General features: G+C 39.5%; 53 protein-coding genes and 1 pseudogene (1 of these 54 running past the window's edge). 25 read left to right on the top strand and 29 right to left on the bottom strand.

Annotated features, from left to right (window positions below; genetic code table 11):
- Nucleotides 1–114 precede the first annotated feature (114 nt).
- The 3 genes from ggt to AACU95_RS16005 form a co-directional block, all read right to left on the bottom strand.
- Nucleotides 115–1,851, bottom strand: coding sequence for a gamma-glutamyltransferase (gene ggt, locus AACU95_RS15995; RefSeq protein ID WP_161737119.1), 1,737 nt, complete (start codon nucleotides 1,849–1,851; stop codon nucleotides 115–117).
- Between the two features lie 327 nt (nucleotides 1,852–2,178).
- Entirely contained in the window at nucleotides 2,179–2,781 is a 603-nt protein-coding gene (locus AACU95_RS16000; RefSeq protein WP_004247207.1) for a peroxiredoxin C, read from the bottom strand.
- A 410-nt stretch (nucleotides 2,782–3,191) separates the two neighbouring features.
- Entirely contained in the window at nucleotides 3,192–3,779 is a 588-nt protein-coding gene (locus AACU95_RS16005) for an acyl carrier protein phosphodiesterase (RefSeq protein ID WP_161737116.1), read from the bottom strand.
- Between the two features lie 107 nt (nucleotides 3,780–3,886).
- Between AACU95_RS16005 and queA the strand changes: the two genes are divergently transcribed.
- The 10 genes from queA (at nucleotide 3,887) to thiL (ending at nucleotide 13,538) form a co-directional block, all read left to right on the top strand.
- On the top strand, nucleotides 3,887–4,960 hold the full coding sequence (gene queA / locus AACU95_RS16010; protein ID WP_012367465.1) for a tRNA preQ1(34) S-adenosylmethionine ribosyltransferase-isomerase QueA: 1,074 nt from the start codon (nucleotides 3,887–3,889) through the stop codon (nucleotides 4,958–4,960).
- A 181-nt stretch (nucleotides 4,961–5,141) separates the two neighbouring features.
- Nucleotides 5,142–6,284 (top strand): tRNA guanosine(34) transglycosylase Tgt, encoded by a 1,143-nt coding sequence (gene tgt, locus AACU95_RS16015; RefSeq protein ID WP_004245143.1) that lies wholly within the window; start codon nucleotides 5,142–5,144, stop codon nucleotides 6,282–6,284.
- Nucleotides 6,285–6,370: 86 nt separating this feature from the next.
- Nucleotides 6,371–6,706 carry a preprotein translocase subunit YajC gene (gene yajC / locus AACU95_RS16020; protein ID WP_004245142.1) on the top strand — a complete coding sequence of 112 codons (336 nt, stop codon included), beginning with the start codon at nucleotides 6,371–6,373 and terminating at the stop codon, nucleotides 6,704–6,706.
- A 32-nt stretch (nucleotides 6,707–6,738) separates the two neighbouring features.
- The gene (secD, locus tag AACU95_RS16025) at nucleotides 6,739–8,586 is read left to right on the top strand and encodes a protein translocase subunit SecD (protein WP_012367466.1); all 1,848 of its coding nucleotides are present in this window, start codon (nucleotides 6,739–6,741) and stop codon (nucleotides 8,584–8,586) included.
- A 10-nt stretch (nucleotides 8,587–8,596) separates the two neighbouring features.
- Nucleotides 8,597–9,565: a protein translocase subunit SecF gene (gene secF / locus AACU95_RS16030; RefSeq protein ID WP_004247209.1), complete on the top strand. Its 969-nt coding sequence runs from the start codon at nucleotides 8,597–8,599 to the stop codon at nucleotides 9,563–9,565.
- 118 nt (nucleotides 9,566–9,683) lie between these two features.
- Nucleotides 9,684–10,133 (top strand): transcriptional regulator NrdR, encoded by a 450-nt coding sequence (gene nrdR / locus AACU95_RS16035; protein ID WP_004245139.1) that lies wholly within the window; start codon nucleotides 9,684–9,686, stop codon nucleotides 10,131–10,133.
- Nucleotides 10,134–10,181: 48 nt separating this feature from the next.
- Nucleotides 10,182–11,339: a bifunctional diaminohydroxyphosphoribosylaminopyrimidine deaminase/5-amino-6-(5-phosphoribosylamino)uracil reductase RibD gene (gene ribD, locus AACU95_RS16040; RefSeq protein ID WP_161737117.1), complete on the top strand. Its 1,158-nt coding sequence runs from the start codon at nucleotides 10,182–10,184 to the stop codon at nucleotides 11,337–11,339.
- Between the two features lie 212 nt (nucleotides 11,340–11,551).
- Nucleotides 11,552–12,022, top strand: coding sequence for a 6,7-dimethyl-8-ribityllumazine synthase (gene ribH / locus AACU95_RS16045; protein WP_004245137.1), 471 nt, complete (start codon nucleotides 11,552–11,554; stop codon nucleotides 12,020–12,022).
- A 28-nt stretch (nucleotides 12,023–12,050) separates the two neighbouring features.
- On the top strand, nucleotides 12,051–12,464 hold the full coding sequence (gene nusB, locus AACU95_RS16050; RefSeq protein WP_004245136.1) for a transcription antitermination factor NusB: 414 nt from the start codon (nucleotides 12,051–12,053) through the stop codon (nucleotides 12,462–12,464).
- 93 nt (nucleotides 12,465–12,557) lie between these two features.
- Nucleotides 12,558–13,538, top strand: a complete 981-nt coding sequence (thiL, locus tag AACU95_RS16055; RefSeq protein WP_004245135.1) for a thiamine-phosphate kinase — start codon at nucleotides 12,558–12,560, stop codon at nucleotides 13,536–13,538.
- Nucleotides 13,539–13,623: 85 nt separating this feature from the next.
- On the opposite strand, the gene AACU95_RS16060 is transcribed toward thiL, so the two are convergent.
- From AACU95_RS16060 to xseB, 12 genes and pseudogenes are all read right to left on the bottom strand, one after another.
- Nucleotides 13,624–13,959 (bottom strand): zinc ribbon domain-containing protein YjdM, encoded by a 336-nt coding sequence (locus AACU95_RS16060; protein ID WP_004245134.1) that lies wholly within the window; start codon nucleotides 13,957–13,959, stop codon nucleotides 13,624–13,626.
- A gap of 427 nt (nucleotides 13,960–14,386) precedes the next feature.
- Nucleotides 14,387–14,813, bottom strand: a pseudogene (vapC, locus tag AACU95_RS16065) (type II toxin-antitoxin system tRNA(fMet)-specific endonuclease VapC).
- Complete coding sequence (vapB, locus tag AACU95_RS16070; RefSeq protein ID WP_012367470.1) at nucleotides 14,806–15,048, bottom strand: type II toxin-antitoxin system VapB family antitoxin; 243 nt, start codon at nucleotides 15,046–15,048, stop codon at nucleotides 14,806–14,808. The pseudogene vapC and the gene vapB overlap by 8 nt, the downstream one beginning before the upstream one ends.
- 102 nt (nucleotides 15,049–15,150) lie before the next feature.
- Nucleotides 15,151–16,158 (bottom strand): ribose operon transcriptional repressor RbsR, encoded by a 1,008-nt coding sequence (gene rbsR / locus AACU95_RS16075; RefSeq protein WP_012367471.1) that lies wholly within the window; start codon nucleotides 16,156–16,158, stop codon nucleotides 15,151–15,153.
- 4 nt (nucleotides 16,159–16,162) lie between these two features.
- Nucleotides 16,163–17,089: a ribokinase gene (rbsK, locus tag AACU95_RS16080; RefSeq protein WP_004245126.1), complete on the bottom strand. Its 927-nt coding sequence runs from the start codon at nucleotides 17,087–17,089 to the stop codon at nucleotides 16,163–16,165.
- 77 nt (nucleotides 17,090–17,166) lie between these two features.
- Nucleotides 17,167–18,057: a ribose ABC transporter substrate-binding protein RbsB gene (rbsB, locus tag AACU95_RS16085; RefSeq protein ID WP_004245125.1), complete on the bottom strand. Its 891-nt coding sequence runs from the start codon at nucleotides 18,055–18,057 to the stop codon at nucleotides 17,167–17,169.
- A gap of 39 nt (nucleotides 18,058–18,096) precedes the next feature.
- Nucleotides 18,097–19,062 carry a ribose ABC transporter permease gene (gene rbsC, locus AACU95_RS16090; protein ID WP_004245124.1) on the bottom strand — a complete coding sequence of 322 codons (966 nt, stop codon included), beginning with the start codon at nucleotides 19,060–19,062 and terminating at the stop codon, nucleotides 18,097–18,099.
- Nucleotide 19,063: 1 nt separating this feature from the next.
- On the bottom strand, nucleotides 19,064–20,572 hold the full coding sequence (gene rbsA, locus AACU95_RS16095; RefSeq protein ID WP_004252572.1) for a ribose ABC transporter ATP-binding protein RbsA: 1,509 nt from the start codon (nucleotides 20,570–20,572) through the stop codon (nucleotides 19,064–19,066).
- A 7-nt stretch (nucleotides 20,573–20,579) separates the two neighbouring features.
- The gene (gene rbsD / locus AACU95_RS16100) at nucleotides 20,580–20,999 is read right to left on the bottom strand and encodes a D-ribose pyranase (RefSeq protein WP_004245122.1); all 420 of its coding nucleotides are present in this window, start codon (nucleotides 20,997–20,999) and stop codon (nucleotides 20,580–20,582) included.
- A 340-nt stretch (nucleotides 21,000–21,339) separates the two neighbouring features.
- Entirely contained in the window at nucleotides 21,340–23,214 is a 1,875-nt protein-coding gene (gene dxs, locus AACU95_RS16105; protein ID WP_004245121.1) for a 1-deoxy-D-xylulose-5-phosphate synthase, read from the bottom strand.
- Nucleotides 23,215–23,280: 66 nt separating this feature from the next.
- Nucleotides 23,281–24,204, bottom strand: coding sequence for a (2E,6E)-farnesyl diphosphate synthase (ispA, locus tag AACU95_RS16110; RefSeq protein WP_004245120.1), 924 nt, complete (start codon nucleotides 24,202–24,204; stop codon nucleotides 23,281–23,283).
- On the bottom strand, nucleotides 24,205–24,468 hold the full coding sequence (gene xseB, locus AACU95_RS16115; protein WP_004247215.1) for an exodeoxyribonuclease VII small subunit: 264 nt from the start codon (nucleotides 24,466–24,468) through the stop codon (nucleotides 24,205–24,207).
- Between the two features lie 199 nt (nucleotides 24,469–24,667).
- Here xseB and thiI point away from each other — a divergent pair, with 199 nt between their 5' ends.
- Nucleotides 24,668–26,119: a tRNA uracil 4-sulfurtransferase ThiI gene (gene thiI, locus AACU95_RS16120; RefSeq protein WP_004245118.1), complete on the top strand. Its 1,452-nt coding sequence runs from the start codon at nucleotides 24,668–24,670 to the stop codon at nucleotides 26,117–26,119.
- Nucleotides 26,120–26,227: 108 nt separating this feature from the next.
- On the opposite strand, the gene AACU95_RS16125 is transcribed toward thiI, so the two are convergent.
- The 4 genes from AACU95_RS16125 to panE all read right to left on the bottom strand — a co-directional run bounded on the left by AACU95_RS16125 (nucleotide 26,228) and on the right by panE (nucleotide 28,872).
- Nucleotides 26,228–26,608 (bottom strand): type II toxin-antitoxin system YafO family toxin, encoded by a 381-nt coding sequence (locus AACU95_RS16125; protein ID WP_004245116.1) that lies wholly within the window; start codon nucleotides 26,606–26,608, stop codon nucleotides 26,228–26,230.
- A 5-nt stretch (nucleotides 26,609–26,613) separates the two neighbouring features.
- A complete protein-coding gene (locus tag AACU95_RS16130) occupies nucleotides 26,614–27,195 on the bottom strand; it encodes a hypothetical protein (protein ID WP_004245114.1) in 582 nt (193 codons plus the stop codon).
- 170 nt (nucleotides 27,196–27,365) lie between these two features.
- Nucleotides 27,366–27,983, bottom strand: coding sequence for a protein deglycase YajL (yajL, locus tag AACU95_RS16135; RefSeq protein WP_004252560.1), 618 nt, complete (start codon nucleotides 27,981–27,983; stop codon nucleotides 27,366–27,368).
- Entirely contained in the window at nucleotides 27,952–28,872 is a 921-nt protein-coding gene (panE, locus tag AACU95_RS16140; RefSeq protein ID WP_004247218.1) for a 2-dehydropantoate 2-reductase, read from the bottom strand. Before panE ends, yajL begins: the two co-directional genes overlap by 32 nt.
- Before the next feature lie 256 nt (nucleotides 28,873–29,128).
- Between panE and AACU95_RS16145 the strand changes: the two genes are divergently transcribed.
- Entirely contained in the window at nucleotides 29,129–29,620 is a 492-nt protein-coding gene (locus tag AACU95_RS16145) for a YajQ family cyclic di-GMP-binding protein (protein ID WP_004245110.1), read from the top strand.
- A 63-nt stretch (nucleotides 29,621–29,683) separates the two neighbouring features.
- On the opposite strand, the gene AACU95_RS16150 is transcribed toward AACU95_RS16145, so the two are convergent.
- The 7 genes from AACU95_RS16150 to AACU95_RS16180 all read right to left on the bottom strand — a co-directional run bounded on the left by AACU95_RS16150 (nucleotide 29,684) and on the right by AACU95_RS16180 (nucleotide 37,262).
- Nucleotides 29,684–31,054: an MFS transporter gene (locus tag AACU95_RS16150; protein WP_017628268.1), complete on the bottom strand. Its 1,371-nt coding sequence runs from the start codon at nucleotides 31,052–31,054 to the stop codon at nucleotides 29,684–29,686.
- 173 nt (nucleotides 31,055–31,227) lie between these two features.
- Nucleotides 31,228–32,112 carry a heme o synthase gene (gene cyoE / locus AACU95_RS16155; protein WP_004247221.1) on the bottom strand — a complete coding sequence of 295 codons (885 nt, stop codon included), beginning with the start codon at nucleotides 32,110–32,112 and terminating at the stop codon, nucleotides 31,228–31,230.
- 11 nt (nucleotides 32,113–32,123) lie between these two features.
- Nucleotides 32,124–32,456, bottom strand: a complete 333-nt coding sequence (locus tag AACU95_RS16160; protein WP_004245105.1) for a cytochrome o ubiquinol oxidase subunit IV — start codon at nucleotides 32,454–32,456, stop codon at nucleotides 32,124–32,126.
- The gene (locus AACU95_RS16165; RefSeq protein WP_004245104.1) at nucleotides 32,456–33,067 is read right to left on the bottom strand and encodes a cytochrome o ubiquinol oxidase subunit III; all 612 of its coding nucleotides are present in this window, start codon (nucleotides 33,065–33,067) and stop codon (nucleotides 32,456–32,458) included. The genes AACU95_RS16160 and AACU95_RS16165 overlap by 1 nt, the downstream gene beginning before the upstream one ends.
- Nucleotides 33,067–35,049: a cytochrome o ubiquinol oxidase subunit I gene (gene cyoB / locus AACU95_RS16170; RefSeq protein ID WP_012367478.1), complete on the bottom strand. Its 1,983-nt coding sequence runs from the start codon at nucleotides 35,047–35,049 to the stop codon at nucleotides 33,067–33,069. The genes AACU95_RS16165 and cyoB overlap by 1 nt, the downstream gene beginning before the upstream one ends.
- 4 nt (nucleotides 35,050–35,053) lie before the next feature.
- Nucleotides 35,054–36,004, bottom strand: coding sequence for a cytochrome o ubiquinol oxidase subunit II (gene cyoA, locus AACU95_RS16175; RefSeq protein WP_004245101.1), 951 nt, complete (start codon nucleotides 36,002–36,004; stop codon nucleotides 35,054–35,056).
- Between the two features lie 496 nt (nucleotides 36,005–36,500).
- Nucleotides 36,501–37,262: a nucleoside-specific channel-forming Tsx family protein gene (locus AACU95_RS16180; RefSeq protein WP_004247224.1), complete on the bottom strand. Its 762-nt coding sequence runs from the start codon at nucleotides 37,260–37,262 to the stop codon at nucleotides 36,501–36,503.
- Nucleotides 37,263–37,617: 355 nt separating this feature from the next.
- Between AACU95_RS16180 and dbpA the strand changes: the two genes are divergently transcribed.
- Nucleotides 37,618–38,991, top strand: coding sequence for an ATP-dependent RNA helicase DbpA (dbpA, locus tag AACU95_RS16185; protein WP_004245097.1), 1,374 nt, complete (start codon nucleotides 37,618–37,620; stop codon nucleotides 38,989–38,991).
- Between the two features lie 99 nt (nucleotides 38,992–39,090).
- Here dbpA and ampG read toward each other — a convergent pair whose 3' ends face one another.
- Both ampG and AACU95_RS16195 read right to left on the bottom strand, forming a co-directional pair.
- Nucleotides 39,091–40,611 carry a muropeptide MFS transporter AmpG gene (ampG, locus tag AACU95_RS16190; protein WP_004245096.1) on the bottom strand — a complete coding sequence of 507 codons (1,521 nt, stop codon included), beginning with the start codon at nucleotides 40,609–40,611 and terminating at the stop codon, nucleotides 39,091–39,093.
- 57 nt (nucleotides 40,612–40,668) lie between these two features.
- A complete protein-coding gene (locus AACU95_RS16195) occupies nucleotides 40,669–41,247 on the bottom strand; it encodes a YajG family lipoprotein (protein ID WP_004245091.1) in 579 nt (192 codons plus the stop codon).
- Between the two features lie 330 nt (nucleotides 41,248–41,577).
- On the opposite strand from AACU95_RS16195, the gene bolA reads away from it, so the two are divergent.
- The 9 genes from bolA (at nucleotide 41,578) to AACU95_RS16240 (ending at nucleotide 52,518) form a co-directional block, all read left to right on the top strand.
- Nucleotides 41,578–41,892, top strand: a complete 315-nt coding sequence (gene bolA, locus AACU95_RS16200; protein WP_004245090.1) for a transcriptional regulator BolA — start codon at nucleotides 41,578–41,580, stop codon at nucleotides 41,890–41,892.
- A 322-nt stretch (nucleotides 41,893–42,214) separates the two neighbouring features.
- The gene (gene tig / locus AACU95_RS16205) at nucleotides 42,215–43,519 is read left to right on the top strand and encodes a trigger factor (protein WP_004245089.1); all 1,305 of its coding nucleotides are present in this window, start codon (nucleotides 42,215–42,217) and stop codon (nucleotides 43,517–43,519) included.
- A gap of 256 nt (nucleotides 43,520–43,775) precedes the next feature.
- Complete coding sequence (gene clpP, locus AACU95_RS16210) at nucleotides 43,776–44,399, top strand: ATP-dependent Clp endopeptidase proteolytic subunit ClpP (RefSeq protein WP_004245088.1); 624 nt, start codon at nucleotides 43,776–43,778, stop codon at nucleotides 44,397–44,399.
- Nucleotides 44,400–44,543: 144 nt separating this feature from the next.
- Nucleotides 44,544–45,815 carry an ATP-dependent protease ATP-binding subunit ClpX gene (gene clpX, locus AACU95_RS16215; RefSeq protein ID WP_004245087.1) on the top strand — a complete coding sequence of 424 codons (1,272 nt, stop codon included), beginning with the start codon at nucleotides 44,544–44,546 and terminating at the stop codon, nucleotides 45,813–45,815.
- 257 nt (nucleotides 45,816–46,072) lie between these two features.
- Nucleotides 46,073–48,427, top strand: coding sequence for an endopeptidase La (lon, locus tag AACU95_RS16220; protein WP_004245086.1), 2,355 nt, complete (start codon nucleotides 46,073–46,075; stop codon nucleotides 48,425–48,427).
- A gap of 220 nt (nucleotides 48,428–48,647) precedes the next feature.
- Complete coding sequence (gene hupB / locus AACU95_RS16225) at nucleotides 48,648–48,923, top strand: nucleoid-associated protein HU-beta (RefSeq protein ID WP_004247229.1); 276 nt, start codon at nucleotides 48,648–48,650, stop codon at nucleotides 48,921–48,923.
- A 468-nt stretch (nucleotides 48,924–49,391) separates the two neighbouring features.
- The gene (ppiD, locus tag AACU95_RS16230) at nucleotides 49,392–51,269 is read left to right on the top strand and encodes a peptidylprolyl isomerase (RefSeq protein WP_004247230.1); all 1,878 of its coding nucleotides are present in this window, start codon (nucleotides 49,392–49,394) and stop codon (nucleotides 51,267–51,269) included.
- 254 nt (nucleotides 51,270–51,523) lie between these two features.
- On the top strand, nucleotides 51,524–51,898 hold the full coding sequence (locus AACU95_RS16235) for a ComEA family DNA-binding protein (protein WP_004245083.1): 375 nt from the start codon (nucleotides 51,524–51,526) through the stop codon (nucleotides 51,896–51,898).
- Between the two features lie 212 nt (nucleotides 51,899–52,110).
- Nucleotides 52,111–52,518 carry an acyl-CoA thioesterase gene (locus AACU95_RS16240; RefSeq protein WP_004245082.1) on the top strand — a complete coding sequence of 136 codons (408 nt, stop codon included), beginning with the start codon at nucleotides 52,111–52,113 and terminating at the stop codon, nucleotides 52,516–52,518.
- A gap of 387 nt (nucleotides 52,519–52,905) precedes the next feature.
- Here AACU95_RS16240 and queC read toward each other — a convergent pair whose 3' ends face one another.
- The gene (gene queC / locus AACU95_RS16245; protein WP_004245081.1) at nucleotides 52,906–53,604 is read right to left on the bottom strand and encodes a 7-cyano-7-deazaguanine synthase QueC; all 699 of its coding nucleotides are present in this window, start codon (nucleotides 53,602–53,604) and stop codon (nucleotides 52,906–52,908) included.
- 157 nt (nucleotides 53,605–53,761) lie between these two features.
- Between queC and AACU95_RS16250 the strand changes: the two genes are divergently transcribed.
- The 3 genes in view from AACU95_RS16250 to AACU95_RS16260 are tightly spaced (at most 55 nt apart) and all read left to right on the top strand, a layout consistent with a single transcriptional unit that may run on beyond the window.
- On the top strand, nucleotides 53,762–54,223 hold the full coding sequence (locus AACU95_RS16250) for an Lrp/AsnC family transcriptional regulator (protein WP_004245080.1): 462 nt from the start codon (nucleotides 53,762–53,764) through the stop codon (nucleotides 54,221–54,223).
- Nucleotides 54,224–54,278: 55 nt separating this feature from the next.
- Complete coding sequence (locus AACU95_RS16255; protein WP_004245079.1) at nucleotides 54,279–56,024, top strand: SmdA family multidrug ABC transporter permease/ATP-binding protein; 1,746 nt, start codon at nucleotides 54,279–54,281, stop codon at nucleotides 56,022–56,024.
- Nucleotides 56,011–57,671: the 5' portion of a SmdB family multidrug efflux ABC transporter permease/ATP-binding protein gene (locus AACU95_RS16260; protein WP_012367482.1), read on the top strand. The gene runs 127 nt beyond the window's last position; only the first 1,661 of its 1,788 coding nucleotides appear in the window; its start codon is at nucleotides 56,011–56,013; the stop codon falls past the right edge of the window. The genes AACU95_RS16255 and AACU95_RS16260 overlap by 14 nt, the downstream gene beginning before the upstream one ends.

Consider the following 57,671-nt stretch of genomic DNA (forward strand, 5'->3'; position numbering starts at 1 on the left):
AAAAAAAGATATTAATAAATTGTAAAACAGTGACGAGATCATTTTCATAAAAAAAGAAACCTTGTCTAATAAAGAGAAGGTTTCTTTTGCCAATGGTATTATATGATTTTATGGTTAGTAGCCCACGGCTTTACCTGCTGGACGTCGAACATCATTTGAACCATAAAGATAACCTTCGCGTATCGCCCCTGAAACAGCAGAATCATTACCTGACGAAGCAGGGATCACTCCTTGTTCTCCTGGAAGGCCGACCATAATCAATTCAGCCGCGCCCCATGGCGTTTGTTCGACCATTTTATATCCCATGGCAGAAAGTTTTTCTAAGGTATCTTTTGATAATCCTCGTTGTTCATAATAAACCTCATCAGGTAGCCATTGATGATGAATTCGAGGGCTATTGACGGCTTCTTGGGGGGACATACCAAACTCAATAATATTAAGTGCCGTTTGTAAGGTGATTGAGATAATACGAGAGCCTCCCGGTGAGCCTAATACAAGAAAGGGTTTGCCATCTTTAGTCACAATGGTTGGACTCATTGAGGATAGTGGACGTTTTAATGGGGCAATACTATTTCGTTCACCTTGTACTAAGCCATAAAGATTTTTCTCGCCAACTTTAGTTGTAAAATCATCCATCTCATTATTGAGGAAAAAGCCAGTCCCCGGGGCGATAACGACAGCACCAAAACGACCATTGATGGTGTAAGTGGTTGAAACGGCATTACCATCTTTATCAATCACCGAATAATGTGTGGTTTCAGGGCTTTCATGAGGTGCAATACCGGGTTGTACCTTTTCTGATGGGGTGGCTTTATTCGGTGTAATTTGTTGGCGAAGCTCTGCGGCGTAGGCTTTACTTAATAACTTTTCTGTTGGATTGTTTATAAATTGCGGATCGCCAAGAAAGGTGTTTCTATCCATATAAGCATGACGCATAGCTTCTGTGAGCGTGTGAACATATTCGGCAGAGTTAAAACCCATCGATTTCAGATCGTAGCCTTCTAAAATATTCAGTGTTTGGCAAATAGTGACGCCTCCTGAACTGGGAGGAGGAGCAGAGATAAATTCATAACCTCGATAAGTACAGGTAATGGGAGGTGTTTCGGTAATAGTGAAGTTCGCAAAATCTTCTTTGGTTAATAACCCATTATGCTGTTTTGAAGCTTGTTCTACTTTTTTAGGGATTTCCCCTTGATAGAAAGCATCAGCACCTTGGTTGGAGATAAGTTCAAGCGTATTAGCTAAGTCCGTTTGAATGAGACGATCGCCAGGCTGCCATGGTGTTCCATCAGGCTTTAAGAAAATTTTTGCTGATTCAGGATCTTGTTTAAATCGCTCTGTGGTGGTGTCTAATACGTCAGTATCAGCACGGGTTAAAATATAGCCTTCTCTGGCGAGTTTAATAGCGGGAGCCATCACTTCTTGGCGTGAAAGTGTGCCATATTTTTCTAATGCAGCATCAAGTCCTTTCACTGTACCTGGCACCCCTGAGGCAAGATAGCCGTATAGGCTTGCCTCTTTAATCAAGTTACCGTCTTTATCTAAATACATATTTTTAGACGCTGCCGTAGGCGCCGTTTCTCGAAAATTAATAAAGGTATTGGTGCCATCAGCAAGGTGTATAGTCATAAAACCACCACCGCCAATATTTCCACAACAAGCATTTACCACAGCTTGTGCATAGCCAACAGCAACAGCTGCATCAATGGCATTCCCTCCTTTTTGCAAAATATCTTTTCCTACTTGTGAGGCTAAATGTTGTGAAGAGACCACCATACCTTGTTGTGCTTCAACCGCTGGCTCATAGGCGGCATAGAGTGCAGGTGAAAAAAGTGTGGTAAGTAACAGCAGGTGCGTTTTTTTTTATAGTAATCATGATTATATCCATTAATAACAGTGGGTTAGTTTCAATAGAGATAAGTGAAAGTAGGTGTGTATACGCTAGTATTAATGTGGTTAACAATTACGTAACAATAAGTATAGAGAGAAGTTATTAATGACGAGAATTTTTTTTGAAGAGATGATCACAAAATCATCTTTAAGCGAATAAATAATAATGTTATGTACAAATAGTAATCTTAATAAATTGAGTTGAAAGACAAAAGAATAGATGGAGTATTAATAAAAAAGCCTGTTTTCACAGGCTTTTAGCAAATATTTGTTTAGCTTACTGGAATATTACAGTTTGCCTGAGTTCGCTTTCAGATATTTAGCAACACCGTCTGGAGATGCGCCCATACCTTCTTGGCCTTTTTCCCATTGTGCAGGGCAAACATCACCGTGCTCTTCGTGGAATTGTAGTGCATCAACCATACGGATCATTTCGTCAATATTACGGCCTAATGGCAGGTCGTTTACCACTTGGTGACGAACGACACCTTCTTTGTCGATCAGGAATGAACCACGTAGTGCAACACCCGCTTCTGGATGTTCGATACCGTATGCTTTAATGATATCGTGTTTGATATCAGCAACCATTGGGTATCTTACTTCACCAATACCGCCATCATCGATAGCTGTTTTACGCCATGCGTTATGTACGAATTCTGAGTCCATAGAAACGCCGATGATTTCAACACCACGTTTTTGGAACTCTTCAAAACGGTGATCAAATGCAATCAGTTCTGAAGGGCAAACAAAAGTGAAGTCCATTGGCCAGAAGAAAATAACCGCAGGTTTGCCTTTGATAAATGAATGCAGGTTGAAATCATTAACAATTTCACCGTTACCTAAAACAGCAGCTGCTGTGAAATCTGGGGCTTTGCGAGTAACCAGAACCATAATGTACTCCTGTAAATTGAAAGAGTTTATACTCGTCATATTTCAAGTTGTCGCGTTGTTGACTGCGTTCACTCGAACTATTTAGAGTAAATTTAGGGGATACCCTGTTTTTAAATTTAGGGTGATGCCCTGTTTTTAAATGATGTATACAGCATAAATAATCAATCGTTATTGATAAAATCATACAGAACAATCTATTTGATAGGTTATAACGATGAATTTTATACAACAAAAATGACTTATTTATGACTCCTTGTATAACTATCTATTCTAATCAACTTTATAAATGAATACTACGCTTGTTAACGGATCGTTACCAATAAAAAGATAAATTGACGTAGTCTCTGTTTGCTCGATTCAATGTAATGTTTAACCATGACAAACAGATGAATAAAAAGAGCCTTAATGTATCAGTCATCCAGCTGATGATGTTGTGCTTTTTCTAACAATTGTGGATAAAATTGCCAAAAAATCTCACTTAACTCTTTATAATGCGTTTCTAGTGCAATATAAGAGCCTGCAAGCGCACTTAAACGCGGTCTTCTTTTTGCCATGCCTTTTAACGTCTGTGCTATATAAGTTTTATCAGCATAACGAGTCAACCACGCTTGGGGCCATAAATATTCATTGAGCTCTTGAAATTTTTCCGGAGTTCGCCATAAATCCGGTTCAATGGTATTGCGCACATAAGTAACAAATTCCAAGAGCGGTATGTCAGGTTCAAATTTATCCCAATGTAGTGAGAGAAAATGATCCCAAAATATATCCAAAGTAATGGGTGCAACGCGGCGGTATTCATTCGGAAAAAGTTGTCGAGCTTGTTTAACTAATGGATGAGTATCAGTCAGCACATCAATACGCCTATGCATGCGAATGCCGTCAATTACCGCTTGGCTGTAATCGTTACTCGGCGTACCTTTTACATAGTCCGCCATCATATTGCCTAATAAGGAGCTTTTCGCTCTAAAGGCGAGGTGTAAGTGAGCAAGATAGTTCATTGTACTATCATAGCGCTTTTTAAATAAAAAAGTGCTTCTTTGTTGCACTGATTAACATGCAGCACTAGACTAGTGCGCCTGTTTTTTATGAAAGTAGTCGTTTAATTATGCGTGTATCCGATTTTAGATTTGACCTGCCTGAGTCCTTAATTGCTCACTATCCTCACCCCCAACGTAGTGGGTGCCGATTATTATCCCTAGAGGGGAAAACGGGCAATTTATCTCACGGTGTCTTTACGGATGTATTAGATAAACTCAATGCCGGTGATTTACTTGTATTTAATAATACTAGAGTGATCCCCGCGCGTATTTATGGTCGTAAAGCCTCCGGTGGCAAGATAGAAGTATTAGTGGAGCGTATGCTAGATGAACATCGTGTGTTAGCCCATGTTCGTGCATCAAAATCACCCAAAGAGGGCGCATCACTGATTTTAGGGGAAGACGAAAGTGTACAAGCAACCATGATTGCACGCCATGATACACTATTTGAAATCCGTTTTGATGATGAAAGAGATGTGCTGACTATTTTAAATAGTATCGGTCATATGCCTCTTCCTCCTTATATTGATCGTCCAGATGAAAGATCCGATAAAGAGCTTTATCAAACGGTCTATAATGAGCGTCCCGGTGCAGTAGCTGCACCCACAGCCGGATTGCATTTTGATGAGCCGTTATTAGAAGCGTTACGTAACAAAGGCGTTGAGATGGCCTTTGTCACTTTGCATGTTGGTGCTGGTACTTTCCAGCCTGTTCGTGTGGATAATATCGAAGAACACACTATGCATTCCGAGTATGCTGAAGTCCCTCAAGAGGTGGTAGATGCCGTGCTCGCTTGTAAGGCACGAGGTAATCGGGTGATTGCCGTGGGTACAACGTCTGTTCGCTCTTTAGAGAGTGCGGCTAAAGCAGCCAAAGATGCATTAATTGCTCCTTTTTTTGATGATACGCAAATTTTTATTTATCCAGGTTACCAATATCAAATTATTGATGCTTTGATAACTAACTTCCATTTGCCAGAATCAACCTTAATTATGCTGGTTTCTGCATTTGCTGGTTATAAAAATACCATGAATGCTTATAACGTAGCGGTTGAACAGAAGTATCGTTTTTTCAGTTATGGTGATGCGATGTTTATTACGCGTAATCCTTTAGCTATCAATGAAAAAGTGGGTGAAGAGTAGGGCTTTATTCTATTTTTTAACGTTTTTTTTCATTTTATGACCGGTTATGTCAACTTTGCTGCTTGATCTCTTTGACTAAGCACAGCTTTTGTTGATGTAACATATACAGCCGTCTAACAAATGATTAGAATGTGCTGTTTTTATTATGCATTGGACTGTTTTTCTGATGCTTGGAGGATGAGTGAAATACGAATTAGATAAAACAGATGGTCATGCCCGTCGTGGTCGTCTTAAGTTTGAACGCGGTGTCGTTGAAACACCTGCATTTATGCCTGTAGGGACATACGGTACAGTTAAAGGGATGACACCTGAAGAAGTTGAAGCCACAGGTGCACAAATCCTTTTAGGCAATACTTTCCATTTATGGTTACGTCCTGGTCAAGAGATCATGAAATTACACGGTGATTTGCATGACTTTATGCAGTGGAAAGGGCCAATTTTAACCGATTCAGGTGGTTTCCAAGTCTTTAGTTTAGGCGCAATGCGTAAAATTAAAGAAGAAGGTGTGCATTTCCGTAACCCAATTAATGGTGAAAAGATTTTCTTAAGCCCAGAAAAATCAATGGAAATTCAGTACGATCTTGGATCAGATATTGTGATGATCTTTGATGAGTGTACGCCATATCCATCAGATTGGGATTATGCTAAAAATTCCATGGAGATGTCATTACGCTGGGCTAAACGTAGTCGTCAACGCTTTGATGAATTAAACAACAAAAATGCATTATTCGGTATTATTCAAGGCGGCGTTTACGAAGATTTACGTGATATCTCAGTGAAAGGGCTAGTGGAAATCGGCTTTGACGGTTACGCTGTTGGGGGCCTAGCTGTTGGTGAACCTAAAGAAGATATGCACCGTATTTTAGAACATGTTTGTCCACAAATCCCTGCGGATAAACCTCGTTATTTAATGGGTGTAGGTAAACCTGAAGATTTAGTTGAAGGTGTTCGTCGTGGTATCGATATGTTTGACTGTGTGATGCCAACACGAAATGCACGTAATGGACATCTGTTTGTAACAAATGGTGTCATTAAAATTCGTAATGCTAAACATCGTTCAGATACATCAACTCTGGATGAACATTGTGATTGCTACACCTGTAAAAATTATAGTCGCGCTTACCTACATCATCTTGATCGCTGTAACGAAATTTTAGGTGCAAGGCTGAATACCATCCATAACTTACGCTATTATCAGCGTCTAATGGCTGAAATTCGTCAAGCAATTGATGAGTCACGTTTCGAAGATTTCGTGCATGAGTTCTACGAACGTATTGGTAAACCAGTTCCACCGCTAAATAGCAGTGCGAGTAAGTGCGATTAATGTATACGAGAAAGCCCAATTCTGTGTATGATATTGGGCTTATAACTTGAGTATCGTCGATATCGACAACAATGAGGAAAAAGTGAATGAGTTTTTTCATTTCTGATGCTGTTGCTTCTGCTGGACAAGCAGCACCTGAAGCAAGCTTTATGTCTATTTTACCGATGTTAGTGATCTTTATTTTAATTTTCTATTTTATGATCCTACGTCCTCAGCAAAAACGTACTAAAGAACACCGTAAACTGATGGAATCTATCGGTAAAGGTGATGAAGTGTTAACTACTGGTGGTTTAATCGGCCGCGTTGTTAAAGTTTCAGATAACGGCTATATCGTTGTTGCTCTGAATGAAACAACTGAAGTAACTATCAAACGTGACTTTGTTGCCGCTGTATTACCAAAAGGCACAATGAAAGCTATTTAATTTGATTTCCCCAAAGGGAAAAGGGAACTGCCGTGCTAAACCGTTATCCTTTGTGGAAGTATCTGATGTTGATATTCGCTATCCTCATCGGTCTGCTTTACGCACTTCCTAACCTATATGGTGAGGATCCGGCTGTTCAAATCACTGGCGCGCGGGGAACCGCCGCCAATGAGCAAACACTGGATCAAGTTCGATCTTTATTAGATAAAGAAAAAATTGAAGCGAAATCAATCGCCCTTGAAAATGGTGCGATTTTGGCTCGTTTCAGTAACCCTGACATTCAGTTACGTGCCCGTGAAGCGTTGTTACCTGCGTTAGGTGACAAGTTCGTTGTTGCACTTAACCTTGCACCAGCTACGCCAAAATGGTTAGAAGCCATTGGCGGTGAGCCGATGAAATTAGGGTTAGACTTACGTGGTGGTGTTCACTTCTTAATGGAAGTTGATATGGAAACCGCGTTAGGTAAACTTCAAGAACAAAATGTTGATAGTTTACGTACTTTATTACGTGACGAAGGCATTCCATATTCTTCTATCCGCAAAACGGATAATTATGGTGTTGAAATCCGTTTCCGCAACGCTGATGACCGTTCTAAAGCATCAGATTATCTTGCGCGTCGTAACCAAGATCTCATTTTTAGAAATGGGGATAATAACTCGTTAAAAGCTATTTTTACCGACGAGCGTTTACGTGATGCGCGTACTTATGCGGTACAACAAAATATCACCATCCTACGTAACCGTGTCAACCAATTAGGGGTTGCTGAGCCGTTAGTTCAACGCCAAGGTGCTGACCGCATTGTTGTTGAATTACCGGGTATTCAAGATACGGCTCGTGCGAAAGAAATCCTAGGTGCAACAGCAACATTAGAATTCCGTTTAGTGAATACTAATGTTGATCCTTCAGCCTTAGAAACAGGACGCATCCCGGGTGACTCAGAAGTGAAATACACTCGAGATGGTAGACCAACCATTCTTTATAAACGTGTTGTATTGACGGGTGACCATATTACCGATTCAACGTCACAAGCCGATGAGTACGGCCAGCCTCAAGTAAGTATTTCACTTGATAGTGCTGGTGGCTCTATTATGTCTAACTTTACCAAAGATAACGTCGGTAAACCGATGGCTACTCTTTTTGTAGAGTATAAAGACAGCGGTAAACGTGATGAAAATGATCGCGCAATTTTGGTAAAAAATGAAGAAGTTATTAACGTGGCTAATATTCAAACCCGTTTAGGTAATAACTTCCGCATTACTGGTATCTCTAATGCGAATGAAGCACGTCAATTATCTCTGTTATTACGTGCTGGGGCATTGATTGCACCTATTCAAATCGTTGAAGAGAGAACCATTGGGCCAACATTAGGTCTTCAGAACATAACTCAAGGTTTAGAAGCTTGTTTATGGGGTCTGATAGCCTCTGTTGCCTTTATGATTATTTATTATCGTAAATTTGGTGTGATCGCGAGTACGGCGCTATTAGCAAACTTGGTGTTAATTGTGGGGGTCATGTCATTATTACCCGGTGCAACGTTAACCATGCCTGGTATTGCGGGTATTGTCTTAACCCTTGCGGTTGCGGTCGATGCTAACGTACTGATCAACGAGCGTATTAAAGAAGAGTTACGTAATGGTCGCTCAGTACAACAAGCTATCCATGAAGGTTATAAAGGTGCCTTCTCCAGTATTATTGATGCGAACTTAACCACGTTAATTACTGCCGTGATCCTTTATGCAGTCGGTACTGGCTCCATTAAAGGGTTTGCTATCACAACTGCTATCGGGGTTGCGACATCCATGTTTACCGCTATTGTGGGTACACGTGCGATTGTAAACCTGCTGTATGGCGGTAAACGCATCAAGAAACTGTCTATTTAAGGAGCACGTTGTGGCACAGGATTATACTGTTGAACAATTAAACCATGGTCGTAAAGTCATTGACTTTATGCGTTGGGACAACGTCGCCTTTACTATTTCGTTTCTGCTTTTGGTAGCATCTATCGCTATCATTTCCGTGAAAGGATTTAACTGGGGATTAGATTTTACTGGAGGAACGGTTATTGAGATCAATCTCAGTCAACCGGCCGATCTAGATAAAATGCGTGATAGCTTGGCAGCCGCCGGCTATAAAGATCCTCTGTTACAAAACTTTGGTAGCAGCCGCGATATTATGGTGCGTATGCCTCCTGTTGAAGGACAGGCTGGTCAAGAATTAGGTAAGAAAGTCATCGATATTATCAATGTTGAAATTGATAATGATGCAACAGTCAAACGTATTGAATTTGTTGGGCCAAGTGTCGGGAGTGAATTGGCTCAAACAGGGGCAATGGCGTTACTTTCTGCACTTATCTGTATTCTGATCTATGTTGGATTCCGTTTTGAGTGGCGTCTAGCATTAGGGGCTGTTATTTCACTTGCCCATGACGTGGTGATCACTTTGGGTATTTTATCACTCTTCCAAATTGAGGTTGATTTAACCATTGTCGCGTCATTGATGTCTGTTATCGGTTATTCCTTGAACGATAGTATCGTGGTATCAGATCGTATTCGTGAGAATTTCCGTAAAATTCGTCGTGGTACCTCTTATGAGATCATGAACGTTTCACTAACACAGACATTAAGCCGTACCATCATGACATCAGCAACAACATTATTAGTTGTGTTGATGCTCTATATCTTTGGTGGTTCAATGCTTAAAGGCTTCTCTTTAGTGATGTTAATCGGTGTTTCATTCGGTACTGTTTCATCTATTTATGTGGCTTCTGCATTAGCACTGAAAATGGGCATGAAACGCGAACACCTGATTGTTCAAAAAGTGGAAAAAGAGGGTGCAGATCAGACAACACTCTTACCTTAATAGAGCGTTTTTCTGACATAAACATCGCAAACACCCTGCCAGTTAATGACTGACAGGGTGTTTTTTGTTCACTGAACAGGTACACTGTTTAGGAGTTTTGTCAACAGTAGGAATAACTATGCATTGTCCATTTTGCACAGCCGTAGATACCAAAGTAATTGATTCGAGACTTGTTGGTGATGGCTCACAAGTGCGCCGTCGTCGTCAATGCCTTGTTTGCCATGAGCGCTTTACTACCTTTGAAGTCGCAGAGCTTGTGATGCCTCGTGTTGTGAAAAGTGATGAAATCCGTGAGCCTTTTGATGAAGAAAAGCTACGTAGAGGAATGCTCAAAGCATTAGAAAAACGTCCTGTGAGTTCTGATGATGTTGAAGCTGCCATTAATCATATCAAATCACAATTAAGGGCAACGGGCGAAAGAGAGATACCTTCCAAACAGATCGGTAATTTTGTTATGGAACAACTAAAGAAACTGGATAAAGTTGCTTATATCCGTTTTGCTTCGGTTTATCGCAGTTTTGAAGATGTGCGCGATTTTGGCGAAGAAATTGCAAAATTACAAGATTAATCATTCGCTTCACACGACTATTTGAAAATAACGATAAATAATAAATCTATGATGACAATTAACAACAGCAACAATCCTACGGGCAATGAGCCGGCTAATGATGAAACCTATATGCGTCGAGCGATAGAGTTAGCTGCATTAGGACGTTTTACAACATCACCTAACCCAAATGTGGGATGCGTGATTGTGAAAGAAGGGAAGATTATAGGTGAAGGTTATCACCATCATGCAGGTGGTCCACATGCCGAAGTGAATGCATTAAATATGGCGGGTGAAAATGCCAAAGGTGCTACCGTCTATGTTACGCTTGAGCCATGTAGCCACTTTGGTAAAACGCCTCCTTGTGCTGATGCTTTAATCAACGCCGGGGTAAAACGTGTTGTTGCTGCAATGCAAGATCCCAATCCTCAAGTGGCAGGACGTGGTTTACATAAATTAGTCGCTGCAGGTATTGATGTTTCTCATGGCGTATTAATGAAAGAAGCTGAAAAATTGAATATCGGCTTTTTTAAACGTATGAGAACAGGGTTTCCTTATATCCAATTAAAACTGGCCGCCTCTTTAGACGGTAAAACGGCATTAGCATCAGGGGAAAGTCAATGGATAACCTCTAAAGCTTCGCGACAAGATGTGCAAAACTTTCGCGCGCAAGCTAGTGCTATTTTAACAACGAGTGCCACTGTTTTAGCCGATGATCCTGCAATGAATGTGCGTTGGGAAGCATTATCCGATGAGATAAAAGCGATTTATCCACTAGAGTCATTGCGCCAGCCTATTCGTATTATTACCGATAGCCAAAATAGGGTAACTCCCGACTATAAAATTACACAACTTGCAGGTGAGTGCTTGCTTGCTCGGACTCACTCTCAGCAAGAAGCTTGGCAAGGTGATGTCTCAGAAATTTTGCTTCCTACTAATGGCAAAAATAGTAGTGTCGATTTAGTGTTATTAATGATGCAGTTAGGTAAACGCAATATTAATAGTGTATGGGTTGAAAGTGGCGCACATTTTGCTGGCGCACTATTAGAGCTTGGTCTTGTTGATGAGCTTATCATTTATATTGCTCCGAAAATTTTAGGCAATGATGCTCGAGGTTTATTATCCATTTCACCACTGTCGTCATTATCTGAAGCTCCTGAATTTACAATAGATTCTCTTCAACAAATCGGCCCTGATATCCGCGTTTGTTTAAAACCTCGTTATTAATAGATGCAAATATGTGTGTCTATGGCGCTATTTGTAGTAAAATAGCGCCGTGTGTGTTATTCCCTGTCGTTACGACATTGTTATCAGCCAACTAACTACCTTGATTTATCAAGGATTTTTGGCTCCTTTGCTGTGTTATCATAAAACTGAGCGCAGTAAAGGAAAGAATGTGATAAAATCCGCGCCCCGCGGATAGGAGAAAAAGGTAACCTATGAACGTAATCAAAGGTGTTGTCGCGGCGCCAAACGCACGTGTAGCGATTGCAATTGCCCGTTTTAATAATTTTATTAATGATAGCTTGTTAGAAGGTGCCGTTGATGCACTTGAGCGTATCGGACAAGTTTCCTCAGAAAATATTACCGTCGTTTGGGTTCCTGGCGCTTATGAGTTGCCATTAACTGTAAAAGCATTAGCAGAAAGCGACAAATATGATGCAGTTATCGCGTTAGGCACTGTTATCCGTGGTGGAACCGCACATTTTGAATACGTTGCTGGCGAATGCAGCTCTGGCCTTTCTCATGTTGCAATGCAAAGTGAGATCCCTGTGACTTTTGGTGTATTAACTACTGAAAGCATTGAGCAGGCAATTGAACGAGCTGGTACTAAAGCGGGCAATAAAGGTGCTGAAGCTGCAATGACAGCACTTGAAATGATCAATGTACTTAAAGCCATTAAAGGCTAATCATCTGTTTTAACTAAAGGGGAATTTTGTGAAACCTGCTGCTCGTCGTCGTGCTCGTGAGTGTGCTGTACAAGCTATCTACTCATGGCAATTATCCGGAAATGACATCGCGGATGTGGAATTGGAGTTTTTATCCGAGCAGGATACCCAAGGTGTAGATATTGCTTATTTCCGTGAGCTTTTAGTGGGTGTTGCAATCAATGCAGCACGTTTAGATAAGGCGATGGAGCCTTATTTATCACGTCAACTGGAAGAGCTAGGCCAAGTTGAAAAAGCGATTTTACGTTTAGCTATGTTTGAACTCAGCTTCCGTGAAGATGTTCCTTATAAAGTAGCCATTAACGAAGCGATTGAATTGGCTAAGGTGTTTGGTGCTGATGACAGCCATAAATTTGTCAATGGCGTGTTAGATAAAGCTGCACCAACTGTACGTAAAAAATAACGTTCTTCACGTTTCCTCTATGGTAAATTAATAATCCAAGGCCGGTTACTCCGGCCTTTTATTTAATAAGCATTGCTTCATAGGAAATTGATAATGCCTTGTGGTGAATTCTCCCTCATTAAACAATATTTCACTTCTCAGCCAGTTAAACGCAAAGATGTGAGTACGGGAATTGGGGATGACTGTGCAATATTGACTGTACCTGAAAAGCAACAAGTGGCAATTAGTACTGATACCTTAGTCAGTGGAATACACTTCCTACCAACCATTTCCCCTGAAGATTTAGCGTATAAAGCATTAGCGGTTAATATTAGTGATTTAGCCGCGGTGGGGGCAGATCCTGCTTGGGCCTCATTAGCTTTAACATTGCCAAAAGTCGATAATGATTGGCTTGAGGCCTTTAGTCGCTCTCTATTTGCATTAGCAGAGTATTATTCTATTCAATTGATTGGTGGGGATACAACCAAAGGGCCATTGAGCTTAACCATCACAATACAAGGTTTAGTTCCTCAAGGTATGGCACTATTACGCTCAGGGGCAAAAATTGGTGACTGGATTTATGTTACAGGCTTTTTAGGTGATAGCGCGGCAGGACTCGCGGTTTTACAAAATAGATTACAACCTAGTCAACCAGAAAGCCGAGACTATTTTATTACTAGGCATTTGCGTCCGCAGCCTCGTCTTTTACAGGGGCAAGCATTAAGATCTTTAGCAAGTGCTGCTATTGATATTTCTGATGGTCTTATTTCAGATCTAAACCATATTTTAACGGCAAGTGGTTGTGGTGCTCGTATTAACTTAGATGCGTTGCCTTATTCTGCGGCAATGAAATCACAGGTGAGTAAAGAGCAAGCTGAAGTTTGGGCATTAAGTGGTGGCGAAGACTATGAACTATGCTTTACCGTGCCTGAAATAAATCGTGGGGCTTTAGATATTGCTTTAGCCCATACGGGAGCTGACTTTCATTGCATAGGGCAAATTATGCCAATTGCAGAAGGTATACGTTATTTACGTGAAGGTAAAGAAGTGCACCCTAATCTGAAAGGGTTTGATCACTTTGGTGATAATAAATAAATCATATCGCTATAAACAAAAGGCGCTTAATGAGCGCCTCTGAAATCAAAATAATGTTATTAATCATTTTAATGATAATTCAAGATTAGCTTTTCTTCACAAATTCAGATTTTAATTTCATTTGCCCAAAGCCATCAATTTTACAATCAATATTATGATCGCCTTCCACTAAACGTATCCCTTTAACTTTTGTACCAATTTTGAGTGGCGTTGAGCTACCTTTTACTTTTAGATCTTTAATGACTGTCACTGAATCCCCATCGGCTAATAAATTACCATGGGCATCTTTAACAATCAGCTCATCGCTATCAGTTGTTGGCTCAGCATCGTTCCATTCGTGGGCACATTCAGGGCAGACATACATTGCCCCATCTTCATAGGTATACTCTGAGTTGCATTTAGGACAAGAAGGTAATGACATAATAATACTCTCAAATTTTTTCAAAATGGGAAGTGATTAATCGTCACAAAGAGGATAACACTTGCCCGATAAACAAAAGGACACATTATCGTTTCAGCGTAAAAAGTCTAATATGATGACCCAAATGACCAAAAATAGTATTGCCACAGATAATGCGAAAGAATAAGAGTATAATAGATCTGATAGAGTTTTGCATCTTTCATGGATTATTGGATAAAAGATGAGAAAAAGTAGATTAAATATAGGAGGTAATACACAAAATAATAAGAAATAATATCATTTAAAAATATAAATTAACTTATTGATTTTATAATGCTTTATTTTGTTAACTTAGATAAAATAACTACTCTCTCTTTAAAAGAGAGTATCAGTAATAATAGTGTTAATCTTCTTGTTGTTATTTTATAAAATTTATCACCGGCCTCGTTCAATCAGTTTGGGGGTCTGAGTTAATAACGGTCCAATCCTCAATTCTTAAACCATCAACTCTTTCAAATTCTCGAGTATTATTGGTAACGACTATTAGCCCCTTACTTCTAGTATGTGCGGCTATATGTAAGTGGTTATCACCAACGTGTTTTCCCTGTTTTTCTAGTGTTGCTCTAATGTCTCCATAATGAAAAGCTGCTAAGTCATCGTAAGATAAAACAGTCAGTCGAGAAACAAAGTCGTTAACCGTAGCTAAGTTTTTGGCTGGATTTACACTTTTTTCAGCACCAAAAATGAGCTCAGCGAGTGTAATTGTAGAAATAGCTAATTGTTCAGCATGTTGGTTGAATTTTGGTAATAAAAACTCAGGCTTGCGTTTAATAGTGAATATAACAATAATTTGTATCTAATAGGTATTTAATCATCAAAGGATCCTCTTTCACTTGTGGCTTGATCAGGCCTTTCAGATAAGAAATCATCTGTTACAGACTTTTCTGATAAGAAAAAGCTATCCCATGCATTTTGTATAGGTGTGATTATTCTCTCTTTGCCTTTGACGCGAACAAAAACTTCTTTTACATCATCCGGAAATCGAGTCTCAGCGGGTAATCGAACATTTTGTGTTCTATTGCTCATAAATACTTTGCCATACTGGATCATAGTAATAGCTCCTATAAAAACTGCCATATAGCAGTTTTTATAGGATACCAAATAGGTTGTGTGAAATATATACACAACCTATTAACCTATTAATGTAAAAGATTATTTCCTATGAGCTATCACCGAGCCTCGTTCAATCAGTTTGGGTGTTAACACTAATAGATTGGCTTGTGCTTCAATATCTTCCATACGACGTAATAATTGGCTTACAGCAAGTTTGCCCAATTCATCTTTGGGTTGATGAATAGTCGTTAAAGGGGGGATCATATAAGAGGCTAAATCGATGTCATCATAACCGACGATAGAAATATCATCAGGTACACGTAGTCCTTTTTGATAAATCGCTTGGTAAGCACCGACCGCCATTGCATCATTACAGGTAAATACGGCCTGTGGTTGTATAGGGAGTGAGAGCAGTGTTTGCATTGCACTAAAGCCACCTGCAAACTCAAAATCACTGGTTAAAACTAGCTCTTTACGAATGGGTAACCCAGCTTGTTGCATCGCATTATAGTAGCCTTGTAGGCGATGTTTAGCGGGAAGTTTATCTTGGGGACCCGCAATACAGGCGATGTCAGTAAAACCTTTTTCAATTAAATAATTCGTGGCTAATTCTCCCCCTAATAGGGAGTTATCTTGAATAATATCGCTACTGTATTCAAATGGAGACCAATCCATCATCACCATGGGTAACCGTGGATAACGATTTAATACTTCACTTGATGGTGCGCGGGCTTCAGTACACATTAATAACAGCCCATCGACACGCTTTTGTAGCAAGGTTTCAAGGCTAGTATCCATGCGCTCATAGTCGCCTTCGGTGTTGCATAAAATGAGGCTATAGCCTTGTTCATAGCAACTTCGTTCAACACCTCGAACGACTTCAGCATAAAAGGGGTTATTACTGGCGGTAACTAACATCCCTATGGTACGTGTGCAGTTCATTTTTAAACTACGAGCTAATGCTGAAGGGGCGTAATTTAAGGTTGCTATTGCATGATTAACCTTTGCGCGGATACCTTCACTCACATAACGATTGTTATTGATAACATGGGAAACGGTGGATGTTGAAACACCCGCTAAACGGGCGACATCTTTCATTGTTGCCAAAATATTATGCTCGCTCTGCTAAAAATGACTTAATTTCATCACGCCAAGGGACGGAGGATTGCGCGCCATGACGTGTCACTGCAATTGCCGCGGCTGCATGGGCGAAACGGATCGCATCATGAGCTGATTTACCTTCTAATATCGCTGTAACAAATGCACCGTTAAAGGTATCACCTGCGGCAATAGTATCAACTGCTTCAACACGAAAACCGGGAATGATCATACCGGTGCCTTGTTCACTAAACCATACGCCACGACTGCCTAAAGTGATTAAAACGTGTTTTATGCCTTTACTGTGCAAAATATTAGCCGCTTTAGCTGCACCCACTTCATCATGCACAGAAATACCAGTTAATATTTCGGCTTCTGTCTCATTTGGCGTAATAATATCAATAAAACTCAGAAATTCATCAGATAACGGCTGTGCAGGAGCGGGATTTAAAATCACTTTTGTTTGATGTGCTTTGGCTTGTTTTGCTGCCTCAAAGACAGTGTCTAGAGGGGATTCTAATTGCATTAATAAAGCATCTGCTTGTTCAATAATATGACGATACTGATGCAAATGGCTTGGAGTGAGAGCACTATTTGCTCCGGCAACAATGCTAATGACATTTTCGCCTTGTTCATTAACTAGGATCATTGCTACACCTGTAGGTGTCTTGGGAATAATACGAATTGCATCAGTATCAATATTATCTGTTTTTAATTGAGCGATGATTTCGCGACCAATAGCATCATCTCCCACACAGGCTATAAACGTGATATCGGCACCACTACGTCCACAAGCGACGGCTTGATTTGCCCCTTTACCACCAAATGCTATTTTATAGTCATGACCAATCACGGTTTCTCCGGGCTTGGGAAATTGTGCAATATTCATAATATGGTCAACGTTGATGCTACCTAAAACAGCAAGGCGGGGAGTTGTCATAGCCTTTTATCCTTTGAAAACCTAGTTTATAACGAAACTAACCACGCAGCGAAAGTACTACGTGGTTAGATGGGTGATTATTTTTGAGTGACTAACTCAAGCTCAACAGGAATAGTGGGAGCCACTTTTTCCCCTTTCAGAATTTTATCAGCGGTTTGAATACCAATAATACCAATTTGATCGGGGCGTTGTGCAATAGTCGCACCTAAAACACCTCGGTTAACCGCTTTAATGCCATCATTTGTGCCATCAAAGCCAACGACTAAGACATCGGTACGACCTGCTGTTTGTAATGCACGCAATGCCCCTAATGCCATTTCATCGTTTTGAGCAAATACCGCTTGCACTGAAGGATTAGCGGTTAATAGATTTTGCATAACATTAAGGCCTTTAGTACGGTCAAAGTCAGCAGGTTGGCTTGCTAATATATTAAGTTTGTGAGCATCAACAGCTTGTTTAAAGCCTTCTCCACGCTCACGAGAAGCGGAGGTTCCGGCGATCCCTTCTAGTTGGATCACTTTGGCATCATTACCCACTTTTTCCGCAATATAATCTCCCGCCATTTTTCCTCCTAGGCGGTTATCAGAAGCAACATGGCTAACAACCTCACCTTTATTGGCTACTCTATCTAGGGTTACTACAGGAATTTTAGCTTTATTTGCCATTAACACGGCATTACCTACAGCATCAGAATCCGTTGGATTAATGAGCATTAAACGGGTGCCTTTTACGGTTAAGTCCTGCACATTTGCCAATTCTTTGGCTGGATTATCCATTGAATCAAGTACGACTAAGTCATAACCTAATTTATCCGCCTCTTTTTGTGCACTGTCTTTCATGGTGACAAAGAAAGGATTATTGAGCGTTGAAATAACGAGGGCGATAGACTCTTTTGCTAATGCATTGGCACTTATGGTAGCGCTTAGAGCAACCACTGAGAGAAGCGTTGCTATTTTTTTTAGTTTCATAATATATTCCTGTCGGGGTTCGGATTAAGAGAAAGCGTATTATTTTTTGTTATCAACCAGCACGGCAAGTAAGATGACAACAGCTTTGACTATCATTTGATAATTGGATGATATGCCTAATAAATTGAGTGCATTATTGAGAAAGCCTAAAATTAACGCACCAATAAGTGTGCCCATTATGCGTCCTTTACCGCCAGCAAGACTGGTACCACCTAAGACGACAGCGGCGATAGCATCCAGTTCATAACCATTGCCAGCCATTGGTTGGGCGGAAGAAAGACGAGCAACTTCAATGACACTGGCAAGGGCCGCTAATAAACCGCAAAGCGCATAAACAATAATTTTGATTTTATCGACACTAATACCAGATAAACGGGTTGCTGCTTCGTTTCCTCCAAGGGCATAGATATAGCGACCCAAGCGTGTGTGATGCAATACATACCACGCGCTTAAAAAGACAATCATCATCAGCCAAATAGGGGTGGGGATCCCAAAGGGGCGTCCAATACCAAACCAGCTAAACAGGTCGGCATTATCGCTAAATCCTGTATTTATTGGACTGCCATCAGTATAAACACGCGTGACACCACGCAATAACAGCATCATCACTAATGTGGCAATAAATGCCTGCACTTTACCTTTAGCGATAATGACACCTGTAACGCCACCAATAGCGGCTCCTAATGCTAAAGCACCGACAACAGCCACTAACGCATTAACATCAGCCCCTACCATAGAAGCAGCAACAGCACCGGTTAAAGCGAGTAATGAACCTACCGATAAATCGATACCAGAGGTTAAAATGACTAATGTCATACCTACAGCCATAATTGCGTTAACAGAGGTTTGTTGTAGAATGTTAAAAATATTATTTAAGGTAAAAAAATTCGGGCTGAGTGTTGAAACCACGACAATAAGCAACAATAAGGCAATGAGTGATTTTTGTTCTAATAACCAAGCCTTAGAGAACCATCGTTTTGACGCTGGTATTGATTTTGTACTCATCTCAAACTCCTACTGTAGCACCATATTGTTTACCAACAGCCGCCGCCATTAGCATCTCTTGTGTGACATTATTGGCAGAAAACTCACCGCTGATACGACCTTCATGCATAACTAAAATGCGGTCACTCATTCCCATTACCTCTGGCATTTCTGAAGAGATCAAAATGATGCTTAATCCCTCTTGTTTAAACTTATTAATTAATTGGTAAATCTCTTTTTTCGCCCCCACATCGACACCGCGGGTAGGCTCATCAAGAATAAGCACTTTAGGACGAGTCATTAGTCCGCGAGCAATAGCGACTTTTTGCTGATTACCGCCTGATAAAAAACCAATGATCTGATTGATGGACGGGGTTTTTATGTTGAACAATTTAATAAAGTCACTGACAGTTAATTGCTCTTCTTTATGATTTAAGATCCCCATAGTGCGACTAAAATAAGGTAGCGCCGTCAGTGACATATTCTCTTTTACTGACATACCTAGCACTAAACCATCGCGTTTTCTGTCTTCAGAGATATAAACAATACCTTGGGCAAGTGCATCTGCAGGCTTTTTGATCTGACAAATTTTACCTTCTAACGCCACGCTACCTTGTGTTTTTGGCAATGCACCGTAAATCATTTTCATTAATTCAGTACGGCCTGCGCCCATTAACCCTGAAATACCTAAAATTTCATTTTCATATAGGGAGAAGCTGACATCATGTATATCTGCACCACTTAAGTGAGAGACATTAAGTTTAGTTTTTCCTGCAGGAATATGGATGCGAGGGTATTGATCTTCTAATTTACGGCCTACCATCATTTCAATAAGTGTCTCTTCTTGTAATGAAGAAACGGGCTTTTCGCCAATAAATTGACCATCGCGCAACACAGTGACATCATCACAAATATCAAAAATTTCTTTTAATCGATGTGAGATATAGACAATGCCACAACCTTGATTTCTTAATTCAGTTATCACACTAAACAGAGAGCGAGTTTCGGTGTCTGTCAATGCATCTGTCGGTTCATCCATAATAATCACTTTAGAGCCAAAACTGAGTACTTTGGCAATTTCAACCATTTGCTGATCACCAATGGATAATTCAGAAACTAAGCGATGACTGCGATAAGGAAGGTTTAAGCGAACAAGTAATTTATCCGCTTCTGCATACATTTTTTTCCAATCAATAGCACCAAATGCACGGGTAAACTCGCGACCTAAAAAGATATTTTCTGCAATGGTTAATTCAGGGATAAGATTGAGTTCTTGATGGATAATACCTATTCCGGCTTCTTGAGAAGACTTAGGACCATTAAAAGAGCAACGTTCCCCTTGATAAATAATTTCACCTGCGTCTTTTTGGTAGATACCTGTTAGCACTTTCATTAGTGTGGATTTACCTGCGCCATTTTCACCAACAAGTGCCATCACTCGGCCAGGATAAATTCGTAACGTCGCACCAGATAATGCTTTTACGCCTGGAAATGATTTATCAATATTTTTTAATTCAAGTAATGCTTCCATATTGGCCTCAGAAAGTCACACCAGAAAACAGCACGATATTGGCATAAGGAGAGCATTCACCTGTTCTTATCACCGCTTTATTATCTGGAAGTTGTGTTTTAAATTCTTCATGAGTGACATAAATGATCTCGATAGGTTTTTTTTGTTGTTGTTCTAATAAATGCAAATAACGGGTTATCTCACTAAAAAGAAGTGGGTTTATATTTTTAATTTCTATGGCAAGCATAACGGCTTCGACTTGCATTTCATGGGTGATCGTTTGTAACACTGACATAAAGTCAGGGATCCCCTGAGTTAAAGCAAGATCGATACGCTCAACAGAGGAGGGTATGGGTAATCCAGCATCTGCAATCGTTATTTTGTCAGTATGCCCTAAACGTGCAATTACGCTAGAAATTGAACTATTAAGTAATACACCTTTTTTCATCTTTGCCTCCTCAGCGAAACGTTTCGCTGTTCTACATAGTAGGAAATGAAAATAGGAAAACAAGTTGGATTTATTTATATTGTGAAGGTGATCGAAACGTTTCGTTAAAGGAAAGAAAAAAGGAAAAATCTAACTGATTGAATCAATTAACGCTGAATGGATTCAATTTTAAAATTGATAAATTACAGTTAATTTCATTAAAAAGTGATCTTTAACAAGATTTGAAAATAATTAAAAAAGAAAAGAAATAAGGGCAGTTTTTACAAGAAAATAAAGTCAGAATTTATTAACCTTATCAATAGTCTCTCCGGCTTTACAAGCAAGAGAGACTTTTGAAATATTAGCTCAAAGAATGAGCCTGATAAGCTTTAATCGATTTTTCAATGCCTGTTGCATCAAGTCCTAAATCGGCTCTGATCTCTTCTTGTCCACCTTGTGGCACAAAAAGATCAGGTAACCCTAAATTGAGTACGGGCACTAAACAACGCTCTTGCATTAATAACTCGTTAACGCCGCTACCTGCGCCACCCATAATGGCATTTTCTTCTAAGGTGACCAGTATGTCGTGTTGTTTGGCAAGGGAAAGGATCAGTTCTTTATCTAGTGGTTTGATAAAGCGCATATCTGCAACTGTTGCATCCAGTTTTTCTGCAACATCTAAGGCTTCGGGTAATAAGGTTCCGAAGTTTAAAATTGCAATACTTTTACCTTGGCGACGAATAATACCTTTTCCTATAGGAAGTTCGCTCAGCGGTTGTAATGGCGCACCAACCCCTGATCCTCTAGGATAACGTACAGCGACAGGCCCTTCTTGATAATGGTAACCTGTGTGCAACATTTGGCGACACTCATTTTCATCGCTAGGTGCCATAATAATCATATTAGGGATACAGCGTAAGAAAGAGAGATCAAAAGCTCCTTGGTGGGTCTGACCATCCGCACCAACAATGCCACCACGATCGATAGCAAAGAGTACCGGGAGTTTTTGGATAGCCACATCGTGGATCACTTGATCATAAGCGCGTTGTAAGAAGGTAGAGTAAATAGCCACGATCGGCTTATAACCACCAATAGCTAATCCAGCAGCGAAGGTGACGGCGTGTTGCTCCGCAATTGCGACATCAAAGTATTGTGCGGGGTACTCTTTAGAAAAGCGCACCATACCAGAGCCTTCACGCATAGCAGGGGTGATTGCCATTAACTTTTCATCAGTGGCAGCTTCTTCACATAACCAGTCCCCAAAAATTTTTGAAAACGTCGGGCGTGCATTCGGGCTTTTAGGTAAAGTACCTGTCTTTGGATCAAATTTAGGTACCGCATGCCAACTGATTGGATCTTGCTCTGCGGGAGCGTAACCCCGACCTTTTTTGGTCATAATATGTAAAAGTTGCGGCCCTTTTAGATCGCGCATATTCGTGAGCGTTTGTACTAAAGCAATAACATCGTGACCATCAACTGGACCAATATAGTTAAAACCTAACTCTTCAAACATGGTGCCGGGCACAACCATGCCTTTAATATGTTCTTCTGTCTTTTTCAGTAATTCTTTAATTGGGGGAATACCAGAAAAGACTTTTTTGCCACCTTCACGTAGCGTGGTATACAGTTTGCCAGATAGAAGTTGTGCAAGGTGGTTATTTAGTGCCCCGACATTTTCTGAAATCGACATTTCATTATCGTTAAGTACCACTAGCATATCTGGATTAATATCACCGGCATGATTCATGGCTTCAAATGCCATTCCTGCCGTAATTGCACCGTCACCAATCACACAAACAGTCTTTCTGCCTAGGTTTTCTTGCTCTGCAGCAACAGCCATACCCAGTCCAGCACTGATAGAGGTGGATGAATGACCAACACAGAGTTTGTCATATTCACTCTCATCACGCCAAGGGAAGGGATGTAAGCCGTTTTTTTGACGAATAGTATCAATGCGATCACGACGACCCGTTAATATTTTATGAGGATAAGCCTGATGGCCCACATCCCAAATCAGATTGTCAAAGGGAGTTTTATAAACGTAATGAAGCGCAACCGTTAACTCAATAGCACCTAAACCTGAGGCGAAGTGACCACTTGAGCGGCTGACACTGTTAAGAAGATATAGCCTTAGCTCATCACAGAGTTTAGGTAAACTCTCTTTTGGTAATAGGCGTAAATCTTCGGGTGTTTCAACCAACGCCAATGTGGGATATTTTTCGATATCAATGCTCATGTGATGCCTATTAATTAATGACTTGTAATAGGGAAAGAGCAGGTAAGCTGCTCTTTTTATTTTTTATTAGTTTTTCCGTTCTACGATAAAATTCGCTAATTGTTTTAGCGTAGAGGTATCGTACTCGTATTGTTCAAGAAACGCTAAGGCATCCAATGCTTCGTTATACAATTCCTGTGCTTTCTTTTGTGCTTGTGCTAAACCAAGTAGAGCCGGATAAGTACTTTTTCCAGCTTCTTGATCACTTCCCTGTCGCTTTCCAGTCTCTTCAGTGCTCCCAATAACATCTAAAATGTCATCCTGAACTTGGAAAGCCAAGCCTATAGAGTGGGCATATTTATCCAGTGCAGGTAACACATCGTGCCCTTTTTGCCCTGCGCTAAGTGCCCCTAGGCGAACCGCTGCACGAATTAATGCACCTGTTTTATGTAAATGAATTTTCTCAAGAGCGACAAGATCAATTGATTTATCTTCGGCATCAAGATCAAGTGCCTGTCCACCACACATACCCGCTAAACCACTGGCTGTGGCTAATTCAGCAATCATGGCTACGCGATCGGCAATGGCGACATCAGGCATCGCATTTTTGGCTAAAATTTCAAAGGCCAAGGTTTGTAATGCATCACCCGCTAAAATGGCATTGGCTTCGCCAAACTCAATATGACAAGTGGGTTTTCCTCGACGTAAATCATCATTGTCCATTGCCGGTAAGTCGTCATGGATCAGTGAATATGCATGAATGCACTCAATAGCGGCTGCTGGCACATCAAGATTAGCAACAGGTACGTTAAACATTTCTCCTACCGCATAAACGAGAAATGGGCGTAAACGTTTCCCCCCCAAGAGTGCTCCGTAGCGCATTGCTTGGCTGAGTGGCATATCAGAAAAAGGCAACGTTTGTAGCGCTTGGTTGAGTGCTTCATCAACACGCTGATGTGCAGAATGTAATTTTTGACGGAACGCATCCGTACATAAAGTTGCGTTACTCAATTATTCAGCCTCTTGGATAAAATCATCAGGTGTAGCGTCATCATCCTCTTTGAGTAAGATGCGAACACGTTGTTCAGCATCTTGTAATGTTTTTTGTCCCACACGAGCTAAACGAACACCATGTTCGAACTCATTAAGGGCCTCTTCTAAAGGTAATTCACCTGATTCTAAGCGGTTAACTATTTGCTCAAGTTCTTGCATCGAAGCTTCAAAACTTGGAGTTTGCGTGGTGTCTTGGTTAATTGATGTCGTTTTTTTAGCCATAATATTTTTGATGATAAAGCATGTTAGCTGAATAATAGTGATCATCTTACTACAATTGAGAAGAAAATTTCTTATTCAGTCAGCGATTTTTGCGGGTGAGGCCTAAATATTGGTGATATACTTTGTGACTTTTATAAACTCCAGTCAATTAATATCACTGTAGTTTATGTCTCTACTTAATAACCTATGACCATTGACTATGAAGTTTATTATTAAATTATTCCCCGAAATCACGATCAAAAGCCAATCTGTTCGTATACGTTTTATCAAAATTCTGACCAGTAATATTCGCAATGTATTAAGTACATTAGGTGATGATATCACGGTTGTTCGCCACTGGGACAACATTGTGGTTGTCAGTAAAGACGAAAGTAAAAGCGAAGCGGTGTGTGATGCGCTAACTCGTATCCCAGGTATTCATCACTTTTTACAAGTTGAAGAGCATAGCTATACCGATTTACATAATATTTTTGAACAGACCTTTGCTGCCTTTGGTCATTTAGTTGAAAACAAAACGTTTTGCGTAAGAGCTAAACGCCGTGGTAAACACAGTTTTACTTCTAATGAAGTAGAGCGTTATGTGGGTGGTGGTTTTAACCAACACGTTGAAAGTGCAAAAGTAAAATTAACTCGTCCGGATGTGACCATTAATCTAGAAATTGAAGATGATAAGCTGATCCTAGTTAATGCTCGCTATGAAGGTATTGGTGGTTTCCCTATTGGTACACAAGAAGATGTATTATCACTTATCTCTGGTGGTTATGATTCTGGTGTATCAAGTTATATGTTGATGCGCCGCGGTAGTCGTGTTCATTACTGCTTTTTTAATCTTGGTGGTTCAGCCCACGAAATTGGCGTTAAACAAGTTGCACATTATCTTTGGAACCGCTTTGGACGCTCTCATAAAGTACATTTTGTTGCCGTTGATTTTGAACCCGTTGTGGCAGAAATTTTAGAGAAAATTGATGATGGCCAGATGGGGGTTGTTCTGAAACGTATGATGGTGCGTGCGGCATCTCGTGTTGCTGAACGTTATGGCGTACAAGCTATTGTAACAGGTGAAGCATTAGGGCAGGTTTCTAGCCAAACATTAACCAATCTACGTTTAATTGATAATGCGACGGATACCTTAATTCTGCGTCCTCTTATCACACACGATAAAGAAAATATCATTAATATCGCTCGCCAAATTGGTACGGAAGATTTTGCTCGTACTATGCCAGAGTTTTGTGGTGTTATCTCCAAGAATCCTACAGTAAAAGCGGTTAAAGCCAAAATCGAAGCTGAAGAAGAAAAATTTGATTTTTCTATTCTCGATAGTGTTGTTGAAAATGCTAAGAATATGGATATTCGCCGTATTGCTGAAGAGACGGTACAGCAAGTAACAGAAGTTGAAATGGTCTCTGAGTTTGCAACGAATGACGTTGTACTGGATATCCGCTCTCCAGAAGAACAAGAAAACTCACCTCTAAAATTAGAGGGTGTAGATGTTAAAGAATTACCATTTTATAAATTAAGTACACAATTTGGTGATTTAGATAACAGCAAAACTTATTTGCTCTATTGTGAGCGAGGTATGATGAGTCGTTTACAAGCACTATATTTACGTGAACAAGGCTTTAATAACGTAAAAGTGTATCGTAAGAAGTAATATAGTTATTTTTTATGAAAGTCGTATTAATAATATAATAGAGATACCCCCCCCAATAATTAGGATGCTAATATGATTTTGGGGGGATATATTAAAATACAGTGTTTATTAAAAATTATTTTGAAATTCTTCAGCCCTTTTTTCCAACTCTGCTAGGAATGATGTTTTTGCTAACTCGTGTGCATTAGGTGACATAATAGCAATAATTTGATATCTATTTGGGTAAAGCCAATGTTGACAATAAACTAAGTAATGATTTGATTTTCTTTGTATTTGAGGCATATTTTCATGCCACTTAGGTTCATTAGGTATTCTAATATGTATTTTAGAAATGAGAGATTGACATAATTTCGCACTATTTTCCCATTTACCATCAGCACCTAAATAACAAGATAATACTTTTTTTTCTTTCCAAAGTTTTAATAATTTAGCGTATTCATTAGCAATAGTTTTATTTTCAATATCAGGATGTATTGAAATTTCGATCATATTTATTAATGGTTATTAAATTTAGGTTTACTTAGACCTAACTTTTTATGCTCTGTTTGTATTAATCTTTGCATATCAGCACTTATTATATTAGGTTTCTTATTAGTTGTTTTTGATGGTTGATGAGTTTGTTCTATAAATGAAATAAACTCTGTTAATACACTCCGATAATGAGCTAAAGAACGACCAAATAAGAGTACACTTTGTTTTTTTTGTGTATCACTCTTTGGTAATGAAAGAAGAATATTTTTGATATCAGTTAAAGAATTATCTAAACGTTTTATACTTTTGTTTATTTGATAATAATCATCTTCATTAATAAAATAATGAGGAGGATTTATCCATTTCTCTTTTAAATGAATTAAATGTTTATTAATTGATTCGGCTAAAATATTCATTTTTTCAGTAGCTTCATCAATAGGGATAGCAACGAATTGGTTAAATTGCGCTGAACTGAAAGAATATTGGATATCCGGTGTAAATGATAGTTGGTTATGTTTGAAGCTTTCTGCTGGCACTGAGGCTAATCCCATAGAAATTAAAGTAACAAGTTTGGGTAAGTTCTTGTGATATTGGAGAGTTTTCATTATGCCTTATCCTCCAGAAGTTATTTTACATTTTAACCTGTTAGTATGTTTTTTGAAATCAAAAACAAGAAACAAACATTGAAATAAGTCTTAAAAATAGATTTATAACTATTAAATAATATGTTTATTAATAAGATTAGGTGTTAAGTAAGAGATCCTATATATGGTATTTACCTATCCCCAAACCCAGTAAATTCATCTTGATAATTATAAATACCTGGTGGTAATACAAGTTGTTTAGCGACATCAGCTGCAACTGCTTTACCTTTTAGGCGCTCAATAATTTTAAGTGCGAAATCTATAGTGGTAGCAGGGGCTTGGCTAGTAATCAGATTGACTCTTTCGTCAAAGTAAACCCGATAATCAACCCATTTTTTAGGTTCGATTTTATCTTTTAAGCCGGGGAAACCTGTCATATTGCCTATTGGAAAGAGGTTATGAGACTCTAAGATGATCGCAGGAGCTGCACAAATAGCGGCAACTAGTCTATTTTCACTGTGCATGCGGCGTACTTTTTCAACAACAAGAGGACTATCTCGTAAGGTTTCTGCACCTATTAATCCTCCGGGTAAAATAATGGCATCATAATGGTGATCAACAACACGAACTAATGGGACATCAGCAATTAATTTGATCCCTCGTGAGCAGGTGATCACTAAGTCATCAACATCATCTTCAGCACTAGCAAGTATGACCTTAATTCCAGCTCTAACGAGTAAATCAGCGGTGGTAACAACCTCTGTTTCTTCACTACCATTAGCTAGACAGATGAGTGCGGATATGGTCATAATTGCCTTCCTTCTGTTTTATAAATTGAAAAAGTCGCTTATTTTCGGGTAACACGAGTCCTTGCTCTGATGCCCTACGTAATAGATAGCCTGTAATATAATCGATTTCGGTATGGCGTTGATATTTCACATCTTGATACATAGATGAGTAATTATTAGCAGTTTGCTCTATGGTATCGATAATATAACCATGTAAATGTGATCTAGAGGTAGGTATAACACCTTCTCGCTCCATTACCTGATAAACTTCATCACAGACTTTCTGGATATGCTCAGGGTATTTTAATAAATCGCCATTGCGACATTGATAAAACACCGTTAAAGGGTTGATAACACAATTTACGGCTAATTTTAGCCAGCTAATAGTATGAATATCATTGTGCCAAGCTACATCCGGTAAAGCTTGATGTAAAATTTCAGCTAAATAACCGTATTGACGTGCTGTTGTATTTAGTGGGCCAATGTGGGTGATCCCTTCTGCTGTATGGAGCACTTTTTGATCTTGTTGATAAGCACCATGAGTGATTATACCTTGTAATATCGCTCTTTTAGTCGGTGTTTCAGGTAGGGTGAGCTCATCTAGTGTTCCCATACCATTATGGATCAGTAAAATCGGGCAATCAGCAGAGAGGTGAGGGATAAGTGCATTAACCGCGTCTGAAACTTGCCAAGACTTTAAGCAAACAAGCAGTAACTCACTGTGTTGTAGCCATGTTTTTTGGTTGGCTATAATGCGTTGTTGAAATGGGATACCATTAATGGAGTCAACGTTAACGTCAAAATCAGGTTGAGGTATTCTTAACCATCCTTGTACTTCATGGGCTTGTTGCGTTAATCCTGCAATCCAAAGTTTACCAATTGAACCACATCCTAATACGGTTATTTTCATCATTTTTCTCCTGCTAAATGGTAAACAGGCGCTCCATATTATTCATCTAACATTAACCTAATATTATTAACAGTTCGGTAATTTTATCAATGCAAATTGAGAGCTATATCAAATTATAACATCGTTTATCTTCACTTGCTGAAGCTATCTCTGCTTTGTTATATGGAAAGTCAAGAGTAATGACATGAGTATGGCTTTTTTGCTGAGTGAAAAACAGCTATTATTCAGGTTGTTTTTATTTATTGAGGAAGAACGAATGCCATCTTTTGATATCGTATCTGAAGTTGACTTGCATGAAGTGCGCAATGCGGTAGAGAACGCACAACGTGAACTGACTACTCGTTGGGATTTTCGTAATGTTGAAGCAAGTTTTGAATTAAACGAAAAAACTGAGTCAGTAAAAACAACTAGTGTATCTGAATTTCAGGTGCAGCAGTTATTAGATATTCTGCGTGAGAAAATGGCAAAAAGAGGGATTGATGGTGCTGTTTTAAATATCCCTGAAGAGATGACTCACAGCGGAAAAACATACAGTGTAGAAGCGACCTTAAAACAAGGTATTGATACTCCTTTAGCGAAAAAAATCGTTAAAATGATCAAAGACAGCAAATTAAAAGTACAAGCACAGATCCAAGGTGAGCAAGTACGAGTAACAGGTAAATCACGTGATGATTTGCAAGCTGTGATGAAATTAGTTAGAGAGGGTGAATTAGGTCAGCCTTTCCAATTTACCAATTTTCGTGATTAATGACGAAAGTATAAAAAAATGCGCTGTTTGGTTTATTCAGCGCATTTACAGGGTATATGAGGTTTAAACGCCGAGTACTAACGATTCTAATGTCGCTCTTGGTGTCTGCTTGGTATCCACTTTGATATAAGCACTTTGTTCTTGTGCCATAATTACCACTTCATTAACACCAGGTTGTTGCTTAAATTTCTGCTCTAATTGTTGTTGTTGAGCATTTGATAAATGTGCCGGCAATTCTATACGTAAGCTACTAACATAAGGTGGTTGACGTAATGTTAAGCTAATGGCAAACCAAACTAAGCCAATCAATAAACATCCAGCAAAGACTGCTTGAGCATCGTAATGTTGGTAGAGCCATCCACCTAAAATACCACCTAATGCTACACCTAGAAATTGGCTGGTGGAATAAATCCCCATTGCCGTGCCTTTATAACCTGCCGGTGCTTCTTTACTAATTAATGAAGGTAGCAGTGCCTCCATAATATTAAAACCAATAAAGAATATCTGAATACCTAAAATAATTAGCCACAAGCTAGTTCCTGAAATCATAAAAATAGCTTGAGCAATAATCAGCAGAAAGATACACAGTAAGAACACTTGTTTCATTTTACGTTTTTTTTCTGCATAGATAATAAAGGGTAATACTGAAATAAAGGCAATCAGCATAGTGACTAGATAGACAACCCAATGTTTCTCATTAACTAATCCGGCATTATGCATGATCAAAGGAAGTGCGACAAAAGCGGCCATCAATAAAGTGTGTAGTGAAAAAATCCCGACATTAAGCTTTAATAATTGCGCATCAAATAAAACTTTTTTGACACTTCCTCGTACAAAACTTGATTCTCGATTAAGTATATGATGTTCGCTATTCGGTACGGTAATGAGGGTGATCATAATCCCGCCGAAAGCGAGTAGGGCAATGCCCCAAAATAGACCTTGTAAGCCAAAAATATGTGTGAGTATTGGCCCTAAAACAAGGGCTAAGGCAAACGTAATACCAAAGCTAATGCCAATAAAGGCCATTGCTTTGGTTCTATTTTGTTCGCGGGTCAGATCAGATAACAGAGCCATCACTGCGGCAGATATAGCTCCAGCACCTTGTAATGCTCGCCCGATGATAATGCCATAAATGCTGTCACTTAAAGCAGCAATAAGGCTACCAACAATAAAAATAATTAAGCCGAAAACAATCATTGATTTTCGGCCAAATTTGTCTGAGAAAAATCCAAAAGGAATTTGGAAGATTGCTTGAGTTAATCCATAAATACCAATAGCTAATCCAATTAGCGATTCTGTCGCATGTTGTAGTTGCAGTCCGTAGGTGGTTAAAACGGGAAGTACCATAAACATGCCAAGCATGCGAAGAGAGAAAACAGCTCCTAGTCCCCATGTCGCTTTGCGCTCTAATGGAGTCATTTTATTATCATTCATGGATTACCTCGTATTACTGATACCTCATTGTAATAGTATTTTGTCACGAGGTTAATCAATAAATGGGATACAAAAAAAGACGAAATTGTACTGATAAGGCTGAATATGATATTTAAACTAAAAATGCCAGTCATGATTGACTGGCATTAGCATTTTTTGCAATTGAAATTACATTATCTCAGATAAGCGAGAACCGTTTCTGTTGAACTGGTGGGATCAACAGACATCATTACACTTAATGATGTAATGGCAATGATAGAAAATATAAATAATTTTCTTGCCCACACTTTATCATTGGTTGCTTTATAACCAGATAATGCCATGCCCAACCACCAGATACTGACTGCAGAGGCAACAATCAGGTATTTATACCCTGCATATCCCACTAAAGTTAGCATCAGCGTTGCAACCATAAAGGCCAGAATATAGAGAATAATATGGCGCTTAGCGACTGAGATCCCTTTAATAACAGGTAATACGGGGATATTGGCTGCTTGGTAGTCTTTAAAACGGAAAATCGCAATGGCATAAGAGTGAGGCATTTGCCACAAACTAAAGATAAGTAATAAAATTGCTGCACCCGCATCAAATTCACCGCTAACAGCACAGTAGCCGATTACTGGTGGTGCAGAGCCTGATAAACTACCGATCAGTGTGCCATAAACAGATTTACGTTTCATATAGAGGCTATATACCCCAACATAAATAATAAAGCCGAATACAGCGATAAACATTGCAAGTGGGTTGGCTGCTACATAGAGCAGCACAACACCTGCAATACCTAATACTGAGGCATAAATAAGGCTAATTTGCGGGTCGATTAATCCTTGAACTAATGGACGATTCTTCGTTCTTTCCATGATACGGTCAATATCACGGTCAATATAGTTGTTAAAAACACAACCAGAAGCAACGACCAGAGACACCCCAAGTAGAGTCGCGAAAAATAGGGGGTAGTCAATCTCGCCTTTTGAGGCGAGAAGGAAACCACCTATCACAGAAATTAAATTTCCGAAAATAATTCCTGGTTTGGTGACTTGTAGGTATTGCTTAATCATAGCGACAACTCTTAATCCATCATCATATTGATGTTCAGGTTGTACATAATCCACAGTGAGCCAATCACAACAATGCCGATAATCAACAAGGTGAATAGGAATGCGATAACGTTCCAGCGCTCTTCTGAGGACGTGTTCATATGTAAGAAACAGACTAAATGAACAACAATCTGTACGACGGCCATACCAACGACTGTCCATAAGATAGTTGAGGTTGTAGCTGTTCCTTCCATCACCATCCAAAATGGGATCACGGTGAGGATAACGGACAGAATAAAGCCAATCAGATAGGACTTCATGCTGCCGTGGCTTGCGCCTGAAGGAGAAGTATTTGGATGACTCATTACATCGCTCCCATCAGATAAACTACGGTGAACACACAGATCCAGACAACATCAAGGAAGTGCCAGAACAGGCTTAAGCAACTTAAACGGGTGCGATTAACATCAGTTAAACCACGGCGTGATACTTGGATCATCATAATAATAATCCAAACTAATCCCGCTGTTACGTGCAGACCGTGTGTTGATACTAAGGCAAAGAATGCCGATAAGAATGCACTGCGATCTGGGCCATAACCTTCAGCGATAAGTTCATGGAACTCATACACTTCCATTACCACGAAGCCTAAACCGAATAAGAAGGTAACGAATAGCCACAGATTGACTTGGCTAACACTACCTTTATTCATGCTAAGCATGGCGAAACCAAAAGTGATACTACTAAACAGTAGTAAGAAGGTTTCAACTAAAACAAAAGGCAGGCTAAAGATTTCTTTACCTGAAGGACCATCAGCAATCCCGTTAACAAGCACCGCATAAGTGGCGAATAAGCTGGCAAACAGGATAAGGTCGCTCATTAGATAGATCCAGAAGCCGAAAACTTTCGTCGCTCCTGCATCGTGGTGCCCATGATGCTCATGGGCGTTTGCGTTATTTAAAGTTTGAGTTGACATTATTTCACACCTGCTTTTTTCAGTTCTTCATAATGCTTATTCTCGATGGTTTCAATTTCAGGTACTTGGACATAGTAATCAACATCTGTATCGAAGCTTTTCGCGATCCAAGTGACTATCATTCCTGCGAAACCAACAATCGCTAACCACCAGATATGCCAGATCATGGCAAAGCCAAACACTAAGCTAAATGCAGAGATAATGACGCCTGCTGCGGTATTTTTTGGCATATGGATAGGTTCATATTTTGCAGGGCGCTGATAAGCAGTACCTTTTTCTTTCTGATCCCACCACTCATCACGAGCTTTTACTTGCGGTTCAACGGCAAAGTTATAGAAAGGTGCAGGAGAAGAAATTGACCATTCCAGAGTACGTCCACCCCATGGATCACCTGTTAAATCACGGTTTAAGTGGCGGTCGCGGATACTGACGTAAATTTGGATAACTTGGCAAACAATACCAAGAGCAATCAGAGCGGCACCACCAGCAGCAACCATCAGCATTGGGTGGAATTCTGGGTTGATATTTTGGCTTAAACGGCGAGTCATACCCATAAAGCCAAGGATATACAGTGGCATAAAGGCCATAAAGAAACCGATAAACCAGAACCAGAATGCGCGGATACCCCATTTTTCATTAAGCGTGAAGCCAAATGCTTTAGGGAACCAGTAAGTCATACCAGCAAAACAACCGAACACCACACCACCGATAATGACGTTGTGGAAGTGAGCGATTAAGAACAAGCTGTTATGTAATACAAAGTTTGCGCCAGGAACCGCTAATAGTACCCCAGTCATCCCCCCTACTGAGAAGGTGACTAAGAAACCGATTGTCCATAGCATAGGGCTTTTATACTCGATACGGCCCTGATACATGGTAAACAGCCAGTTAAAGATTTTAACCCCTGTGGGTATAGCGATGATCATGGTGGCTATACCGAAGAAGGCATTAACGTTGGCACCTGAGCCCATGGTAAAGAAGTGGTGTAACCAAACGATAAATGATAAGACGGTGATAACAACGGTCGCACCGACTAAAGAGGTATAACCGAATAGACGTTTTTTAGAGAACGTCGCGGTAACTTCAGAGAACACACCAAAGACTGGCAGAATAAGAATATAAACTTCTGGATGACCCCAAGCCCAAACAAGGTTGATGTACATCATCATGTTACCGCCCATATCATTGGTAAAGAAGTGTGTACCAAGATAGCGGTCTAACGTCAGTAGTGTGATAGTGACGGTTAAAATTGGGAATGCAGCGATAATCAGTACGTTAGTACATAATGCAGCCCATGAGAACACTGGCATTTTCATCATTGTCATGCCTGGTGCACGCATACGCAGGATAGTGGCGAAGAAGTTAACCCCCGTTAGAAGCGTACCAATACCGGATATCTGTAAACTCCATATCCAATAGTCGACCCCGACCCCAGGATTGTACTCCAAGCCCGAAAGTGGTGGGTAAGCTAACCAACCTGTTTGTGCGAATTCACCAATACCTAAAGAGATATTGATAAGCAGTACACCGACGACAAAGAACCAGAAACTCAGTGAGTTTAGGAATGGGAATGCCACATCACGCGCACCAATTTGTAAAGGTACAACAAGGTTCATCAGACCGACAACGAAAGGTGTTGCCATGAAGAAAATCATGATAACGCCGTGTGCGGTAAAAATCTGATCGTAGTGATGAGGTGGTAAGAAACCAGCTTCACCCGCTGAGGCGAGTGCCTGTTGGCTTCTCATCATAATGGCATCGGCAAAGCCACGGAACATCATGACCATTGCAACGATGATATACATAATACCAATTTTTTTATGGTCAACACTGGTTAACCATTCGCTCCATAGCCATTTCCACTTACGGAAATAGGTTAAAGCGCCAACAACAGCAAGACCGCCAAGAATGATGCCGATTAGGGTTACGACAACAATGGGTTCTTGTAGCGGGATTGCATCGAGAGTTAATTTTCCGAACATGACTTTATTCCTCTGCTCCTGCATGTGCCGCGTGGCTCATGTTCATATTCATTGTTGCATCAGAGTGTTCAGTCTGATTGCTACCGGTGTGAGCGCCATGACCTGTATGACCAAATTTAGAGATGGTCTCTTGGAATAACATCGGCTTCACGCTTGAATAGTAGGTCACTGGATTTTTCTGGCTTGGTTTAGCAAGTTCATCAAATGCAGCGGTGGTATTTAACGTATCTGATGACTGTTTTACTTTTGCAACCCATGCATCAAAGCCTGCACGATCAGGTGTCGCAATGGCGGTAAACTTCATGTCAGAGAAACCGTGTCCGCTATAACTTGCTGACATACCTTGGTATTCACCTGGTTCATTAGCAATTAAGTGAAGTTTGGTTTGCATTCCAGCCATGGCATAGATTTGTCCACCTAAGCGCGGGATAAAGAATGAGTTCATGACAGAATCAGAGGTAATTTTGAAATTAACAGGAACATTGGTTGGGAAAGCCAGTTCGTTAACGGTTGCAATACCTTGTTCTGGATAGATAAACAACCATTTCCAGTCCATTGAAACCACTTCAATGGTAACCGGTTTCTCATCTGAAACTAGTGGTTTATAGGGATCAAGTTCATGGGTTGTTTTCCATGTGATGGTTGCCAATATCACGATAATGATAATCGGCACGGTCCACACGACAAGCTCAATTTTATTTGAGTGAGCCCAATTAGGGCGATAAGTTGCTTTAGTATTGGATTCACGGTAGCGATAAGCGAAAACAATCACCATCAGAATTACCGGTATCACAACAATCAACATTAAACCAAGCGCAATGAGGATTAATGTTTTTTGCTCAGCGCCGATAGCGCCTTTGGGATTCATTAACGCCATATCGCAACCACTTAAAAGAACAGCGGCTGCTAATAGCGAGAGTGTCCCAATACTTTTTATGTATTTCATAAGTCTCATCCAACGACCCAAATGATAAAGGTTCTATTGTTGTTTCATCAGTATCAGTAAGGACATTTTACGGTAAGGTTGCGACAGTGTAAACAATTGTAATGGTAAGTAAGTGATTGGTTAGTCTTTTGTGTTAATGTGATCACAAGTAATTAAACTATTAAATAAATGTTAATTTAATTATTGTGAATTAACTATAATTTCATAAAGTAGCATGTTTTTAAAATAAATACATATTTTTACAAAAAAAATTACAGCAAAAAGTGTAAGAAAACGTTTTTTGTCTAAAAAGTAAACACAGTACAGGTCTGAGGAGTATTAGAAAGCAAATTTCGTTTTATCTTGATGTTTCGTATCTTTATTTAATCGCTATATGATTTTTTATATCGCAGATTGATTGTTTGTTGAATATTTCTATTATAGAAGAAATTTTTTTATTAACTGCTAAAAATGACAAACAGCGAATAAAAAGTGATTCGCTGTCACAAAAATTAACAATTAGCCATCAGAAGTTATATTTTAAGCTATAGATCACACCATCTTGTAAAAAGTTTTCTCCTAACTTTTTATAAGCATAGCGGTATTGAATGCCTGTAGTAATGGAAGCCGTGGGGTGCCACCAAATAGCGACAGCTCCATTAAAGCCATTTTTTCCGCCATTGCCATAACGTTTATTACGATCAAACTCCATCTCATGCCAATTTGTGATGCTAAATTTTTGATTTACCAGGTTAAAATCGTAACCGGCAACCCAACCAACCACATAGCCATTATTTCCTGAATAATAAGTTTGATCGACATAATGTAAAGCTATAAAAGGTTTAAACCAGATATCTGCTAATTGTGTGTTATACCCAATACCATAAAGTGTATTAACCTCATGGAAATTACCGCCATATTCTTTTCCGGGCAGTGACCAAGTACCATATACATGGCCATAAAGGTTTAATCCACTGTCAGCTAAATAAATACGACTAGTTCCTTTGACGGTATAGCGCTGATTATCGCCGGGCTGTGTTTGTCGATTATTAAAAGGATTTTCTAAGTCAAAAAAGCCATAAAACTCACCCCATGAAAAGTGGGCTCCCCCTTCAAGTTCTAAATAAGCAAAATCATCTTTATGGGAAGTTTGGCCTGTTTTATGGGTGGTATGTGTCGTCCAGTCAAGATAATTGATACTGATATTAGCAAATCCACCGAGATAATTAGCCTGTGCAGGTAAAGTGCATGTTGTTGTAATAAACAATAAAATTGATTTTCTTATCATAATGTATAATTAGTTTTTCTGTTGTATTGTTTGTGGTGTGAATTATTCTCACTGTTTGTTTTGATACTATAATTTATAAAGTGTTTTTTTATAGTGTTTTGTATCTAAAATATGATCACATTCTAGAATATTGATCTGGGTTTTCTTTATCGGAAGTTTAGTATTGATTAGTTTGTTTTTATTATTTTGGTATGTTAATGAAAAGAATATAGAGTGAGAGAAGAAGAATAATGATGGCAATAAGTTTTAATTAACAGAAATGACGAAGGTGAGGCGAAATATCTCACGACACCATAAAAAAGGGATAGTATCATGGCAGATAACTGTTTTTTTCTTATTAATTCGGAATTTTATTGTGACCTCATTTGCTGATCTTCATGCACTTCCTGCTGAGCAACTTACTAATCTTAATGAGCTTGGCTATTTAACGATGACTCCCGTCCAAGAAGCGTCTTTACCTGCTATTCTTGCCGGGAAAGATGTTCGAGCCCAAGCAAAAACCGGAAGTGGCAAAACAGCAGCTTTTGGTTTAGGTTTATTGCAACGTATTGATGCAAAACAATTTAATACTCAATCATTAGTATTATGTCCAACTCGAGAATTAGCTGATCAAGTCGCTAATGAGTTACGTCGACTGGCTCGTTTTCTGCCTAACATTAAAATTCTGACTCTGTGTGGTGGGGTGCCTTTTAGCATTCAACGGGATTCATTAATTCATGCTGCTCATATTATTGTCGCGACTCCGGGGCGTTTATTAGATCATTTAAACAAGCAGACTGTCACACTTGCTGATGTAAAAACATTGGTACTTGATGAGGCAGATAGAATGCTGGATATGGGATTTTTTGATGATATTAGCGACATCATTTCTCAAATGTCGGCACAACGTCAAACTTTGCTCTTTTCTGCAACTTGGCCGGATGAAATCGCTAAAATTAGTCGAAAAATTCAACAAGATCCTGTCACTATTGAGATTAATTCACCGGATGAATTGCCAGCGGTTGAACAACAATTTTATGAGATCTCCCGTTATGGCAAATTGGGATTATTACAAAAGCTTTTGAGTCATCATCAACCTAATTCTTGTGTGGTATTTTGTAATACCAAAAGAGATTGCCAAGATGTGTATGAAGCTTTGACCGAAAGCAACCAAAGTGTCCTTGCGTTACATGGCGATATGGAGCAAAAAGAGCGCGACCAAACATTGATCCGTTTTGCTAATGGTAGCTGTCGAGTGTTAGTCGCCACAGATGTCGCTGCGCGAGGCTTAGATATCAAAGCGCTAGAAATGGTGATTAATTATGAATTATCACACGATCCGGAAGTTCATATACATCGAATTGGACGAACAGCCAGAGCGGGAGAAAGTGGTTTAGCGATTAGTTTTTGCGCACCAGAAGAGATCCCTCGCGCCAATGCTCTGGAAGAAATGTTGAATATAAAACTGGATTGGCAATCAGCCCCTTCAGGTTTATCAATCACACCATTGGTTGCGACAATGGCAACACTATGTATTGATGGCGGTAAAAAAGCAAAAATGCGTCCAGGGGACATCCTTGGTGCATTAACTGGAGATTTAGGTTTTAGTGGAGAAGATATTGGTAAGATAAATATCCATCCAACTCATGCCTATGTAGCGGTAAAACAGTCCATTGCTAAACAGGTATGGAAAAGCCTTCAACAAGGTAAAATTAAAGGTAAATCAGTAAAAGTCAGACTGTTTAGATAATTTGTTATATCACCTATTATTTTCTGTTTGAGCATAAAGAGATAACATAGAAAAAGGACAGCCTAGGCTGTCCTTGAATAGATGATTGATTGAGGCAACTTAATTAGCTGTTTTTTTCAGTGCCAAGTAATCTAAAATAGTCCCGATAATTAAGCTAACGGCGCCAATGATGACACCATATAAGAAGAGTGTAGAAGTAAGCTCGCTTAATAATTCACTATTAATAGATTGTATAAAATCAACTGACTGAAACATCTCTAAATTTGGTAACGAATTAATAATAAGTAATATTAAGCTACACAAAAATAGTAATACGGCAAAGAGTAAACCATAAATCGCTAAACGGTATTGTTTAATAAATAATGTTCGTTGTAAAAATTCGCCAGTTTTTTGCGTATAAGTGAGTGTATTTTTAGCGATCATCAGCAAAATAATACCGGGAACAGAGGCAACAATAGAGAAAAGATAGAACGCTTCCCAGCCATGGGATTCTACATACCAGCCTGCAACAGGACCAACATAGACACGGCCGATAGCCGCTAAGGCGGAAAGAAGGGCGAATTGTGTTGCTGAAAAAGATTGATGGCATAGTGTCATTAGTAGAGCAACGAAAGCCGCCGTTCCCATACCACCACAAATATTTTCGAAAGCGATTACCGCTCCCATGCTATAAATATTTTGCTCAGAGATAGCTAAATACCAATAGCCGATATTTGACCCCCCTTGCAAAATACCAAAGATCATCAGCGCTTTGAATAAAGTCCAACGGCGCATTAATAAACCGCCTAATAAGGCTCCGACAATGGTTGCTGCCAATCCAAGCGTTTTATTGACTAATCCCACTTCACCTGCATCAAATCCGGCGCCACGAATAAGGAATGTGGTACTTAAGCTTAACGCAAAGGCATCGCCCATTTTGTAAAGCACAATAAGTAGTAAAATTAACCATGCATTATTACGAGAGAAAAACTCATATAAAGGCTCTATAACGGCTTCATAGAGTGTACGTGGAGGTTTGACGGCGGTTTCTGGCTCCTGAGCTAATAGCGTGGCGATAATACCAATACCCATTAAGGCAGCCATTAGCCAGTACATGTTTTGCCAGCCAATATATTTATCTGCAAGCCATAGTGCCATGCCCCCAGAAACCAGCATCGCTATTCGATAGCCCAGCACAGAGACTGCTGCACCTGTGCCTCGTTCATCGGCTTTTAAGATATCGGTTTTATAGGCATCAAAGACGATGTCTTGTGAGGCAGAACAGAAAGCGACGATGACGGCTAACGAGGCTAACCACCATAAATGATGGCTAGGGTTTAAAAAGCCCATACCCGCAATACCTAACACAAGACCGATTTGTGTTAATAACATCCATCCTCTGCGGCGACCTAAGAATGAAGGTGTATAGCGATCCATAAACGGCGACCAGAGGAATTTAAACACGTAAGCTTGGCCAACCAATGAGAAAAAACCAATCGTTTTTAAATCGATATTTTCTACTGTCATCCATGCTTGTAAGGTTCCTGCTGTTAATGCAAGGGGTAAGCCCGAAGTGAAACCAAGTAACAGTAAAATAAAAGATTTATACCAAGTGGTCTGTTTAAAGGCGGCTTGAAGCATGCAAAATTCCTTTTAACGGCTTGTTTCTTGCTATCTTTACAAGCCGTTTTTTATTAATTAACGAGCGTTAGATTTGATGTATTGGCTGACGGAAGGATCTTTTGCCATATCACTGACAAGCTCAGATAAAACATTATTAATCGCTGCCGCTATTTTATCATTGGATGCGCCAAATGGGCCTTGTACATTGTAGCTAGTACGATAGGTTTTGGTGTTTGTGCTGCCATTAGGCATGCTGACAACAACGGAAATATCGGCTTTAGCACTAATATTATGGCGTAGACTTCCTTCACTAATATCTGCGTTCAGTTTATTTATCACCACAATTACGTCAGCTGCGGCTGGAGAGCCAAAAGTATAGCCACGTGCCATCATCTGTTTTTGAACGATTTCTTGCATTAGAAAAGCTAAATCACGTGTGGGGACTAAAACCTCTAACTTACCATTACGACTCATTTCCGCTAAGTTTTTCGAAGGTCGTTTATCTTGGCTGGTGATACTAAGTGTAATTGGGCGCATAGTTGGATCTGATGGTGGTACAGACATCACTGGCTCAATCGATAATTTATTGCTTGGTGTTGCACATCCTGCTAGCAGTGTCAGCGCAAACACGGCACAAAGTAAATTTTTTATCATGATAGTGTCTCGATTAAGTAATTCTGCCGTTTTCTCAGCAGATAAGGGTGGCTATTTTGCCTATCATACCACTGCAAAAGCGTAGCTAATATCCCTTTAATGAACGAAATTATCTGATTTTTATCAATACGTTTTATTGTGATAAGAACAGATTTATAACTCACTTCATTTCTCTTGTTAAGGTGAGCATTTTACTCAAGAGAAAAAATAAGCGATTATCATAGGTAATGTTTAAGACAAGAAAGCCATTTATCTGTATTACTAAAAGTTATTTATTCACTTAACTAACAGATAACTTCTTTTTTTGATTGTTATGTTATAAGGACTGAGATGATCCGTGATGATATTGAGAATAAGCTGATTTCACGCTTTTCTCCCCATTTTTTGCAAGTCATTAACGAAAGCCATCGTCATAATGTACCTGCAGGCTCGGAGAGCCATTTTAAAGTCGTTATTGTGAGTGACTTATTTAATGATAAACGCAGTGTGTCACGTCATCGTGATGTTTATCAAACGTTATCTCATGAATTAGATAATGGCGTTCATGCTTTAGCTCTGCACACTTTTACCTTGAGCGAGTGGGATGAACAACAAGATAAAGCATTACACTCTCCAGGATGTCGTGGTGGAAGCCAACAAGATTAATAAGAAGATTGTTAATCGTGAGTAAATGATGACTAAGATGCGTATTTTTTGTTCTTTATGGGGCTAAAAAGCAGTGTTAACCTTGTTTTTATGAAAAAATTGAGGAATAAAACGGCTCTTTCTCGACTCAACCCCTCTAGATCGTTATAATGTCGCGTCTAATTTTCAGTAAGGTTTCGGGATGCTTCTGATATCAGGGATCCTCGTTTTTTTAAATGTGGCGGCCCCGGTTCTGAAAGGAGTATTAAGTCTAATACTACTTGCCGTAGATTAGCTTCCTTTAAAGTAGACCGAGCACTAAAACTTATTTTGAGGTAACAAGATGCAAGTTTCTGTTGAAACGACTCAAGGCCTAGGGCGTCGTGTCACAATCACCGTACCAGCCGCTGATATCCAAAAAGCTGTAGACAGCGAACTGAAAAAAGCTGCTAAAACTGTTCGCATTGATGGTTTCCGTAAAGGACACGTACCAATGTCTATGGTTAAACAACGTTACGGTATGTCTGTTCTGAATGATGTTCTGGGTGATCTGATGCAGCGTAATTTCATCAACGCTATCATCGAAAACAAAGTTAACCCAGTAGGTGCACCTGATTACAAACCAGAGCAATACAAAGAAGGTGAAGACTTTGTATACTCTGTAGAATTCGAAGTTTTCCCAGAAATCGAACTGAAAGATCTGGAAAGCATTGAAGTGGTAAAACCTATCGTGACAGTTAAAGACGAAGACGTTGATAACATGTTAGAAACTCTGCGTAAACAACAAGCAGAGTGGAAAGATAAAGAAGGTGAAGTTGCGGCAGAAGATCGTGTAACTGTTGATTTTAATGGTTCTATTGACGGTGAAGAATTTGAAGGCGGAAAAGCTGAAGATTTCGTACTGGCAATGGGTCAAGGTCGTATGATCCCAGGTTTTGAAGAAGGTCTTATCGGTCATAAAGCAGGTGAAGAATTCACTATCGATGTGACTTTCCCAGAAGATTACCACGCTGAAAACCTAAAAGGTAAAAAAGCACAATTTGCTATCAACCTGAAAAAAGTGGAAGAGCGTGAACTGCCAGAATTAACTGAAGAGTTCATCAAACGCTTCGGTATTGCAGATGGTTCAGTTGATGGTTTACGTGCCGAAGTACGTAAAAACATGGAACGTGAGCTGAAAAATGCGATCCGTACACGTGTTAAATCACAAGTTATCGATGGCTTAGTGAAAGCTAACGAAGTTGACGTACCTGCAGCTGCGGTAGATAGCGAAATTGAAGTTCTGCAACGTCAAGCAGCACAACGTTTCGGTGGTGATGAAAAACAAGCTCTGCAATTACCACGTGAATTGTTCGAAGAACAAGCAAAACGTCGTGTTATCGTTGGATTACTGTTAGGTGAAGTGATCAATAGTAATGAACTGAAAGCAGAAGACGAGCGTGTGAAAGCGTTGATCGACGAAATGGCTTCAGCTTATGAAGATCCATCAGAAGTTGTTGAGTTCTACAATAAGAACGAACAACTGATGAATAACATCCGTAATTTAGCATTAGAAGAGCAAGCGGTAGAAAAAATCTTAGCAACTGCTAAAGTAACGGAAAAAGAAACTAACTTCACTGAACTAATGAACGAAGTTCAGATGGGTTAATTTTTAACCGCGATATCGGTTTTAAGCAAAAACCCGTGGTAAAAACCACGGGTTTTTTTCAGTTTGTGTATATTTATCAAATTTTGTCTTGAAATTTGAGCGATTATCTCCAGATAATTCTATAGTCATTTTATCACTCCTCGCGAGGCGCCTTGAATGTCTTGTGAGAGATTGGATCATTTGCAATGGTCATGATCAATTATCTCAAGTAAAATTGTTGTCATTGGCACCAATAAGAATGCAATAGGAGACAGATATGTCATTTAACGACACCCAGGAACAATTCGCACCTAATATGGCTTTGGTGCCGATGGTTATAGAGCAGACTTCACGAGGTGAGCGCTCTTACGATATTTATTCACGTTTATTAAAAGAACGTATCATTTTCCTGACTGGCCAAGTTGAAGATCATATGGCCAATCTCATTGTTGCTCAGATGTTGTTTTTAGAAGCTGAGAACCCAGAAAAAGATATTAACCTGTACATTAATTCACCGGGTGGTGTGATCACTGCAGGTATGTCGATTTATGACACAATGCAATATATCAAAGCGGATGTTAGCACTATTTGTATGGGACAAGCTTGTTCAATGGGTGCATTTTTATTATCTGCAGGTGCAAAAGGTAAACGTATTTGTCTACCTAACTCACGTGTCATGATCCACCAACCTTTAGGTGGATACCAAGGCCAAGCGACAGATATTCAAATCCACGCTCAAGAAATTTTGAAAGTGAAATCGCGTATGAATGAGTTAATGGCTCAACATACGGGGAAATCTATTGAAGAAATAGAAAGAGATACTGAGCGTGATCGTTTCTTATCCGCTAACGAAGCGTTAGAATATGGTTTAGTTGATAAAGTTTATACACAACGCAGCTAGTCATATTCCGTTGTAATAGCTATGGAGTTAACAGGTTTTCTTTGTTATAGATTGATATAAAGAAAGCTGCTATTAATCTCTAGATAAAAAAGTCTTTCTTCCTCTTATTCGCTGATAAGAGGAATAACTAAGTGAGGTTAACTGATGACAGATAAGCGCAAAGATAGCTCTGGGAAGCTTCTGTATTGCTCTTTCTGCGGTAAAAGCCAGCATGAAGTAAAGAAATTAATCGCTGGCCCGTCGGTTTATATTTGTGATGAATGTGTCGACCTTTGTGTTGATATTATTCGTGAAGAAATAAAAGAATTAGCACCTCATCATGAACGCAGTGAATTGCCAACGCCACATGAAATCCGTAAACATCTTGATGATTATGTTATCGGTCAGGAGCTGGCGAAAAAAGTATTGGCAGTTGCCGTTTATAATCACTATAAACGTCTGCGTAATGGCGATAAAGCCGATGGTGTTGAGCTAGGGAAAAGTAATATCCTGCTGATTGGCCCGACTGGTAGTGGTAAAACATTATTAGCAGAAACGTTAGCACGTTATCTTGATGTACCTTTTACCATGGCCGATGCGACAACGCTAACAGAAGCGGGCTATGTAGGGGAAGATGTTGAAAACATCATTCAAAAACTACTACAAAAATGCGATTACGATGTGCAAAAAGCACAACGTGGTATTGTTTATATTGATGAAATTGACAAGATCACTCGTAAATCTGAAAACCCATCAATTACACGTGATGTTTCTGGCGAAGGTGTACAGCAAGCATTATTGAAATTAGTTGAAGGGACAGTAGCTTCCGTACCTCCTCAAGGTGGACGTAAACATCCACAGCAAGAATTCTTACAAGTAGATACTTCGAAGATCCTCTTTATTTGTGGTGGTGCTTTTGCCGGACTGGATAAAGTAGTTGCTCAACGTCTAAATACCCATTCAGGTATTGGTTTTGGTGCAGAAGTGAAAAGCCAAAATGAGAAAGCGAGTGAAGGGGAGTTATTAGCGCAAGTTGAACCAGAAGATCTGATTAAATTTGGTTTGATCCCTGAATTTATTGGTCGTTTACCTGTTGTTGCAACATTAGGTGAGCTCAATGAAGATGCGTTAATTCAAATTCTGCAAGAGCCTAAAAATGCCCTGACTAAACAGTATCAAGCATTGTTTAAATTAGAAGGTGTAGATTTAGAGTTCCGTAAAGATGCGTTAACCGCGATTGCTAAAAAAGCGATGTCGCGTAAGACAGGGGCGCGTGGTTTACGTTCCATTGTAGAAGCTGCATTACTTGATACAATGTACGATCTTCCTTCATTTGAAAATGCAGAGAAAGTGGTCATTGATGAAAATGTAATCAATGGGAAATCTGAACCGCTGATTATATATAGTCAACCTGAAAATCAGGCATCGGGTGAATAATATAGCGAAAATCAGCAATACCTCTTGTCTGATATTATCTATTTTCTCCCTTTTAGGGCAAAAAAATAGGATAACGCGTGCCAACGCAATAAAAATGAGGGAATTTTCCCTCATTTTGTTTTTTTAATAGGGAATGCTATTGAATGTCGGAAAACTGCCCTTATATATTTTGACAATCCGTAGAATTAATTTTATTTGGTGAGATGCGAATAAAATTACCTGTAAAAGCGTTAAGCTAAAAACGAAGAGAGAGCTCTATGAATCCTGAGCGTCCAGAACGTATTGAAATACCTGTATTGCCATTACGTGATGTCGTTGTATATCCACATATGGTGATCCCGTTGTTTGTTGGTCGTGAAAAATCTATTCATTGCTTAGAAGCTGCGATGAACGACAACAAACAAATTATGCTGGTTGCGCAGAAAGATGCATCTACTGACGAACCAGGTGTTAATGATCTTTTTTCTGTGGGGACAGTGGCTTCTGTTTTACAGATGCTGAAACTGCCTGACGGAACCGTAAAAGTGCTTGTTGAAGGTATTCGCCGCGCAAAAATTACCACATTATCTGATAATGGTGAGTATTTCCAAGCTAAAGCGGAATATCTAGACACGCCCGTTGTTGATGAGCGTGAACAAGAGGTATTAAATCGCACGGCGATCAATCAGTTTGAAGGTTATATCAAGCTGAATAAAAAAATTCCGCCAGAGGTATTAGCCTCATTGCATGCGATTGAAGAATCTGCGAAGTTAGCTGATACCATTGCTTCGCATATGCCTTTGAAATTAAAAGATAAGCAAGCTGTGCTTGAAATGTCTGATGTAACAGAACGCCTAGAGTATTTAATGGCGATGATGGAATCAGAAATCGATCTGCTACAAGTTGAAAAACGCATTCGTAACCGCGTTAAAAAGCAGATGGAAAAAAGTCAGCGTGAGTACTACCTCAATGAGCAGATGAAAGCGATCCAAAAAGAATTAGGTGAGATGGATGATGCACCTGATGAAATGGAGTCGTTAAAACGCAAAATTGAAGCGGCGAAAATGCCTAAAGAGGCGAGAGAAAAGACAGAAGCTGAACTTCAGAAATTAAAAATGATGTCTCCAATGTCTGCTGAGGCAACAGTAGTCCGTAGCTATATTGATTGGATGGTACAAGTTCCTTGGAATAGCCGTAGCAAAGTGAAAAAAGACTTAGTGAAAGCGCAGGAAGTACTTGATACGGATCATTATGGCTTAGAACGTGTGAAAGAGCGTATTCTTGAATATCTCGCGGTTCAGTCTCGTGTCAGCAAAATTAAAGGGCCAATCCTGTGTTTGGTAGGGCCTCCTGGGGTAGGTAAAACATCGCTAGGTCAATCTATCGCGAAAGCGACAGGGCGTAAATATGTGCGTATGGCATTAGGTGGGGTGCGTGATGAAGCTGAAATCCGTGGTCACCGTCGTACTTATATTGGATCGATGCCTGGTAAGTTAATCCAAAAAATGGCCAAAGTTGGTGTTAAAAACCCGCTATTTTTATTAGATGAAATCGACAAGATGTCATCAGATATGCGCGGTGATCCAGCTTCAGCACTGTTAGAGGTGTTAGATCCAGAACAAAATATCGCCTTTAATGACCACTATCTTGAAGTGGACTACGACTTATCCGATGTTATGTTTGTGGCGACATCTAACTCCATGAACATTCCGGCGCCATTACTCGATCGTATGGAAGTGATCCGCTTATCGGGTTATACCGAAGATGAAAAACTCAACATTGCAAAACAGCATCTGTTACCAAAACAGATTGAACGTAATGCACTGAAAGAGAATGAGCTAACAATCCACGACAGCGCGATTATGGGCATTATTCGCTATTATACGCGTGAAGCGGGTGTACGTAGCTTAGAGCGTGAAATTTCTAAATTATGTCGTAAAGCGGTTAAACAATTGCTGATGGATAGTACTATCAAGCATATTGAAATCGATGAAAATAATCTGAAAGATTATTTAGGTGTACGTAAAGTCGATTATGGTCGTGCTGATACAGAAAATCGTATTGGTATGGTAACAGGGCTTGCTTGGACAGAAGTTGGTGGTGACCTACTGACGATTGAAACGGCAAGTGTACCGGGTAAAGGTAAACTGACCTTCACTGGCTCGTTAGGTGAAGTTATGCAAGAGTCGATTCAAGCAGCGATGACTGTGGTTCGTGCTCGAGCTGACAAACTGGGCATTAATGGCGACTTCTATGAAAAACGTGATATTCATGTACACGTACCAGAAGGCGCGACGCCAAAAGATGGTCCAAGTGCGGGTATTGCAATGTGTACCGCGTTGGTTTCCAGTTTAACGGGTAATCCAGTTCGTTCAGATGTTGCAATGACGGGAGAAATTACCTTACGTGGTCAAGTATTGCCAATCGGTGGATTAAAAGAAAAGTTACTTGCGGCACATCGTGGCGGAATTAAGACAGTTCTTATCCCTGATGAAAATAAACGTGATTTAGAAGAAATTCCTGAAAACATTGTTGCTGATCTGGATATTCACCCAGTGAAAACAATTGAGGAAGTTTTAACGTTAGCCCTAGAGAAATCGCCATTTGGCATCGAAGTAGTGACTAACAAATAACACTAAATCGTGATGTGAATCATAATATTTCACTAAAAAAAAGGCTGGATAAGCAATAAAAGCTTGCCAGTCTTTTTTTGTGTCGTTAATTTAATGGGGTTTATTAATTAATAGTCCTGTTTTATCAGTCTTGCTATATATAAAAAGGCTTGATATAACGACGTTTGCAAAATTTGCCATTAATGGTAAAAATAACGCATAAATTATGGGGATGAAAAGCGTGAATAAAACTCAACTGATCGACAAAATTGCTGCGAATGCAGATATCACTAAAGCGGCAGCGGGTCGTGTTGTAGATGCAATGGTAGCTTCAATCACTGAATCTTTACAAAAAGGTGATGACGTTGCATTAGTGGGCTTCGGTACATTTACCGTACGTGATCGCGCAGCACGTACTGGCCGTAATCCACAAACAGGTAAAGAGATTCAAATTGCTGCTGCCAAAGTGCCTGCATTCCGTGCGGGTAAAGGTCTAAAAGACGCAGTAAATCAATAATTGAGTAAATCGTTTTTCTGCCTAATGTGTTATTGGGTTGACGTTATGGATAAACAGAAAACGAATCGATTAAGAAATAAAGCGCATCTTTAAAGGATGCGCTTTTCTTTTTTTATCACAGAAAAGGGGATTAAACCGAGTATTCTCTGGTGATAAGACGTGAAACTAAAGTAGTCATTTGATAGAATAGCGCGTTGTTCTATAACTGAAATAGACAACATGAAAGCATCTCATGGTTAGCTAAAGACTTAACTGACCAATGAGTCAATTAGAGCTGTTTATTTTGTATCTGTAAGATGTGTGTTAAGACTCAAATTTTATACGGGATTGGCTATTTCTAAGGATTGTCGCGTGTTGCGACATTTTGATATTAAGCCAGCGATGAGCATGTTAAATTAGCTGTGCTCAAAATAGTCGTGTAACACCAATAAAAAATAATTTTTTCACCAAACGGAGCCTAGTCTCGTTATGATGGACAACATTCGTTCAACTGCTAATAATCCTTTTATTAAGATACTATTAGCTGTGATCATCCTCTCTTTCGTCCTAACTGGTGTGGGCGGATATCTCTTTAGTTCTGGTGTTAATGATGCCGCTGAAGTTAACGGTTATAAAATAAGTCGTGCTCAGTTAGAGCAAGCTTATCAACAACGCCGAGCACAACTACAAAAAGATATGGGTGACAATTTTGCTTCCCTCGCATCATCAGATGAGGGACAAAAAATGATCCGCCAACAAGCATTGAATGTGCTGATTAACCAAGCTTTGCTGGATCAATTTGCTCAAGAGTTAGGTATTTCTGCTGGCGACCAGCAAATCAGAGACGCGATTTTTGCGCTACCTTATTTCCAAACTGATGGTAAATTTGATAACAAAAAATACGTTGAGTTATTAACGGCGAATAATATTGACGCGGATGCCTTTGCTGAAGGAATTCGTCAAAATCTGATTAATCAACAATTACGTTATTCTATTCAAGGCACTGACTTTGCTTTAGAGAGCGAAGTTAAAGACTTTGCCGGCTTAATGCTACAAAGTCGTAATGTGCGTCTCGCTTCATTAGATATTCAACCATTCCTTGAAAAAGAGACGGTATCAGATGAAGAATTAAAAGCCTTTTATGACCAAAATACCTCTATGTTTATCGCTCCAGCACAAGTTAAAGTGAGCTATATTCAGTTAGAAGCCCAAAAAGATTTAAGCAACATCACTATTTCAGATGATGAAGTTAAAGCTTATTACGATAGTAATATCAGTGAATTTACTGTTCCCGGACAAAAAAAATACAGTCTACTTGTCTTAGCAGATGAAACCGCTGCGAAAGAAGCTGAAGATGCGTTGAAAAATGGCGCTGACTTCGTCACCTTAGTAAAAGAAAAATCCATTGATACTTTTTCTGCTAAACAAGATGGTTCATTAGGCTGGATCACTATTGGTCAAGAGCTACCAGAATTAGCAAATGCGAGTTTGACTGAGAAGGGGCAAATTTCACAGCCAGTTAAAATCAGCAACGGTTATGCTATTTTCCGTCTTGATGATATTAAACCTTCGGTGGTAAAACCTTTTGATGACATTAAAGCTGACTTATTAGTAAAAATGCGTGAAAACAAAGCCATTGATGATTTCTTCGCATTGCAGCAAAAAGTGAGTCAAGCCGCTTCAAATGATAACGACACGCTAGCGACAGCAGCAAAAGCAGGGAACGTCACTGTAATCAATACAGATTGGTTTGATGAAAACAATGTACCAGCAGCCTTGAATAACGAAAAGTTAACACAGCTTATCTTTGGTGGTTCACTGGTTGATGACAATGGCCCTACAGGCATGAACTCAGATATGGTTACCCTTGGTAATGATAGTGCTTATATTGTTCGTGTCGAAGGATATAAACCTGCATCAACCCAACCATTAGATAAAGTACGTGACAAGGTTATTACACTGGTCAAACAGCAAAAAGCTTCTCAAGCGATGAATGCGCAAGCTCAGAAACTCCTTGCAGCCTTAAAAGAAGGTAAAGGAGAGGCGGCATTGAAAGAAGCAAATATCTCGTTTGGTGAGGTAGAAAGCGTGGTTCATTCATCAGCCACAGATCCGATACAAAGTGCTATTTTTGCTATGCCAAAACCAGCAGAAGGTAAAAAAGAGTACGGTATGTCTAATGTACCGGGTTCAAAAGTGGTCTTAATCCAATTAGATAGTGTCACTGATGGTAAGCCAACGGCAGAACAGCTTGAATTTATGACTAATCTCTATCGCGCCCAAATGGGAGAAGAAGCTTTACAACTTATGCTCAGCGATTTAAGAGAAAAAGCAAAAATCGAGATTTTTGATAAAGATTATCAATAAACTATCTTAGATTGATTGAATAAAAACCCAGTTTCGACTGGGTTTTTTTATGGCTAAAATTATATTCAAGATTAGAAATTGCGAGCAGTCACGTCATTTTTTGTAACGCTATTTTTTTATTCAATTTATTTTTCTTACTCTCTCGTAATTCATATGGTTGCTAATTGCTGAATTATTTAAGGCTTGGCATTATTTGATGGCATTCAGTAATCGCTGTTTGCTGTTGAATATACAGTTATTTTTACAAAAAGGAGATGATTAAAATGGATAAAAAAACACTATCAGCATTTATGGCATCAATATGTTTAACATTAGGTTTAGGGTTATCACCACTCTCTTATGCCGATGATATATCGCCTTCAACATCAACCATGTTGATTGAAAAAGGGGATCAAAAAGAGAGTGCTGTCAGTGAGGTAAACGCTAGTGCACAAGGAAAGTTGGATATTAATAGTGCAACACTTGATGAATTAATGACGCTAAAAGGGATCGGAAAAGCAAAAGCGCAAGCCATTATCGATTATCGAGAAAAAGTGGGGCGTTTTGCTTCTTTTGATGATCTCGCCAAGGTCTTTGGTATTGGTATGAAGCTTATTGAACAAAATAAAGATCTAATTATTATCAACTAATTACTCGATAATACTGTACCCCTTTTTTGTGATCAAAAAGGGGTACAGAATTGCCTTTATATAATATTAATAATCAGATGGTATTTTAATTTGGGTAATAAATAATCGGATGAAATATACCCTATTTGATATTTTTGACTATATTTAAGATATTACATAGAAATTTCTCTTAGCTAAAGTTTGTTAGGGATATCAAGAGGTAATAAAGTCATATGAGTACATTAATTAAAGTTTATGGATTCCATTTAGATGTTTTTGAGCATGTGAATAATGCACGTTACCTTGAATTTTTAGAACAAGCGAGATGGGATTGGATTGAACAACACTTAGATCTCGCTTGGTTTAAACGGCATGGTCTAGCACTCGTTGTCGCGAATATTAATATCAACTATCGTTTGCCTGCTAATTTAGGCGATGAACTAATCATTAGTTGTGATATTGCAGAAGTCGGTATTAAAAGTGGCGTGTTGTCTCAAAAAATAGTGAGAAAACAAGATGGTGCATTGATTTCAGATGCATTAGTGACTTTTGTACTCGTTGATATCAATACTAAAAAAGCATTAACACTTACAGATCAGTTACGAGAAAAATTGGAGTATGTACGCCAGTCTGCTGATTAGCATTGATGTTATCCGGTCAACCGTCTAATTTTATCGGTACTCGTAACATATTAGCGGCAGGATATACCGTGCTTGCCTGTGGAAAGGGGGAGTAGTCAGCCCACTCGCTGAAGCAGGAAGCCACCGAGGTGAGTCAGACGGTGGTCTGAACGCTGTAGGGAGCCACGTCCTTTAGGGCATGGAGGAGGTCAATTGGTTTTGGTATAGAATAATTCCCCGCTCTGTTGTTTTCAGGGCGGAGAAAATCACAGGGGAAAACAGGGTAAAACTGGTTAATTAGTTATCACGGCTTCGACGACTTTATTAGCAACCTAACAGGCCGCGAATTAAAAATAACTGCTACGGGTGTAAACGCACAGAAAACAAAGCTAACACATTTTTGACAGATTATTTAAGGCCAACTTTATTTTTCATGGCGTCCATGACGGCATTTTTGTCTTGTAAATAGCCATGAAGTCCACGCTCTCTTAAATGGCAAGCGGCACATTGACCACAACCATCACCTTGAATACCGTTATAACAAGTTAAGGTGTTGTGGCGTACAAAATCTAACTTACCGTAATAGTCAGCGAGTGCCCAAGTTTGCGCTTTATCTAACCACATTAACGGAGTGATAAACTGAATATCACGAGCAATACCTAAATTTACCGCATGATTTAGAGCTTTAACAAACTCATCGCGACAATCTGGATAACCTGAGAAATCAGTTTCACATACGCCAGTAATAACGCTTTCAGCACCAATCTGATAAGCATAAATGGCGGCTAATGTAAGAAATAGAATATTTCTACCAGGTACAAAGGTACTAGGAATATCGCTTTGTTCACTCTGTTTAAAATCAGGCACAGGAATATTGTCACGTGTTAAGCTGCTGATAGCGAGTTCATTGAGTAAACTGACATCCAAAACTTTATGTGCGGTTGCACCTAATAATTGACTGACTCTTTGTGCTACCTCAATTTCTTCTTTATGACGTTGTCCATAATTAAATGTAATACAATGAACTTCATCATACTGCTCTAGTGCTTGGATTAGGCAGGTTGTCGAATCTTGTCCACCACTAAAGACAACGACCGTTTTTTTCATCAGAATACTCCTGAATATTGATATTTTTTAAGGATTAATACGCATAATATTGCAGATATTATGACAAGTTATCACCAAATTATCAGTAAGAGATTATTCTTATAGCAGGGGTAGATAATTACTATTTTTTGTAGGGGCATATGTTAAAGGAGTATTTATGTTAGATAAGATTGACCGAAAACTATTAACGCTATTACAGGAAGATTCAAGCCTCTCACTGAATACTTTGGCAGAGGCGGTTAACCTAACCTCAACACCTTGCTGGAAACGATTGAAAAGACTCGAGGATGAAGGGTATATTCGTAAACGTGTTGCATTACTCGACAGCGAAAAAATTGGGCTTGGCTTAACAGTTATTGTTATGATAAGAACACAGCAACATAATAGCGAGTGGTATGAACAATTTGTATCATTCGTTAAGCAAATGCCAGAAGTACTGACATTCTATCGAATGGCGGGTGAGTGTGATTATCTAATGCATGTTGAAGTTGTAGACATGAAAAGTTATGACCAATTTTACAAACGCATGGTTAACGGCGTTCCTGGGCTTATTGACGTAACTTCTAACTTTGCAATGGAAAAAATTAAATACACAACGGCAATGCCGATACCTGAATAAGATCCCTCTTTACCAACTGGCACTTTTATTTTTGTACAACCTTAGGATTTAAGGCGTGGCTCTATTTTCACAGCTCAGTTGGTATTTTATCAGCGAATGGCGTCGTTATGTCGGTGCTATTTTCTTATTGATGGTTATCGCCGTTCTACAAGTGATCCCTCCGAAAATCGTCGGGATTATTGTTGATGGTGTTGATAGCCATAGCCTGTCTTTTCAGCAAATTATGGGGTGGATCGGGATCATGGTATTGATCGCCCTTGCTGTCTATTTATTACGTTATATTTGGCGACTGTGGTTATTTGGTGCTTCTTACCAACTGGCAGTGAAATTACGTATGCAAATCTATCGCCAACTTAGTCTTCAATCATCGGCTTTTTATCAACGTTATCGCACGGGTGATTTAATTGCACGTACCACTAATGATGTTGATAAAGTCGTTTTTGCCGCAGGGGAAGGGGTGTTAACCCTTGTTGACTCTATGGTAATGGGACTTGCGGTGTTAGTGATGATGAGTATTCAGTTAAGTTGGCAATTGACACTTATCTCATTGTTACCTATGCCATTAATGGCAATATTAATTAAACGCTATGGCGATAAACTACATCACCGCTTTAAAAGTGCACAAGCACTATTTTCTTCATTGAATAATCAAGCGCAAGAAAGTTTAAGTAGTATTCGTATGATCAAATCTTTCGGTCTTGAACAGCAACATGCTTCACGTTTTGAAACGGTTGCAAAAGAGACGGGTCGACAAAATATGCGAGTGGCAAAAGTCGATGCATTGTTTGACCCCACGATTTTTATGGCAATTGGTTTTGCTAACTTACTTGCTGTGGCGGGAGGAAGTTATTTTGTTCTCAATGGCACGATGACATTGGGAGAATTAACCAGTTTTGTAATGTATTTAGGGCAAATGATTTGGCCTATGTTAGCACTGGCATGGATGTTTAATATTGTTGAGCGTGGTAGTGCGGCTTATAGCAGGATCAATGCATTACTTAATGAGCAACCGGCTATGGTTGATGGTCAATTATCACCAATGCATCAAAAAGGAACTTTAGCGGTAGATATTAAAGCGTTTCATTACCCCAAACAGCAAGTTGATGTACTAAAAAACATTCATTTTACACTCTCTCCTGGTGAGATGTTGGGTATTTGCGGTATGACTGGGGCGGGGAAAAGCACTTTGTTAGCGCTGATCCAGCGCTTATATGATGTCAGTGAAGGGGATATTCGTTTTCAATCTGTCCCCCTTTACCAATTAAAATTGGATGAATGGCGGGGAAGACTTGCTGTTGTCAACCAAACACCGTTTCTTTTTTCGGATACGATTGCCGGAAATATAGCCTTAGGACGCCCTGATGCTACCAAAGAAGAGATAGAGGCAGTAGCCAAAATCGCCAATATTCACGATGATATTTTAAATTTACCCGAAGGATATCTGACTCAAGTTGGTGAAAAAGGGGTCATGCTCTCGGGGGGACAAAAGCAACGTATTTCCATTGCTAGAGCTTTACTGTTAGATGCGGAAATCTTGTTATTAGATGATGCGTTATCAGCCGTTGATGGACAAACTGAATACCAGATCTTACAAAATCTGGCTCAATGGCGTAAAGAGAAAACCATTATTATTAGTGCTCACCGTTTATCTGCACTGGTTGATGCAACAAATATATTGGTATTAAAACAAGGCGAAATCATAGAGCAAGGTACTCATCAAACACTTATTGCAATGCCAGGTTGGTATCAAGATATGTACCATTATCAACAACTCGAGGCCGCATTAGATGACGATAAATAATAATAAATCCATTAAAACGTTATTGCCGGCCTTAAAAAGATTATTAGCTTATGGCAAAACCTATCGCAAACCGATGACATTAGGTGTGGTGATGTTATGGGTGGCAGCGATTGCAGAAGTGGGGGGACCTTTACTTATTAGTTATTTTATTGATGCTAAAGTAGCGACTCATCAAGTTGAATGGCGAGGCGCATTAGGTCTTGCTGCTGCTTTTATTCTATTACAAATTATTGCGGCACTATTGCACTATTACCAAACAATCGTCTTTAATTATGCCGCTGTTGGGGTGGTACAACAGTTACGAGCAGATGTGATGAGTGCTGCGCTAAAACAGCCATTAAGTGCATTTGATAATCAGCCTGTAGGACAGCTGATTTCTCGTGTTACCAATGATACAGAAACTATCAAAGATCTATTTGTTAACGTCTTTCCTGCTCTATTTCGTGCTATAGCATTGGTGGTTGTGATGTTAATCGCTATGTTTCTACTCGAATGGCAAATGGCATTAGTGGCGATGACGATTTTCCCTGCGGTTATTGGTGTGATGATGCTTTATCAACGGCTAAGTACACCGATTGTCCGCAATGTGCGTCATTATCTTGCCAATATTAATGATGGCTTTCATGAAGTGATTAATGGTATGTCGGTTATCCAGCAATTTCGTCAACAAGCTCGCTTCGGTAAGAAAATGTCAGATGATAGCTGGCAACATTATCAAGCACGAATGAAAGCACTAAAACTTGACGGGTTATTATTGCGCCCGTTACTCAGTATGCTCTCTGCATTGGTGCTATGTGGCTTATTGATACTGTTTGGATATCAAGGTAGTGCTGTGATTGGTGTTGGAGTAATTTATGCTTTTATCAGCTATTTAGGTCGTCTTAATGAACCTCTTATTACTCTGACGTCTCAACAATCTTTATTACAACAAGCGGTTGTTTCCGGTGAACGAGTCTTTGAGTTAATGGACGCCCCGATGCAGCAATATGGCAATGCAAGCTATACCATTAACCAAGGAGATATAGCCATTAACGGCTTGTGGTTTGCGTATCTAAAACAGCAGTGGGTATTAAAAGAGATTAATCTTGATATACCTGCTCGCCACTTTGTCGCTTTTGTGGGGCATACTGGCAGTGGAAAAAGTACCTTAGCCAGTTTGCTTATGGGAAATTATCCATGGCAGAAAGGACATATCTACTTAGATAACCATCCATTAGAGTGCTATTCCCATCAGGCATTAAGAAGCGGTATTGCGATGGTACAGCAAGATCCTGTTTTATTATCAGGTACTTTGCGTGACAATATTACTTTAGGGCGTCACTGCTCTGAAGCTCACTTATGGCAAGTATTAGCAACTGTACAATTAAATAGCTGGGTAAAAACATTACCTGATGGTTTAGAAACCCCCTTAGGTGAACAGGGTAGTCGCTTATCCGCGGGACAAAAACAGTTATTAGCATTAGCTCGAGTATTATTATTTCCACCCCGTATTCTTATCTTAGATGAGGCAACGGCAAATATCGACTCGGGTACAGAGCAAGCTGTTCAAAAAGCCCTTACGGAAATAAGAGAAAAAACCACATTAATTGTTATCGCTCATCGCCTTTCAACCATTATCGATGCTGACGAAATTGTAGTGCTTCATCG

This window comes from Proteus sp. G4415 (genome assembly GCF_963896075.1).
Lineage (GTDB): Bacteria > Pseudomonadota > Gammaproteobacteria > Enterobacterales > Enterobacteriaceae > Proteus > Proteus mirabilis.

Excerpts from the sequence above, each read along its gene's own strand:
- AACU95_RS16000 (WP_004247207.1), bottom strand. The coding sequence starts at position 2,781 with ATGGTTCTGGTTACTCGCAAAGCCCCAGATTTCACAGCAGCTGCTGTT.
- AACU95_RS16005 (WP_161737116.1), bottom strand. The coding sequence starts at position 3,779 with ATGAACTATCTTGCTCACTTACACCTCGCCTTTAGAGCGAAAAGCTCC.
- queA (WP_012367465.1), top strand. The coding sequence starts at position 3,887 with ATGCGTGTATCCGATTTTAGATTTGACCTGCCTGAGTCCTTAATTGCT.
- yajC (WP_004245142.1), top strand. The coding sequence starts at position 6,371 with ATGAGTTTTTTCATTTCTGATGCTGTTGCTTCTGCTGGACAAGCAGCA.
- nrdR (WP_004245139.1), top strand. The coding sequence starts at position 9,684 with ATGCATTGTCCATTTTGCACAGCCGTAGATACCAAAGTAATTGATTCG.
- ribD (WP_161737117.1), top strand. The coding sequence starts at position 10,182 with ATGATGACAATTAACAACAGCAACAATCCTACGGGCAATGAGCCGGCT.
- ribH (WP_004245137.1), top strand. The coding sequence starts at position 11,552 with ATGAACGTAATCAAAGGTGTTGTCGCGGCGCCAAACGCACGTGTAGCG.
- thiL (WP_004245135.1), top strand. The coding sequence starts at position 12,558 with ATGCCTTGTGGTGAATTCTCCCTCATTAAACAATATTTCACTTCTCAG.
- AACU95_RS16060 (WP_004245134.1), bottom strand. The coding sequence starts at position 13,959 with ATGTCATTACCTTCTTGTCCTAAATGCAACTCAGAGTATACCTATGAA.
- vapB (WP_012367470.1), bottom strand. The coding sequence starts at position 15,048 with ATGATCCAGTATGGCAAAGTATTTATGAGCAATAGAACACAAAATGTT.
- rbsK (WP_004245126.1), bottom strand. The coding sequence starts at position 17,089 with ATGACAACTCCCCGCCTTGCTGTTTTAGGTAGCATCAACGTTGACCAT.
- rbsB (WP_004245125.1), bottom strand. The coding sequence starts at position 18,057 with ATGAAACTAAAAAAAATAGCAACGCTTCTCTCAGTGGTTGCTCTAAGC.
- rbsC (WP_004245124.1), bottom strand. The coding sequence starts at position 19,062 with ATGAGTACAAAATCAATACCAGCGTCAAAACGATGGTTCTCTAAGGCT.
- rbsA (WP_004252572.1), bottom strand. The coding sequence starts at position 20,572 with ATGGAAGCATTACTTGAATTAAAAAATATTGATAAATCATTTCCAGGC.
- rbsD (WP_004245122.1), bottom strand. The coding sequence starts at position 20,999 with ATGAAAAAAGGTGTATTACTTAATAGTTCAATTTCTAGCGTAATTGCA.
- dxs (WP_004245121.1), bottom strand. The coding sequence starts at position 23,214 with ATGAGCATTGATATCGAAAAATATCCCACATTGGCGTTGGTTGAAACA.
- xseB (WP_004247215.1), bottom strand. The coding sequence starts at position 24,468 with ATGGCTAAAAAAACGACATCAATTAACCAAGACACCACGCAAACTCCA.
- thiI (WP_004245118.1), top strand. The coding sequence starts at position 24,668 with ATGAAGTTTATTATTAAATTATTCCCCGAAATCACGATCAAAAGCCAA.
- AACU95_RS16125 (WP_004245116.1), bottom strand. The coding sequence starts at position 26,608 with ATGATCGAAATTTCAATACATCCTGATATTGAAAATAAAACTATTGCT.
- AACU95_RS16130 (WP_004245114.1), bottom strand. The coding sequence starts at position 27,195 with ATGAAAACTCTCCAATATCACAAGAACTTACCCAAACTTGTTACTTTA.
- yajL (WP_004252560.1), bottom strand. The coding sequence starts at position 27,983 with ATGACCATATCCGCACTCATCTGTCTAGCTAATGGTAGTGAAGAAACA.
- panE (WP_004247218.1), bottom strand. The coding sequence starts at position 28,872 with ATGAAAATAACCGTATTAGGATGTGGTTCAATTGGTAAACTTTGGATT.
- AACU95_RS16145 (WP_004245110.1), top strand. The coding sequence starts at position 29,129 with ATGCCATCTTTTGATATCGTATCTGAAGTTGACTTGCATGAAGTGCGC.
- AACU95_RS16150 (WP_017628268.1), bottom strand. The coding sequence starts at position 31,054 with ATGAATGATAATAAAATGACTCCATTAGAGCGCAAAGCGACATGGGGA.
- cyoE (WP_004247221.1), bottom strand. The coding sequence starts at position 32,112 with ATGATTAAGCAATACCTACAAGTCACCAAACCAGGAATTATTTTCGGA.
- AACU95_RS16160 (WP_004245105.1), bottom strand. The coding sequence starts at position 32,456 with ATGAGTCATCCAAATACTTCTCCTTCAGGCGCAAGCCACGGCAGCATG.
- AACU95_RS16165 (WP_004245104.1), bottom strand. The coding sequence starts at position 33,067 with ATGTCAACTCAAACTTTAAATAACGCAAACGCCCATGAGCATCATGGG.
- cyoB (WP_012367478.1), bottom strand. The coding sequence starts at position 35,049 with ATGTTCGGAAAATTAACTCTCGATGCAATCCCGCTACAAGAACCCATT.
- cyoA (WP_004245101.1), bottom strand. The coding sequence starts at position 36,004 with ATGAGACTTATGAAATACATAAAAAGTATTGGGACACTCTCGCTATTA.
- AACU95_RS16180 (WP_004247224.1), bottom strand. The coding sequence starts at position 37,262 with ATGATAAGAAAATCAATTTTATTGTTTATTACAACAACATGCACTTTA.
- ampG (WP_004245096.1), bottom strand. The coding sequence starts at position 40,611 with ATGCTTCAAGCCGCCTTTAAACAGACCACTTGGTATAAATCTTTTATT.
- AACU95_RS16195 (WP_004245091.1), bottom strand. The coding sequence starts at position 41,247 with ATGATAAAAAATTTACTTTGTGCCGTGTTTGCGCTGACACTGCTAGCA.
- bolA (WP_004245090.1), top strand. The coding sequence starts at position 41,578 with ATGATCCGTGATGATATTGAGAATAAGCTGATTTCACGCTTTTCTCCC.
- tig (WP_004245089.1), top strand. The coding sequence starts at position 42,215 with ATGCAAGTTTCTGTTGAAACGACTCAAGGCCTAGGGCGTCGTGTCACA.
- clpP (WP_004245088.1), top strand. The coding sequence starts at position 43,776 with ATGTCATTTAACGACACCCAGGAACAATTCGCACCTAATATGGCTTTG.
- clpX (WP_004245087.1), top strand. The coding sequence starts at position 44,544 with ATGACAGATAAGCGCAAAGATAGCTCTGGGAAGCTTCTGTATTGCTCT.
- lon (WP_004245086.1), top strand. The coding sequence starts at position 46,073 with ATGAATCCTGAGCGTCCAGAACGTATTGAAATACCTGTATTGCCATTA.
- ppiD (WP_004247230.1), top strand. The coding sequence starts at position 49,392 with ATGATGGACAACATTCGTTCAACTGCTAATAATCCTTTTATTAAGATA.
- AACU95_RS16235 (WP_004245083.1), top strand. The coding sequence starts at position 51,524 with ATGATTAAAATGGATAAAAAAACACTATCAGCATTTATGGCATCAATA.
- AACU95_RS16240 (WP_004245082.1), top strand. The coding sequence starts at position 52,111 with ATGAGTACATTAATTAAAGTTTATGGATTCCATTTAGATGTTTTTGAG.
- queC (WP_004245081.1), bottom strand. The coding sequence starts at position 53,604 with ATGAAAAAAACGGTCGTTGTCTTTAGTGGTGGACAAGATTCGACAACC.
- AACU95_RS16250 (WP_004245080.1), top strand. The coding sequence starts at position 53,762 with ATGTTAGATAAGATTGACCGAAAACTATTAACGCTATTACAGGAAGAT.